This window comes from Nonomuraea sp. NPDC050547 (assembly GCF_044457345.1).
Taxonomy (GTDB): Bacteria; Actinomycetota; Actinomycetes; order Streptosporangiales; family Streptosporangiaceae; genus Nonomuraea.
Map to the genome: position 1 here is coordinate 621,920 of NZ_JBITGW010000004.1, position 43,114 is coordinate 665,033.

36 protein-coding genes (1 of these 36 only partly in view) are annotated in these 43,114 nt (G+C 70.6%); 22 read left to right on the forward strand and 14 right to left on the reverse strand.

The window, feature by feature from the left end; translation table 11 throughout:
- Together ACIBHY_RS13655 and ACIBHY_RS13660 are read right to left on the reverse strand one after the other, a co-directional pair.
- Positions 1–492 carry the 5' portion of a DMT family transporter gene (locus ACIBHY_RS13655; protein WP_397253677.1) on the reverse strand. It extends 324 nt beyond the left edge of the window, so the window shows 492 of its 816 coding nt (coding positions 1–492); the start codon lies at positions 490–492; its stop codon lies off the left edge, out of view.
- 37 nt (positions 493–529) lie between these two features.
- Positions 530–1,150, reverse strand: a complete 621-nt coding sequence (locus tag ACIBHY_RS13660) for a DedA family protein (protein ID WP_379627705.1) — start codon at positions 1,148–1,150, stop codon at positions 530–532.
- Positions 1,151–1,512: 362 nt separating this feature from the next.
- Here ACIBHY_RS13660 and ACIBHY_RS13665 point away from each other — a divergent pair, with 362 nt between their 5' ends.
- Positions 1,513–2,664 carry a sensor histidine kinase gene (locus tag ACIBHY_RS13665; protein ID WP_397306797.1) on the forward strand — a complete coding sequence of 384 codons (1,152 nt, stop codon included), beginning with the start codon at positions 1,513–1,515 and terminating at the stop codon, positions 2,662–2,664.
- Positions 2,665–3,598: 934 nt separating this feature from the next.
- Here ACIBHY_RS13665 and ACIBHY_RS13670 read toward each other — a convergent pair.
- From ACIBHY_RS13670 to ACIBHY_RS13690, 5 genes are all read right to left on the reverse strand, one after another.
- Positions 3,599–4,231, reverse strand: coding sequence for a VC0807 family protein (locus tag ACIBHY_RS13670; protein WP_397095362.1), 633 nt, complete (start codon positions 4,229–4,231; stop codon positions 3,599–3,601).
- Positions 4,232–4,445: 214 nt separating this feature from the next.
- Entirely contained in the window at positions 4,446–5,096 is a 651-nt protein-coding gene (gene leuE, locus ACIBHY_RS13675; RefSeq protein WP_397306798.1) for a leucine efflux protein LeuE, read from the reverse strand.
- 29 nt (positions 5,097–5,125) lie between these two features.
- On the reverse strand, positions 5,126–5,689 hold the full coding sequence (locus ACIBHY_RS13680) for an AAA family ATPase (RefSeq protein WP_397253683.1): 564 nt from the start codon (positions 5,687–5,689) through the stop codon (positions 5,126–5,128).
- A complete protein-coding gene (locus tag ACIBHY_RS13685) occupies positions 5,664–6,848 on the reverse strand; it encodes a serine hydrolase domain-containing protein (protein ID WP_397253685.1) in 1,185 nt (394 codons plus the stop codon). Before ACIBHY_RS13685 ends, ACIBHY_RS13680 begins: the two co-directional genes overlap by 26 nt.
- A 32-nt stretch (positions 6,849–6,880) precedes the next feature.
- The gene (locus tag ACIBHY_RS13690; protein WP_379627717.1) at positions 6,881–7,237 is read right to left on the reverse strand and encodes a winged helix-turn-helix transcriptional regulator; all 357 of its coding nucleotides are present in this window, start codon (positions 7,235–7,237) and stop codon (positions 6,881–6,883) included.
- A gap of 108 nt (positions 7,238–7,345) precedes the next feature.
- Between ACIBHY_RS13690 and ACIBHY_RS13695 the strand changes: the two genes are divergently transcribed.
- From ACIBHY_RS13695 to ACIBHY_RS13710, 4 genes are all read left to right on the forward strand, one after another.
- Positions 7,346–7,720: a hemerythrin domain-containing protein gene (locus tag ACIBHY_RS13695; protein WP_379627719.1), complete on the forward strand. Its 375-nt coding sequence runs from the start codon at positions 7,346–7,348 to the stop codon at positions 7,718–7,720.
- 100 nt (positions 7,721–7,820) lie between these two features.
- Positions 7,821–9,902, forward strand: a complete 2,082-nt coding sequence (locus ACIBHY_RS13700) for a cellulase family glycosylhydrolase (RefSeq protein WP_397306799.1) — start codon at positions 7,821–7,823, stop codon at positions 9,900–9,902.
- Between the two features lie 94 nt (positions 9,903–9,996).
- Positions 9,997–10,794, forward strand: a complete 798-nt coding sequence (locus ACIBHY_RS13705; RefSeq protein WP_397306800.1) for a MerR family transcriptional regulator — start codon at positions 9,997–9,999, stop codon at positions 10,792–10,794.
- Between the two features lie 21 nt (positions 10,795–10,815).
- Entirely contained in the window at positions 10,816–13,905 is a 3,090-nt protein-coding gene (locus ACIBHY_RS13710) for an AfsR/SARP family transcriptional regulator (RefSeq protein ID WP_397253691.1), read from the forward strand.
- On the opposite strand, the gene ACIBHY_RS13715 is transcribed toward ACIBHY_RS13710, so the two are convergent.
- From ACIBHY_RS13715 to ACIBHY_RS13730, 4 genes are read right to left on the reverse strand one after another with little or no spacing between them, the layout of a single operon-like run.
- Positions 13,878–15,416, reverse strand: a complete 1,539-nt coding sequence (locus tag ACIBHY_RS13715; protein ID WP_397306801.1) for a CocE/NonD family hydrolase — start codon at positions 15,414–15,416, stop codon at positions 13,878–13,880. The two genes, ACIBHY_RS13710 and ACIBHY_RS13715, sit on opposite strands and share 28 nt — an antisense overlap.
- Positions 15,413–16,165 (reverse strand): ABC transporter permease, encoded by a 753-nt coding sequence (locus tag ACIBHY_RS13720; protein ID WP_397306802.1) that lies wholly within the window; start codon positions 16,163–16,165, stop codon positions 15,413–15,415. The genes ACIBHY_RS13715 and ACIBHY_RS13720 overlap by 4 nt, the downstream gene beginning before the upstream one ends.
- A complete protein-coding gene (locus ACIBHY_RS13725) occupies positions 16,162–17,061 on the reverse strand; it encodes an ATP-binding cassette domain-containing protein (protein ID WP_397253695.1) in 900 nt (299 codons plus the stop codon). Before ACIBHY_RS13725 ends, ACIBHY_RS13720 begins: the two co-directional genes overlap by 4 nt.
- Positions 17,062–17,112: 51 nt before the next feature.
- The gene (locus ACIBHY_RS13730; RefSeq protein ID WP_397253697.1) at positions 17,113–17,592 is read right to left on the reverse strand and encodes an Lrp/AsnC family transcriptional regulator; all 480 of its coding nucleotides are present in this window, start codon (positions 17,590–17,592) and stop codon (positions 17,113–17,115) included.
- 93 nt (positions 17,593–17,685) lie between these two features.
- Here ACIBHY_RS13730 and ACIBHY_RS13735 point away from each other — a divergent pair, with 93 nt between their 5' ends.
- The 8 genes from ACIBHY_RS13735 to ACIBHY_RS13770 all read left to right on the forward strand — a co-directional run bounded on the left by ACIBHY_RS13735 (position 17,686) and on the right by ACIBHY_RS13770 (position 30,518).
- On the forward strand, positions 17,686–18,360 hold the full coding sequence (locus ACIBHY_RS13735) for a nitroreductase family protein (protein ID WP_397253699.1): 675 nt from the start codon (positions 17,686–17,688) through the stop codon (positions 18,358–18,360).
- 92 nt (positions 18,361–18,452) lie between these two features.
- Positions 18,453–20,270 (forward strand): M14 family zinc carboxypeptidase, encoded by a 1,818-nt coding sequence (locus tag ACIBHY_RS13740; protein ID WP_397306803.1) that lies wholly within the window; start codon positions 18,453–18,455, stop codon positions 20,268–20,270.
- A 360-nt stretch (positions 20,271–20,630) separates the two neighbouring features.
- Positions 20,631–22,892 (forward strand): glycosyl hydrolase family 18 protein, encoded by a 2,262-nt coding sequence (locus tag ACIBHY_RS13745; protein ID WP_397306804.1) that lies wholly within the window; start codon positions 20,631–20,633, stop codon positions 22,890–22,892.
- An 85-nt stretch (positions 22,893–22,977) separates the two neighbouring features.
- Positions 22,978–24,639, forward strand: a complete 1,662-nt coding sequence (locus tag ACIBHY_RS13750) for a glycosyl hydrolase family 18 protein (RefSeq protein WP_397306805.1) — start codon at positions 22,978–22,980, stop codon at positions 24,637–24,639.
- A complete protein-coding gene (locus ACIBHY_RS13755; RefSeq protein ID WP_397253707.1) occupies positions 24,636–26,045 on the forward strand; it encodes a carbohydrate-binding protein in 1,410 nt (469 codons plus the stop codon). Before ACIBHY_RS13750 ends, ACIBHY_RS13755 begins: the two co-directional genes overlap by 4 nt.
- 3 nt (positions 26,046–26,048) lie before the next feature.
- Complete coding sequence (locus ACIBHY_RS13760) at positions 26,049–27,869, forward strand: chitinase (protein WP_397253709.1); 1,821 nt, start codon at positions 26,049–26,051, stop codon at positions 27,867–27,869.
- 141 nt (positions 27,870–28,010) lie between these two features.
- Positions 28,011–28,946 carry a S8 family peptidase gene (locus ACIBHY_RS13765; protein WP_397253711.1) on the forward strand — a complete coding sequence of 312 codons (936 nt, stop codon included), beginning with the start codon at positions 28,011–28,013 and terminating at the stop codon, positions 28,944–28,946.
- 180 nt (positions 28,947–29,126) lie between these two features.
- Entirely contained in the window at positions 29,127–30,518 is a 1,392-nt protein-coding gene (locus ACIBHY_RS13770) for a hypothetical protein (protein ID WP_397306806.1), read from the forward strand.
- Here ACIBHY_RS13770 and erm read toward each other — a convergent pair.
- Complete coding sequence (erm, locus tag ACIBHY_RS13775; RefSeq protein WP_397306807.1) at positions 30,507–31,322, reverse strand: ErmE/ErmH/ErmO/ErmR family 23S rRNA (adenine(2058)-N(6))-methyltransferase; 816 nt, start codon at positions 31,320–31,322, stop codon at positions 30,507–30,509. The two genes, ACIBHY_RS13770 and erm, sit on opposite strands and share 12 nt — an antisense overlap.
- Positions 31,323–31,560: 238 nt before the next feature.
- Between erm and ACIBHY_RS13780 the strand changes: the two genes are divergently transcribed.
- From ACIBHY_RS13780 to ACIBHY_RS13820, 9 genes are all read left to right on the forward strand, one after another.
- The gene (locus ACIBHY_RS13780) at positions 31,561–32,622 is read left to right on the forward strand and encodes an AAA family ATPase (protein WP_397253717.1); all 1,062 of its coding nucleotides are present in this window, start codon (positions 31,561–31,563) and stop codon (positions 32,620–32,622) included.
- Positions 32,619–34,418 carry a hypothetical protein gene (locus tag ACIBHY_RS13785; RefSeq protein WP_397306808.1) on the forward strand — a complete coding sequence of 600 codons (1,800 nt, stop codon included), beginning with the start codon at positions 32,619–32,621 and terminating at the stop codon, positions 34,416–34,418. Before ACIBHY_RS13780 ends, ACIBHY_RS13785 begins: the two co-directional genes overlap by 4 nt.
- 43 nt (positions 34,419–34,461) lie before the next feature.
- Positions 34,462–35,130: a response regulator transcription factor gene (locus ACIBHY_RS13790; protein ID WP_397253721.1), complete on the forward strand. Its 669-nt coding sequence runs from the start codon at positions 34,462–34,464 to the stop codon at positions 35,128–35,130.
- A complete protein-coding gene (locus ACIBHY_RS13795) occupies positions 35,127–36,545 on the forward strand; it encodes a sensor histidine kinase (protein WP_397253723.1) in 1,419 nt (472 codons plus the stop codon). Before ACIBHY_RS13790 ends, ACIBHY_RS13795 begins: the two co-directional genes overlap by 4 nt.
- A 23-nt stretch (positions 36,546–36,568) precedes the next feature.
- On the forward strand, positions 36,569–37,084 hold the full coding sequence (locus ACIBHY_RS13800; RefSeq protein WP_397306809.1) for a hypothetical protein: 516 nt from the start codon (positions 36,569–36,571) through the stop codon (positions 37,082–37,084).
- Positions 37,081–38,115 carry a peptidoglycan-binding protein gene (locus tag ACIBHY_RS13805; RefSeq protein WP_397306810.1) on the forward strand — a complete coding sequence of 345 codons (1,035 nt, stop codon included), beginning with the start codon at positions 37,081–37,083 and terminating at the stop codon, positions 38,113–38,115. The genes ACIBHY_RS13800 and ACIBHY_RS13805 overlap by 4 nt, the downstream gene beginning before the upstream one ends.
- Positions 38,112–38,765 (forward strand): ABC transporter ATP-binding protein, encoded by a 654-nt coding sequence (locus ACIBHY_RS13810; protein ID WP_397095407.1) that lies wholly within the window; start codon positions 38,112–38,114, stop codon positions 38,763–38,765. Before ACIBHY_RS13805 ends, ACIBHY_RS13810 begins: the two co-directional genes overlap by 4 nt.
- Positions 38,762–39,958 (forward strand): ABC transporter permease, encoded by a 1,197-nt coding sequence (locus tag ACIBHY_RS13815; protein ID WP_397306811.1) that lies wholly within the window; start codon positions 38,762–38,764, stop codon positions 39,956–39,958. Before ACIBHY_RS13810 ends, ACIBHY_RS13815 begins: the two co-directional genes overlap by 4 nt.
- A 141-nt stretch (positions 39,959–40,099) precedes the next feature.
- Positions 40,100–40,948, forward strand: coding sequence for a hypothetical protein (locus tag ACIBHY_RS13820; RefSeq protein WP_397306812.1), 849 nt, complete (start codon positions 40,100–40,102; stop codon positions 40,946–40,948).
- A gap of 4 nt (positions 40,949–40,952) precedes the next feature.
- On the opposite strand, the gene ACIBHY_RS13825 is transcribed toward ACIBHY_RS13820, so the two are convergent.
- Positions 40,953–41,672 carry a helix-turn-helix domain-containing protein gene (locus ACIBHY_RS13825; protein ID WP_397253733.1) on the reverse strand — a complete coding sequence of 240 codons (720 nt, stop codon included), beginning with the start codon at positions 41,670–41,672 and terminating at the stop codon, positions 40,953–40,955.
- A gap of 31 nt (positions 41,673–41,703) precedes the next feature.
- Positions 41,704–42,735, reverse strand: coding sequence for an AI-2E family transporter (locus ACIBHY_RS13830; protein ID WP_397306813.1), 1,032 nt, complete (start codon positions 42,733–42,735; stop codon positions 41,704–41,706).
- Positions 42,736–43,114: the final 379 nt, after the last annotated feature.

Consider the following 43,114-nt stretch of genomic DNA (forward strand, 5'->3'; position numbering starts at 1 on the left):
TCCGGCACTGGTGGCGAGCAGGGCGGCGCGACCGGCGGGGGAGGCGATCCTGGCACCGGCCCAGAGCAGCACCGCGGCGATCCCGGAGACGGCGAGCAAGGTCGCCACCTCCTGGAGGCTCAGGTGCGAGGGGCCGGTCGATGGGGGAACCAGGAGCACCAGGCCGATCAGCCCGATCGCCACGACGGCGGCCGAGCCCAGCTCGGCGCGGGAGGGCCTGCGCCCGTGCAGCGCCGCCGCGAGCGGCAGCGCGAACAGCAGGCTGGCCACGCCCATCGGCTGCACGATCGTCAGCGGGCCGAGACCCAGCGCGACGATGTGCAGGCCGCCACCCGCGACGATGGAGACCCCGCCGAAGACCCAACGCGGCCGCTTGATCAGCGTACGGAGGCGGGTCTTGCCGGAGCCGAGTGCTTCGAACTGCTGAAGTGCCGCACCGAGCGCGAAGAACAGCGAGCCGATCAGGGCGATCGCCGCGGCCAGCACAGTCATGAAACGCTCCTCTCACGTGGATAGTCGCCAAAAAGGGTCAAACGGACGTGTCTACAGGGAGTCGCTCGGCCGAATCCTGAGTAGCGGCTCGCTTCTTCCTGATGAAACGGACCCCTTCGACGATCGCGGTGATCGACAATGCGATGCCGAGGCCGAGCAGGAGCCCCTTGATCGGGTCGTTCTCGAAGGCCATGCCGCCGAAGTAGCCGATCAGGGCGGAGTAGACGGCCCAGGAGGAGGTCGCGATCGCGTCGAAGAAGGTGAACGACCGCAGAGGGTGGCGCACCGCGCCCATGGTCAGCGTCGTCGCCGTCCGCCCGCCCGGGATGTATCTGGCCACCACCAGCACCAGCCCGCCTCGCTCGGCCAGCGCGTTGCGCGCCCACACGAGGGCCTTGCGTTCGCGGAGCCGTCCGCCGAACTTGCGGCCGATGAGGTAGGAGATGTGGTCGCCGGCGAAGGCGCCCAGGGCGGCCACCACGATGACCAGCACCAGGTTGGTCTGCCCGGTCACCGCGAACACCCCGGCGGTGATCACCGAGGTCTCCGCGGGCACGATCGGGAAGAACCCGTCGAGCAGCGCGAGGGCGAACAGCGCGACATAAAGCCACGGCGAGGACATCACCTGTTGCAGCAGGTCGAGAATCGCGTGAGACATGTCGTGCACTCCGAATCTTCAGTGGGCCCATCCACCATCTCGGCGGAGGAGCCGCGAGGCATCGGGGGACAACCCCCTAAGGTCACGGGCAAACCCCTGAGACGTTCTCGGGGTCACACCACCACGAAGGTAAGAAGTCCGCAGTTCACGGCGCATCGGACGTTCGGTACGCACCACCCCCGACTTTCGTCAGGGTCGAGGTACGACCTCCGGCTGACACCCTCGATCCTTCCGGGGTCCTCCTGGCGAGTCAGGAGTGCAGGTATCCGAATCGGGGGTGGGGTTAGCCCTACCTTCGTCAGGGTTCTCTCACCACGTTCGGCAGGTCCGGGCGTTGCCGGACGCCCGCTACCGTCGAGGGCGTGAACCACCTCCGCCGATCCGGCCGCCAGGCCGTCTCCGACGTGTTCCTCTGGCTGGCGCTGTCGGTGCTCGCCGCCGCCTCCGGGCCCGATCCGCTCGACGGCGTGGGGCCGTTCGCGGCCGTGACGGGCACGCGTGTCGTGGTGCTGGCGGCGGCCGTCGTTGTAGGGCGGGCGTGGCCGGTGGCCGCGGTCGTGCTCATCACGCTGGCCTCGCCCTGGGACCTGGAGACGAGCTTCGCCACGCTCGACCTCAGCTGGCTGCCGGGGTTGGGGAGCACGAAGGTCATCCCGACGACCCTGCTGTCGCTGGGCCTGTTCTGGTACGCCTACCTGGCCGGGCGCCAGATCGATCGCGTGTGGCCGGCGGTGGCCGCGTTCGCCGGGATCGCCGCGGGCGGATGCGTGCTGGTGCTGGCCGAAGGCGGGCGGGCCGAGCAGTGGATCGCCCTGGTGACCGGGATGCTGGGCACGTACGCGGTGCCGTACCTGCTCGGGGGGCTGCGGAGCAGGCTGCGCACCCAGCGCGCGCGGGCGCAGGCGGCGGCCGAGTCGCAGGCGCGCATGCGCGAGCGCACCAGGATCGCCCACGACATGCACGACTCCCTCGGCCACGACCTGGCGCTCATCGCGGTGCGTGCGGCGGGGCTCGAGCTGTCACCGGGGCTGACGTCCGCGCAGGTCAAGGCGGCGGGGGAGCTGCGCGTGGCCGCGGCGGACGCGACCGAGCGGCTGCGTCAGATCATCGGGCTGCTGCGCGAGCAGGGGGAGAGCGCGCCGCTCGACCCGGTGGACGAGAGCGTCGCCGAACTGGTCGAGCGGGCGCGCGACTCGGGCATGGAGATCACGTTGCGGCTGGACGGCGGGCCGCCGCTGGCGCACCGGGTGGTCCAGGAGGGGCTGACGAACGCGGCCAAGCACGCGCCGGGCGCGCCCGTGACGGTCACGGTCGAGGAGCTGCGGGTCAGCGTCGTGAACGGGGCGTCGCGCGGGCGGGCCACCGTGATCAGCGGCGGCACCGGCCTGACGGCCCTGCGCGAGCGCGTACGGCTGGCGGGCGGCACCCTGACCGCCGGCCCGCGCGGCGACGGGTACGAGCTGGCCGTGGAGCTCCCCCGCGAGGGGGAGGCGCATCCCCGCACAGCGGGATGAGCCGGGCGGCCCGCCGCAGCACGATCGGAGTATGACCAGTGAACGAGCCGGTATAGGCCGGGTCACCGCCGCGATCGTCGCGATGGCCGCCATGCTCCCCTATCTCACGATCAAGCTGCTCTGGCTGGCGGGCAACCCCGTCGGCGTCTCCGACCCGTCCTTCCTCGCCAGCCCCGTCATGGTGGCCATGAACGCCATGACGTTCGGCATGGACCTCGTGGCGCTGGTGCTGGCGCTGTCGTTCACCCTGCGATGGGGGATGCGGCTGCCCGCCTGGCTGGTCCTGCTGCCCATCTGGGTCGGCATCGGCCTGCTCTCGGTGATCCTGGTGACCGCGCCGGTGGGTGTGCTGATCGAGGGCCTGTCGATTTTCCCCGCGGGCGGGCCGATCGCGTCGTGGGTGTACATGGCGGTCTACGGCGGGTTCATCGGCCAGGCGGTGGGGCTGAGCACGGCCTTCGCCCTCTACGCCCGCGACCGCTGGCCGGGGGCGTTCCGCGCGGTCCGGCCGGCGCCGAGCGCGACGCTGCCGCTCCAGCGGCTCATGGCCTACGGCGCGCTGGGCGTGTCGCTGCCGCTCGCCGGCATCAAGCTCTTCTGGGCCTTCGGCGGCACGTTCGGCCTGCCGCCCGAGATGGTGGCGGCCTCCGGCACGGCCGCCTTCCTGCAGAACGGACTGAAGGGCGCGCTCATCATTGGCGGCGCGCTCGCACTGCTCGCCCTGGTCAAGGGGTACGGCGGGCGCGCCCTGACCCTCGCCTGGGTGGGCTCCGGTTCCATGTTCGGCTGGGGCCTCTACAGCCTGATCGTCACCCTGAGCGCGGGCCCGCTCGCCGGGCCGATGGCCATGCCGGTGCCGGACCTGGTGGAGCTGTTCGCGACGCTCACCGGCCTGGTGATGGCCTGCTGCGGCGCGATCGTGCTGGCGGAGCGCTCAGGCGTGGGCGACGTGCATGCGGCGCAGGACCCGCTTGAAGGCCAGGACGGAGAAGGCGATCGCCGAGCCGCTGATCAGGGCGACCACGCCGGTGCGGACCAGCATGTACCCCTGGAGCTGGGACTCGTTGAGCGCCAGCCAGATGCTCACCGTTGAGTTGGCCAGCAGCACGAAGCCCCACAGCAGTGTGATCCTGGCGAAGAACCTGCGCATCCGCGCGTGCCTGAGCACCACGGACGGCAGCGGGACGTAGTCGAGGGTGAGTTTCTGCACGAGCGGCTTGTTCAGCCGGACCGAGGCCAGGAAGACCACGCTGATGCAGATGGTGCCGAGCTCCGGCTGGATGGCCCAGTAGTGCCAGTCGCCCGTCCAGAAGGAGACCGCCGTCCTGAACGACAGCGCCAGCGCCGCCATCCACATCGTGGCCGGGACCTTGGCCCGCCGCGCCAGCCGCCAGACCAGTCCGCCGAACAACCACGCCAGGCCCGCGAACAGCGCGCCCTGCGTGCCCAGCAGCCACACGCTGGCATACACGATGACCAGCGGCGCCACGACCGCCTCCAGCAGCTTCGGCACCGCGTCGCGGGCGAGCGTGGTCAGGCGAGGCAGGGTGATCGGAGGGTGGTTCAAGGCTGCTCCGCAGGTAGGCCGAGACCCTACGACTACCCGGGCAGCGGGAAACCGGGCTTGCCGAACGGGTCGGTCGGTGTAACGGCACGGACACCTCGGCACGCCGGGCAGCGCGCCGGTGGCCAACCGTACCTGACCCGCCTGAGTGCGACTGCCTCTTTTGCCACGTTCCACGCGAAGGCTACATACGCCTCACCCGGCCGATAGGCCGACCTCACCCCAGCGAGGTGGTCGCCAGCTTGGCCCCGAACCCCAGGAACAACGTCCCCACGCCGCTCGTCAGCCCGGCCGACAACTTGCGCCGCGAACGGAACTGCCCGGCCAGGAAGGTCCCGCTGAAGATCAGCATGGTCAGGTAGAGAACGCTGAACAACTGGACGATCGCGCCCAGGATGAGGAACGAGAACGCCGGAGCGGCGTACCCGGGGTCCACGAACTGGATGAAGAACGAGACGAAGAACAGGATCGCCTTCGGGTTCAGCAGGCTGACCACCAGGGCCTTGCGGAACGGGTTGACGCGGTCGACCGGCTCGGCGGTTCCGGCGGTCTCGGCCTCCGGGGCGCGCCAGGCCCGCCAGGCGCCGCGCAGCATCTGGAAGCCGATCCAGGCCAGGTAGCCGGCTCCGGCGTACTTGACGATCGTGAACAGCACGGGGTTCGACTTCAGGAGCGAGGCGGCGCCGGCGGCGGCCAGCAGCATGAGGACCGAGTCGCCGACGAACACGCCGGCGGCGGCGCGGTAGCCCTGCTTCACGCCGCGCTGGGCGGCCAGGCTGAGGACGTAGAGGGAGTTCGGTCCTGGCAGCAGGATGATGAAGAACGCACCGGCCACGAAGGTCCAGAGGTCAGTGATGCCGAAGTACATGGCTGCGAGCTCCTGAAAGACGGGATAATTCAGGATAGGGGGAGGTTGTCGAGGAGGAAGCGCGTTCTGACCTCGACCGGAGCCTTCGGCAGCGTCACCAGCTCGTAGCCGTAGTCCTCGTAGGCCCCGGTCACCGCCGTGTAGGTGCGCTCCGCCTCCTCCGGCGACTGCTTGCGCTCGGCGTCGTTGCGGAAGATCTCCGGCCAGGGCGGGGCGGCGAAGACGCGCCGGTGGTAGCGGTGGCGCAGCGCCGCCCGGTGCACGTGGTCCGGCACCGGCCGGCCCTCCAGCCGCAGGTAGCCGATCACGTCCACGACGCCGCGGTCGAAGAAGACGGGGCCGGGCCCGAGGGCGGCGGCGGCCCGGTACGAGCGCAGCTCCCAGGAGAGCATCAGCTCGGCGAACAGGTCCTTGTCCGCCCAGGGCAGCGCGCGCCCGCCGATCGCGCTCTGGTCCTGGATGATCGCCCGGCCCGCTTCCTCGGTCCTGGCGTACCCCGCCTCTTCCAGCCGGTCGATCAGGGTGCTCTTGCCCGATCCCGGCCCGCCGGTCAGGACGACGAACCGCTCAAGGCCGGTACCAGATCCCTCCATTGGCCCGAGCGTAACCGAGCGTCCGGTACGCGGCGTCGGTCAGGGCCTGGCCGCGGGGGTTGATGCCCAGGCCGCTTCCCTGCTTGTTCATGGAGTAGCCGAAGGCCAGCCGGGCGCCCGGGTCGCAGAAGCCGACCGAGCCGCCCATGCCCGCGTGGCCGAACGCCGACTCCGACATCAGCGCGCCCTCCCTGTCGGCCGCCGGCAGATGCCGGTTGTCGGTGGACTTCATGAACCCCGCCGACCAGCGCGTCGGCACCCCGAGCACCGCGTCCATGCCCGCCGACTCGGTCCTCGCCATGATCGAACGCTGCTCGGCCGGAACCAGCTCGCCCAGCGACAGCGGCCGGTACATGCCGGCCAGCCCGCGCGCATTGGTGATCGCGCCGACGGAGCCGTACTCGCCGGCGTGCGACTCCCGGCTGTCGGACGAGGTCATGAAGCCGCCGTCGTTGCCCAGGAGCAGCGCCGGCATCGACGACGGGTCGGAGAACGCCTTGACGTAGAACGACGGCAACTCGGGCGGGATGTCGGCCGGGATCGTCGGCGCCACCCGGCCCTCCTGCTCCTCGGGCAGCCCCAGCCAGAACTCCAGCCCGAGCGGCTCGGCCACCTCCTCGCGGAAGAACGTGCCCAGCGGGCGCCCGCCGACCCGCCTGATGATCTCGCCGACCAGGAAGCCGAAGGTGAGCGCGTGGTAGCCGTGCCGGGTCCCCGGCTCCCAGAACGGCTCGGCCACGGCCAGCCGCTCGGCCATCAGCTTCCAGTCGTGGAACGCGCCGGCGGGCAGCGGCTCGCGCAGCACCGGCAGACCGGCCTGGTGGGCGAGCACGTGCCTGACGAGGGTGGCGCCCTTGCCGGCGGCGCCGTACTCCGGCCAGTAGCGGATGACCGGGGCGTCGAGATCGAGCTCGCCGCGGGCGGCGAGCAGGTGGGCGCACAGCGCGGTGGCGCCCTTCGTGCACGACCAGACGTGGCCGATGGTGTCGTGGAGCCAGGGCGTCCCCGGAGCGGCCTCGCCGCCCCACAGGTCGACGACGACCTCGCCGTCGACCATCACGCAGACCGACGCGCCGACCTCGCCGCGTTCGGCGAGGTTGCGCTCGAACTCCTCCCGGACCAGGGAGAACCGGGGATCGCAGGTGCCTTGTACCGTCATTCCCTGACTTGACCACCGAAGCGGGCTCGCGTCTACACCTTGTCGTACGCCGCCCGCGCCCGATCGATCTCGTCCAGGTGCTGGTGGGCCCAGCCGACAAGAGCGCCCACGATCTCCCGCAGCGTGCAGCCCAGCGGCGTCAGGTCGTAGTCCACGTGGGGCGGGATGACCGGATGGACCGTCCGCCTGACCAGCCCGTCGCGCTCCAGGCCGCGCAGGGTGACGGTGAGCATGCGCTGGCTGATGCCCGGGATGGCCCGGCGCAGCTCGGTGAAGCGGTGGGTGCCGGTGCTGAGGTTGTAGAGCACGACCGTGGACCACTTGTCGCCCACGCGGTCGAGCACCTCGCGGGCGCGGCAGTTGGCCTCGGTCTCCGTCAGGTACTCCACGGTTCTCTCCAGGTAACTAACGCAGGAAAAAGTGCGATCTATGCGCTTACCACGACGGTAATCCATCATGCCGTTAGTTACTAGAAAGAACTGTAAAGGAGTGCCCCGATGTCCCGAGACCACGCCATGGTCCGCGAGCTGATCGCCGTCCACGACGGTCTGCGCCGGGAACTGAAAGAACTGCGCGGCGCGAGCGAGATCACCGGTGATCTGCGGGTCCGCTGCATGTACTACTGCCACCACGTCGAGATGCACCACACGGTGGAGAGTCACTACCTGTTCACCACCCTGCGGGCCCGCTTCCCCGAGTCCGCCGAGGTCATCGACCGTCTTGAGCGCGAGCACGGCAAGGTCGCCGAGATCCTCGCCGCCATCGAGCGGGCCGCGGACTTCCGCGAGGACCTGGAACGGCTGGCCGGCGAACTGCTGGCCCACCTCGACTACGAGGAGGAGCAACTGGCTCCCTTGTTGTCACGCCTGTAGAGGCGCTTGTCAAATTGGGTCTTGTTCCGGACAGACGTCGGATCTATTCTCCGTGTGCTCGTTAGTTAAGTTTCCTAATGAACGAGTAGGAGCGGACCCCATGCATCGTTCAACGCGGCTGATCACTCTGGCCGCCGTCTGTCTGGCCCTCTTACCCGCACTGCCCGCCGAAGCCGCGCCCACCCGGCTTGAGGCGGAGAACGCCACGATCTCGCAGGGTGCCGTCGAGTCCAACCACGCCGGCTTCTCCGGAACCGGCTTCGTCAACGGCGACAACGTGGCGGGGCCGTACGTGGAGTGGACCTTCAACGCCCCCGCCGCGGGCACCGCCACCCTGGCCCTCCGCTACGCCAACGGCACCACCGCCAACCGCCCCAGTGACATCTCCGTCAACGGCGCCCTGATCGCCGACGACCGCGCCTTCAACCCCACCGGCGCCTGGAGCACCTGGGCCACCGCCACGCTGACCGCACCGGTCGTGGCCGGCGCGAACACGATCAGAGCCACCGCCTCCGCCACCGGCGGCAACCCGAACTGGGACTACCTGGACGCCGAGGTCGCCGCCGCGCCCGGCAACGACCACCAGGCCGAGGACGCCACGATCACCCAGGGCGTGGTCGAGTCCAACCACGCCGGGTTCACCGGCACCGGCTTCGTCAACTACGACAACGTCACCGGCTCCGCCGTCGAGTTCACCGTGAACGCGGCCGCCGCCGGCAACGCCACCCTGACCTTCCGCTACGCCAACGGCACCACCGTCAACCGCCCGATGTCCATCAGCGTCAACGGCAGCGCCCAGACCAAGGACTTCCCCGGCACCGGCGCGTGGAGCACCTGGCAGGAGGTTCAGGTGAACGCCGCCCTGAACGCGGGCGCCAACACCGTCAGGGCGAGCTCGACCACCGCCAACGGCGGCCCCAACCTCGACCGCCTCAGCGTCGGCGTCACCGGACCGCCCGACACCGAGAAGCCCACCGTCCCCGGCGCCCCGCGCTCGACCGGGACCACGTCCAGCTCGATCTCACTGGCCTGGAACGCCGCCACGGACAACAGCGGCTCGATCACGGACTACCGGGTACGCGAGGGTGACACCGTCGTCGCCACCGTCACCGGCACCACGGCCACCGTGACCGGCCTGGCCGGATCCACCACGCACACCTACACCGTGACCGCCCGCGACCCGTCGAACAACGAGTCCGACCGCAGCGCCGCCGTCACCGCCACCACCCAGCCGCCCACCGGCGGCGGCACCCCGGTCGAGGCCAACGGCCAGCTCAGGGTCTGCGGGCTCAAGCTCTGCAACGAGAACGGCAAGCAGATCCAGCTGCGCGGCATGAGCAGCCACGGCATCCAGTGGCACTACGACTGCCTCAACACCGCCTCGCTCAACGCCCTGGCCGACGACTGGAAGTCGGACGTCCTGCGCATCTCCATGTACATCCAGGAGGGCGGCTACGACACCAACCCCCGGGCGTTCACCGACCGGGTGCACAACCTGATCGAGCAGGCCACCTCCCGCGGCATGTACGCCATCGTCGACTGGCACATGCTCAACCCCGGTGACCCGTTCGCCCAGAACAACCTCGCCAAGGCCAAGACGTTCTTCACCGAGATCGCCCAGCGCCACAACAACAAGAAGAACCTGCTCTACGAGGTCATGAACGAGCCCAGCGGCGTCGCCTGGTCGCGCATCCGCGACTACGCCCAGCAGATCATCCCGGTGATCAGGGCCAACGACCCCGAGAGCACGATCCTGGTCGGCACCCGCGCCTGGTCCTCGCTCGGCGTCTCCGAGGGCTCCGACGAGAGTGAGATCATCAGCAACCCGGTCAACGCGACCAACATCATGTACACGTTCCACTTCTACGCCGCCTCGCACGGCAGCAACTACCTCGGCACCCTGTCCCGCGCGGCCGACCGCCTGCCGATGTTCGTCACCGAGTTCGGCACGCAGACGTCCTCGGGCGGCGGCGGCAACAACTTCACCAGGTCGCAGCAGTACATCGACCTGATGGCACAGAAGAAGATCAGCTGGGTCAACTGGAACTTCTCCGACGACCCCCTCTCCGGCGCCGCCTTCACCGAGGGCACCTGCCCGGGCGGCCCGTTCACCGGCACCAGCCGGCTGAAGGAGGCGGGACGGTGGATCCGCGACCAGGTCCGCCTGCCTGACGACTTCTGACCCCGACTCGGGCGCCGTGCGCGAGGGGATCCGCGCGCGGCGCCCGGACCAACGATTGGAACCTCCCCCAGGGGCAGGTCCCACACTGGTTCCCATGATGAACATCGGGGAATTCGCCGAGCTGACCGGTCTGAGCCTGAAGGCCCTGCGCCTGTACGACGAGCAGGGCCTTCTGCCGCCCGTCTCGGTGGACCCGTGGTCGCGGCACCGCCGCTACAGCGCCGCGCAGTTCGAGCACGCGCTCAGGCTCAAGGCCGCCCGCGCCGCCGGCCTGCCCCTCGCCGAGGCGCCCAAGCTGCTCCAGGACGCCGAGGCCGCGACGGCCACGCTGGCCGAGCACCGCGCCAGGCTGGCCGCCGACCGCGAGCGCCAGGACGCCGCCCTCGACGCCCTGGAACGCCTGCTCGCCGGCCCCGTCCGCTGGCAGACAGAGGTACGGCGGGCCGAAGCCCAGCCCTGGGCCGGCGTCGTCCTGCCCCCGGACATCGGCAGCGACGAGGAGGCCAACGAGCTGTTCGCCGGGTTGTGGCGGCGCCTGGACGCGGAGGGCAACCGCCCGACCGGCGCGTTCTGGACCACGATCAGGACCGCCCCCGGCAGCGAGACCGAGATCCAGATGCTGTGCTGCTGGCCGGTCGCCGCCCTGCCGCCGGAGTCCTGGACCGACGTCGAGCGCGGCACGATCGAGACGGGACAGGAGATGGTGGTGCGCTGGCGCTGGGACCAGGACGTGCCCATGGTGGAGGGCGCCACCCACCCGGCTGTGCTCGCGCTGCTGGCCGCGGCGCAGGAGAGCGGCGCCGAGGTGTCGCTCGCCCAGGTGCGCCAGATCGGCCTGCTGGAGGAGGGGCAGCCGGTGGGCATGGAGGTGGCCGTGCACCTGAAGTCGTGAGCACCCGGCAGGATGGAGTGCGTGCGCATATCCATCCTCGGCCCGCTGGAGGTCACGAACGACGGCGTCCCCGTGGCCGTGGGCGGCGCCCGGGTCCGCGCGCTGCTGGCGATGCTCGCGCTGGAGGCGGGGCAGGTCGTCGGCGCCGAGCGCCTGATCGACGCGCTGTGGCCGGAGGAGCCGCCGGCCAACGCCGCCAACGCCCTGCAGACCCTGGTCAAGCGCCTGCGCGCCGCGTTGCGCCCGTACCTGACGGTGGACGGCCGCGCGGGCGGCTACGTCCTGCCGATCCCACGCGAGCGCGTGGACGCCCACGCCTTCACCCGGACCGTCCGCAAGGAGGCTCGCGAGGCCGCCCTGGAGGCGGCGCTGGCCCTGTGGCGGGGTCCCGCGCTGGCCGATCTGCTGGTGGTGCCGCACCTGGCCAACGTCGCGGCGGGACTGCAGGAGGAGCGCCTGCTCGCTCTGGAGGCCCATGCCCACGCCGTGCTGGCACGGGAGCCCGGCTCGGGTGAGGTCGCCGCCCTGGCCGCCGGGCTGGGCGAGGAACTGGCCGCGCAGCCGCACCGCGAACGCCTGGCCGGACTCGCCATGCGCGCCCTGGCCGCCGCCGGCCGCCAGGCCGCCGCGCTCGCGCTGTTCGAGCGGGTCAGGGGCGCCCTGGCCACCGATCTGGGCGTGGATCCCGGCCCCGACCTGCGCGCCGCCCATCTCGCCGTGCTCAAGGGCGAGGTTCCGGCCCGGCGTCCCGAGCCGCGCGCGGCCAAGGGGAACGTACGCGCCCCGCTCACCGGCTTCGTGGGCAGGGCCGACGAACTGGCCCAGCTCGTGAGCCTGCTCGGGCAGGCGAGGCTCGCGACGATCGTCGGGCCGGGCGGTGCGGGCAAGACCCGCCTGGCCACCGAGGCCGCCCTGCGCGAGGCCGACGCCTGGATGGTCGAGCTGGCCCCGGTCGCCGACCCGGCCGACGTCCCTGGCGCGCTGTCGGGCGCGCTCGGGCTGCGCGACGACCTCAACCAGCCGGGCGAGGACCCGGTGACCCGCGTGGCCGAGCGGCTCGGGCGCGAGCGGGCGCTGATCGTGCTCGACAACTGCGAGCACGTGATCGAGGCCGCCGCCGTCGTGGCCGAGCGGCTGCTGGCCCTGTGCCCCGGCCTGCGGGTGCTGGCCACCAGCAGGGAACCGCTGAACGTCGCGGGCGAGCGGCTGGTGCCCATTCCGCCGCTGGAACTGCCGCCCGAGGGCGTGGACGCCGGGCGGGCCGCCGCCTACCCGGCGGTGCGGCTGCTGCTGGACCGGGCGGTCGCGGCGCGGCCGTCGTTCCGGCTGGACGAGGACAACGTCGGTGACGTCGCCGCCATCTGCCGCCGCCTCGACGGCATGCCGCTGGCCATCGAACTGGCCGCCGCCCGGCTGCGCACGATGACCGCGCGGCAGCTGGCCGAGCGCATCGGCGACCGGTTCCGGCTGCTGACCGGCGGGAGCCGTACCGCGTTGCCCCGGCAGCAGACGCTCAGGGCGGTCGTCGAGTGGAGCTGGGACCTGCTCACCGCCGGCGAGCGGGCGCTGCTGCGGCGGATGGGGGTGTTCGCGGGCAGCGCGGCGCTGGAGTCGGTGGAGGTGGTGTGCGGCGGCGACCCGGACGTTCTGGGCGCGCTGGCCGACAAGTCGCTGGTGCAGGCGGGCGACGACGGGCGCTACCGGATGCTGGAGACGATCCGCGCCTACGCGCTGGAGCGGCTGGCCGAGGCGGGGGAGAGCGGGGAGTTCAGGAGGCGGCTGGCAGTCCACCTGCGGGAGGTGGCCGAGACGGCGGTGCCGTACCTGCGGACGGATCAGCAGATCGAGTGGATCGAGCGGCTGGCGGCCGAGCGCGACAACTGCGCGGCGGCGCTGCGCTGGGCGCTGGACGAGCGCGAGGTCGAGACGGCGCTGCGGCTGTGCGGCGCGCTGAACTGGTACTGGTGGATGTGCGGCTACCGGCAGGAGTCCGCGCAGTGGGCCGAGCAGGCGCTCGCGCTGACGGGCGGGGAGCCGCCGCCGGGGCTGGCTGAGGCCTACGCGGCGTGCAGCTTCGCGGTCGGGGTGACGATGTTCGGCCGGATCGTGGTGGACCGGCCGCGGCTGAACCAGCTCTCGGCCGAGATGGACGCGCTGATCGCGCGGGCCGAGACCGAGGGCCCCGTTCATCCGATGCTGCGGATCGGCAAGGCCGTCATGGCGATGATCGCCGGGCGCGACGACCACGCCTACGGACTGCTGCTCTCCTACGCCGAGGACGAGGACCTGTGGCTGGCCAGCTCGGCGCTCATGCTCAGGGGCCCGCACGCGACCGAGGAGGCGCTGGAACGGGCGGTGGCCGGGTTCAGGAAGATCGGCGACCGGTGGGGGCTGAGCGAGGCGCTGCTGCAGCTGGCCGCCCTGCGCGCCGGAGAGGGACGGCCGGTGACCGACCTCTACACCGAGGTGACCTCGCTGACCAGCGCGTGGATCAGCGCCAACGAGTCGGTCTCGACGCTGACCAGGATGGCGGTGCTGCGGGCGCAGGGCGGCGACCTCGACGGCGCGGCGGCCGACCTGGCCAAGGCCAGGCTGGGCGTCACCGACGAGATCAACCCGGACGTGCTCGTGCAGCTCAGGCTGGGCGAGGGGATGATCGGCTACCAGCGCGGCGAGTACGGCCCGGCGCTGACCGCGCTGTCGGCCGCCGTGGACATGCTGGCGGACGCCGCGCCGATCCCGCAGCTCGTCGCCACGGTACGCACCCGCTACGGCAGAGCCCTGGTGGCCTCCGGCGACCTGACCGGCGGACTCGCCCAGCACCGGGAGGCCCTGGAGGCCATGCGGGGCACGCCCCTGGACTCGCCGCCCGACCTGCCGGTGCTGGCGACCGTCTTCGGCGGCTTCGCGCTGGCGGCGCTGGCCGGCGGCGACGTGGAGAACGCGGTCCTGCTGTTCGGCGCCGGCCGTGCCGACGTCGCGGCCGATTCCGACGCCGGGATGGCGACGGCGCGGGCCGCGCTGGGCGACGACCGTTTCGCGGAGTTGCACGCCCGTGGCGCGGCCCTGGCCCAGGACGAGCTCTACGACCTGATCGGCAGCATCACGTAGGACGGCGAGTGGATCGTGGTCAGCCCCTTGTCCGGGTTCCTGGCATATTTCGGGAAATTGGAGCCGGCCACGTCCACCCGGATCCGATGCCCCGCCCGGAACACCGTGGAGATCCACCCCAGGTCCACCACGACCTCGCCGCCCACCGCCCGGGTGACCGCGTCGGTGAGCAGTTCGGCCCGCCCGTCCGGATACACGTCGACCAGCTTGCCGGTGACGTCCGCCGTCGGCGCGGTCGTGGACAGGCACACCACCAGCTCGGCCCGCCCCGTCACCTCCACGTCGCCTGCCAGCGGCGCGCTCGCGAAGCGCAGCACGTCCGTCCGCCCGTCCAGCGGCCGCTGGTCCAGCGGCCCGAACCCGGTGAAGTCCATGACCGCCCCGCCCAGGGTCGGCACCGGGTCGCCCGGGTCGGCCGCGAACTCCCACGTTCCGTGCGAGGGCGTCGTGGACAGCGCTCCGCCCTGCCCCAGGTGGTACGGCACCCGCCGCGCCGCCACCGGCCACCGCTCGGAGCCGCGCCACTCGTCGGCCCCCATGACGAAGTACCGCACCGCCGGCCCCTCCAGCGGCGAGCCCCGCAGCCAGTGGTCGAACCACGCCAGATGCAACCCCGTCCAGTCGATCGCCTCCTGGGAGGCGGAGGGCCCGTAGTCGCGCCCGAAGATCTCCCGCCCGTGCGAGATGTGCGTCCACGGCCCCACGACCAGCCGCGAACTCCCGCCGAGCCGCTGGAAGTGGCGGACGGAGGCGTCGCGGAAGAAGTCGTGCCACCCGGTGCTCACCAGGGCGGGCACCTCGATCGCCGTGTAGTCGAACGTGCCGCCCCGCCACACCGCCGCGCCGGGGTCCGGGTGCTCCATCCAGGCGGCGTAGCTCGGCACCAGGTCGTTGATGAGCGGCTGGTCCGACAGCGGCAGCCGCCCGGCCAGCTCCCGTATCCGCTGCGGGAACCGGTCGGGGAAGCCCAGCCCGGCCAGGTACTCCGCCTCTGCGACAGGCTCCGCCGTACCGGATCGGATGCGGCGGCGCAGCTCGTCGAGTCCGAACGTCAGGGCGCAGACGGTGAGGATCTTGCCGAGCGTCACCACCTCGCCCTCGTACACGATGTCGCGGTAGGAGCCGGGGGTGAGGCTGGGCGCGATCGCGCGCAGGCCCTCCGGTCGCTCCTGCGCGGCCAGCAGCTGGGTGAGGCCGAGGTAGGAGTCGCCGAACATGCCGACATTTCCGTCGGACCAGGGCTGGGTCGCCGCCCAGCGCACCGCGTCGTGGCCGTCCTCGGCCTCGCCGGTGAAGACCCGGAACCCGCCCTCCGACTCGCCGGTGCCGCGCACGTCCTGCACGGCCACCGCGTACCCGGCCGCGACCAGGCGTTCCACGTCCAGGTGGAGGCCGGGGCCGGGGACCGTGTCGCGGCCGTAGGGGGTGCGGACCAGCAGGACGGGGTGGCGGGCGCCGGTGGGCGGCAGCCGTACCGTGGTGGCGAGTTCGACGCCGTCGCGGGTTCTCATCGGACTCTCCTGTTGTAGGCGCGCAGCGCGAGCGGCACGAAGACGGCGAGCAGGGCGGCGGTCCAGCCGAGCGTGATCCAGACGTCGGCGGCGTTCAGCCCGCCGACCATGAAGCCGCGCAGGGACGCGGCCAGGTGCGAGACCGGGTTCACCGCCATCCAGGTGGTCAGCCAGCCCGGCAGGTCCGTGGCGGGGATGAAGGCACTGCTGCCGAAGGTGAGCGGCAGCAGCACGGCCGTGGCGACGCCCTGCATCGCGGTGACCGACTTGGCGATCACGCCGATCCAGGCCGAGGCCCAGCTCAGCGCCATCGTGAACAGCAGCGCCAGGCCCAGCCCCGCCAGCGCCTCCGGCGGCGAGGTGGTGACGCGGAAGCCGACGACATAACCGACCAGCACCGACATCGCCAGCGTGACCGTCATCGTGCACAGGTCGGCGAGAATGCGCCCGGCCAGCGGCGCCATCCGGGCGATCGGCATCGTCCTGAACCGGTCGAAGACGCCGTTGCCGATGTCGGTGGCCAGGTTCATGCCGGTGCCGATCGTGGCCATCAGCGCCACCTGCACCAGCACGCCGGGCAACATGTACTGCACCGCCTGGCCCCGGTCGCCGCCCGCCGCGCCGCCGAACAGGTAGACGAAGATGACGATCATGAAGACCGGCTGGATGAGCATGGCCAGCAGCTGGCCTGGACTGTTCTTCAACGGCACCAGGCTGCGCCAGGTCAGGGTGAGGCTCTGCGAGATCATGCGCGTGCTCCGGTGAGGGTGAGGAAGACGTCGTCGAGCGAGGGCAGCCGCAGCGCGTGCTCGGCCAGCACGATCCCGGCCTCGTCCAGCTTCCTGAGTACGGCCGGCGCCATGGCCAGGTCGTGGATCGGGATGCTCAGCTCGCCGGAGCCGAGGATCGCCATGGCCTTCTCCTCGTCCTCTGCCCGCAGCGGCCTGATGTCCAGGCGGTGCCCGCCGGCCATGGCCTTGAGCTGGTCGGGCGTGCCGCCGGCGGCCACCCGGCCCGAGTCGATCAGCAGGATGTCGTCGGCCAGCTGGTCGGCCTCCTCCAGATACTGCGTGGTCAGGAGCACGGTCACCTCCCCTGCGACCAGTTCCCTGACCACCTCCCACAGCTCACCGCGCGCATGCGGGTCTAGCCCGGTCGTCGGCTCGTCGAGGAACAGCACACTCGGCCGGCTGACGAGGCTGACGGCCAGGTCGAGGCGGCGGCGCATGCCGCCGGAGTACCCGGACGCGGCCCGCCCGCCGGCTTCGGTCAGCCCGAACCGCTCCAGCAGCTCCGCCGCCCGCGCCCTGGCCGTGGAGCGGCTCATGCCGAGCAGGCGGCCCATCATCATGAGGTTCTGCGCGCCGGTGAGCTTCTCGTCCACCGAGGCGTACTGGCCGGTCAGGCCGATCAGCTTGCGTACCTCGGCGGGGCGCCGCGCCACGTCGTGCCCGTGAACGCGGGCCCGCCCCCCGTCGGGGCGTTGCAACGTGGCCAGGATGCGCACCGCCGTCGTTTTTCCCGCGCCGTTCGGGCCGAGCACGGCCAGTACCGTTCCGGCCCGCGCGCCGAGATCGACCCCGTCCAGGGCCGCCTTGTCGCCGTACCTCTTGACCAGCCCTTCGGCTTCGATCGCGTAGTCCATGCCCCGAGGTTCGCGGTCGGGGCTGGCGACGGGCTGGCAGGCGCCTGGCGGCTAGCTGGCAGCCCGTGCGGCCAGGGGGAGGACGCGGTGTGGTACGACGGTGGACAGCGTGATGACCGTGGTGCTGCGCCGTACGCCGTCGATGGTCAGCATGTGGTCGATGATCTCCTGGATGTGCTCGTGGTCGCGGCCGGCGATGCGGCACCACACGTCGCCGGGGCCGGTCACGATGTGGGCCTCGATCAGCTCGGGGATGGCCGCCAGCGTTCGGGAGATGTGCTCGCGGGAGGCCTGCTGCACCTCCAGCGTGGTGAACGCCTGCACGGGGTAGCCCAGCGCGGCGGGGGAGAGGCCGGGGCCGAAGTCGGTGATCACGCCGTCGGCGGCCATACGGTCCAGGCGGGCCTGGACGGTGCCGCGGGCCACGCCCAGGAGCCGGGCGAACTCCAGCAGTCCGCTGCGGGGATGCTCGGCGACCAGCCGGAGGATCCGGAGGTCGAGCGCGTCCAGCCCGGCGCGCTTGGCTGCCATTTTGTCTCCTGATACTCGGCTTCAGCTGTCAGATCGTCAGGATAGCGGGCGGCCGGTTGTCATATCCGGCATGTATCCGCAGACTGCGTCCTCATGGAGCACAAGTTCCCGTTCCGTCCTTACACGCCGGAGCGGTACGAGCCGGACGAGATGCTCGCCCGCGGCCGCGAGTTCTACGACTTCCTCGACCGGCGCCGCAGCGTCCGCTTCTTCAGCGACGAGCCGGTCCCGCTTCGCTGCGTCGAACTGGCGGTGCTGGCGGCCAACACCGCGCCTTCCGGCGCCCACCAGCAGCCGTGGAAGTTCGTCGTGGTCGGCGATCAGGAGACCAAGCGCCGCATCAGGGACGCCGCCGAGGTCGAGGAGCGGCAGAACTACGAGGGCGGCCGGCTGCCCGCCGAGTGGCGCGAGGCGCTGGCCCCGCTGGAGACCACCTCCGACAAGCGCTACCTGGAGGTCGCGCCGTGGCTGGTGGTCTGCTTCGCCGAGAAGTACGGCCTGCGTCCCGGCGGCGGCAAGACCAAGCACTACTACGTCAACGAGAGCGTCGGCATCGCCTGCGGCCTGTTCATCGCCGCGTTGCACGCGATGGGCCTGTCCACGCTCACCCACACGCCCAACCCGATGGCCTTCCTCACCGAGATCTGCGAGCGCCCCGCCAACGAGCGCCCCTACATCCTGTTCCCCGTGGGTTACGCCGCCGCCGGCGCCGAGGTACCGGACCTAACCAGGAAGCCACTAGAGCAAGCCATGGTGCACTACCGCTGAATTGGGCCTTTTCCGGCTGAGCGGAAGTCTTCACTCTCGGTGCAGGCGCGCGTCAACACACCCCCCTAATCGCGTGCCTGAGGAGGAACGAGGTGAGACGCCGATTAACGATCCTGCTTGCCGTCCTCGGCCTGTTCTGCCTGACCGGCATCACCGAGGTGGGCGCGGGTGCCGAACCGCCCGCGAACAAGCAGTATCGGGTTCAGGGCCCGGCCGACGCGCGCCAGCGCAGCGCGGTCTCGGGCACCGGCGCGGCCATCGAGGAGGTGGCGGCTGACTCGGTCCTGGTCACCGCGACGTCCGCCGAGGTCGCGGCGATCAAGAAGCTCGGCTACCGGGTCACGGAGGTGCCACGCCCGTTATCCCCGTCCGGCGTGGCGGCGTTTGACTTCCCGCCGTCGGACTCGGGCTACCACAACTACGCGGAGATGAACGCCAACATCAACGCGCTCGTCGCCGCCAAACCGGGCATCGCCAGCAAGTTCGTCTACGGCACGTCGTACCAGGGCAGACAGCTCGTCGGCGTGAAGGTCAGCGACAACGTCGGCACCGACGAGAACGAGACCGAGGTGCTGTTCACCGCGCACCAGCACGCGCGCGAGCACCTCACGGTCGAGATGGCGCTGTACCTCATGCACCTGCTGGCCGACAACTACGGCACCGACGCGCGCATCACCAACCTGGTGAACACCCGCGAGATCTGGATTCTGCCGGACCTCAACCCGGACGGCGGCGAGTACGACATCGCGACGGGCAGCTACCGCTCCTGGCGCAAGAACCGCCAGCCGAACTCCGGCTCGACGGCGGTCGGCACCGACATGAACCGCAACTGGAACTACAACTGGGGCTGCTGCGGCGGTTCCTCCGGCTCGACCTCCAGCGAGACCTACCGGGGCACGGCCCCCGAGTCGGCGGTCGAGGTGAAGGCGGTGGCCGACTGGGTGCGCACCCGGGTGGTCGGCGGCAAGCAGCAGATCAGGTCGCACATCGACTGGCACACCTACAGCGAGCTGATCCTGTGGCCCTACGGCTACACCTTCAACGACACGGCGCCGGGACTGACCCAGGACGACCGTGACGCCCACGCGACGCTCGGCCAGAACATGGCCTCCACCAACAACTACACGCCGGAGCAGGCCAGCGACCTGTACATCACCGACGGGACCATCGACGACTGGATGTGGGGCGTCTACAAGATCTTCAGCTTCACGTTCGAGATGTACCCGCGCACCGCGAGTCCCGGCTTCTACCCGCCGGACGAGCAGATCGTGCCCCAGACCACGCGCAACCGCGAGGCGGTCCTGCGCTTCCTGGAGTACTCCGACTGCGTGTACCGCATCATCGGCAAGGAGGCCCAGTACTGCGGTACCACGCCGGGCACCACCGTCTGGTCCGACGACTTCGAGACCGACAAGGGCTGGACCGCGGTCCCGGGCAGCGCCACGACGGGCCTGTGGGAGCGCGGTGACCCCGAGGCCACCACCTCCAGCGGCGCCAAGCAGCTCGGCACGACGGTCAGCGGCGCCAACGACCTGGTGACCGGCCGCCTGGCCGGGGCCGCGGCCGGCGACCACGACATCGACGGCGGGCTGACCTCGATCCAGTCGCCGCAGATCACGCTGCCGGCCACGGGGACGCTGTCCCTCTCGCTGTCGTGGTACGTGGCCCACGGCTCCAACGCCTCCAACGCGGACTACTTCCGCGTGAAGGTCGTCGGCAACACCACCTCCCAGGTGTTCGAGCAGCTCGGCGCGGCCAGCAACCGCAACGGCTCGTGGGGCGTGGCCAACGCCAACCTGACCCCGTTCGCGGGCCAGACCGTCCGCATCCTCATCGAGGCCGCCGACGCCTCGACCGCCTCCCTCGTGGAGGCCGGCGTCGACGACGTCAAGATCACGCAGCAGCCGTAGTCCCCTCCCGACGGCGCGCCCCCACCCGCGTGTGGGGGCGCGCTCTTCTCTCTGGGCCGGGCCGTCTTGCGGGTACGGCGAAGCCGCCGTTACGGTGCGCTTTTAACCCGTGGCGCGGAGTTGGTGACCAGCTGCGGCGATTGAAGATGGAATTAGGTCTTGTAAGGCATGGGTGTCAAGCCTACGATCGCCATAACTCTTAGGAAACTTTCCTAAGAGAAGATCTGAACCGAGGCCATCATGGCGCGCCCCCCACCCCCCACAGCCTGCCACGATCACCATCCGTTGCCGCCCGTACCACCTGCCTGACCCCTCACAGGGCAGAACACCCCCCACAGTTCTCCCGCCAAGGGAGCGATCATGCGGCGTACCCTTCCCTTACTTTCCCTGACCGCGCTGGCAAGTCTGCTGTTAGCCCTCCTCGTTCCAGGGCCCGCTCAGGCCGCCTCGGCCACCGCGGCGTTCACGAAAAGCTCCGACTGGGGCAGCGGCTTCGAAGGCCGCTACACCGTCACCAACGGCACCACGAGCACGATCAGCGGCTGGAAGGTCGAGTTCGACCTGCCCGCCGGCATCACGGTCGGCTCGTTCTGGGATGCCACCCTGGCACGCAGCGGGCAGCACTTCACCTTCAGCAACGTCGGATGGAACGGCACCCTCGCCCCGGGCGCCGCCGTCACCTTCGGCTTCCTCGGCAACCCGGGCGGCGCGCAGGCCGTACCGCAGAACTGCAAGCTCAACGGCAACCCGTGTGACGGCGTGCCCACCGACACGGTCAAGCCGAGCGTGCCGGGCGACCTGCGTTCGACCGCGCGCGCCGACACCACGATCGACCTGGCCTGGAACGCCTCGACGGACAACTCGGGGACGATCAGGGAGTACCGGGTCTACGAGGGCGCCGCGGTCGTCAAGACCGCCACCGGGACGAGCACGCAGCTCACCGGCCTGTCACCCGGCTCCACGCACACCTACACGGTCAGCGCGGTGGACCCGTCGAACAACGAGTCGGACAAGAGCGCCCCCGTCACGGTCTCGACCACCGGCACGCCGGACACGGTCAAGCCGAGCGTGCCCGCCGGCCTGCGCTCGCCCAGCCAGACGAGCACCACGATCAGCCTGGCCTGGAACGCCTCGGCGGACAACTCGGGGACGATCAAGGAGTACCGCGTCTACCAGGGCGCCACCCTGAAGACCACCTCCACGACGACGAGCGCCACGGTCAGCGGCCTGCCGCCCGACACGAACCAGACGTTCACCGTCAGCGCCGTCGACCCGTCGGGCAACGAGTCCGACAAGAGCGCCCCGTTCACCGCGAAGACCCAGCCGGAGACCCCGGGCGGCAGCTACAACAAGGTCGCCTACTTCGTGCAGTGGGGCATCTACGGCCGCGCGTACACGATGAAGAGCCTCGACGCGCAGGCCGCCAAGCTCACCCACATCAACTACGCCTTCTCCAACGTTCACCCGACGCAGCACACCTGCATGAACGGCGTCGACCGGGCCACCACCCCCAACCCGCAGGACCCCAACCAGGGCGACGGCGCGGGCGACGCGTGGGCCGACTACGTCAAGGGCTTCGGCGCGGGCGAGTCGGTGGACGGCGTGGGCGACACCTGGGACCAGAAGCTGGCCGGCAGCTACAACCAGCTCAAGAAGCTCAAGGCCAAACACCCCCACCTCAAGTCGCTGATCTCGCTCGGCGGGTGGACCTACTCCAAGTACTTCTCCGACGCCGCCTCGACCGACGCCAAGCGCAAGGCGTTCGTGAAGTCCTGCATCGACATGTACATCAAGGGCGACCTGCCCGTTTACCAGGGCCGCGGTGGCCCCGGCGTGGCGGCGGGCGTCTTCGACGGCATCGACGTCGACTGGGAGTGGCCGGGCGCCCCTGGCCACGCGGGCAACCACGTCAGCCCGAACGACAAGAACAACCTGACGCTCCTGCTGCAGGAGTTCCGTACCCAGCTCGACGCGCTGACGGTCACCACCGGCAAGCGCTACCTCCTGACCGCCTTCACCCCCGCCGACCCGGTCAAGATCGACGCCGGATGGGACCTGTCGAGGATCTTCCAGTACCTGGACTTCGCCAACGTCCAGGGCTACGACTTCCACGGCGCGGGCAGCGACAACTCCTGGGAGCCCAACCGCACGGGTCACCAGGGCAACCTCCACCTCGACACCGACTCGCCGTACAACCCGGACTTCAGCGTCGACAAGGCCATCCAGAAGTACCTGGACGCGGGTGTGAACCCGCGCAAGCTGACCTTCGGCCTGGCCTACTACGGCCGCGGCTGGCAGCAGGTGGCCGACGGCGGCAAGTTCGGCGAATGGCAGTCGGCCAACGGCGCCGCGCCCGGCGACTTCCCCGAGGAGGCGGGCACGCGCGGCTACAAGAACATCGCCTCACGGGTGCCCGGCTGCACGGTCAGGCACGACGAACAATCGATCGCCTCCTACTGTCACACCGGCCCCGGTGGTCAGTGGTGGACGTTCGACGATCCCTGGTCCATAGGCAAGAAGACCGAGTACATCAAGGCCAAAAACCTGCTGGGCGCGATGGTCTGGGAGATGTCGGGCGACGACGGATCCCTCACCACGGCCCTGAACAACGGCCTGCGCTGAACACACCCCCCACCCCACGGGCCCGTACGGCTCGCGCCCTCGCCCCCCAGGGGCGCGGGCCGTACGACTCGAAACCGGAGAATTCATGAAATATCGCGCCTTACTCGTCCTGGTCGTCGGATTGATCTTCGGCCTGGTCGGGCCACCCGCCCAAGCCGTCGCCTACCCCCAGTGGCAGGCTTGGACCTCCTATCCCACCGGCACCCGCGTCACCTACAACTCGGCCGACTTCGAGTCCCGCCAGTCGCACACCTCCCAGCCCGGCTGGGAGCCGCCCAACGTCCCCGCCCTCTGGAAGAGCGTCCAGGGCGACCCGCAGCCGACCGTCCCCGGTCAGCCGGGTGCCGTGTCGGTGACGGCGACGAACAGTTCGCTGGCCCTGTCGTGGGGTGCGTCCAGTGGGACGGTCACGGGTTATCGCGTCTATGAGGGTGCGACGTTGAGGTCGACGGTGACCGGTACGAGTGCCACGATTTCGGGTTTGGGTACGTGTGAGTCGCACACGTACACGATCAAGGCCTACAACAGTGTGGGTGAGTCGGCCGGGCGCGACGCCTCGGGCACGACCACCGGGTGCGTGGGCATTCCCGGTCAGCCGGGTGCGGCGTCGGTGACGGCGACGAACAGTTCGCTGGCCCTGTCGTGGGGTGCGTCCAGTGGGACGGTCACGGGTTATCGCGTCTATGAGGGTGCGACGTTGAGGTCGACGGTGACCGGTACGAGTGCCACGATTTCGGGTTTGGGTACGTGTGAGTCGCACACGTACACGATCAAGGCCTACAACAGCGTGGGTGAGTCGGCCGGGCGCGACGCCTCCGGCACCACCACCGGCTGCACCGGCGGCGGCCCGCTGCCCAAGCACTTCCTCACCGGCTACTGGCACAACTTCGTCAACCCGGCCACCGAGCTGCGGCTGTCGGCGGTGCCCAACGAGTACGACCTCGTCGCGATCGCCTTCGCCGAGGCCACCAGCACCCCCGGCCAGGTGACCTTCAACCTCGACCCGGGCCTCGCCAGCGCGCTCGGCGGCTACACCGACGCCCAGTTCCGCGCCGACGTGCAGGCCCTGCACCAGCGCGGCAAGAAGATCATCCTGAGCGTCGGCGGCGAGCTGGGACGCGTCCAGGTGGCAAGCTCCACCGCCGCGACCCAGTTCGCCAACAGCGTCTGGGGCATCATGCAGAGCTACGGCTTCGACGGCGTCGACATCGACCTGGAGAACGGGCTCAACGCCACCTACATGGGCCAGGCACTCAGGGAACTGCGCGCCAAGGCCGGCTCGAACCTCATCATCACGATGGCCCCGCAGACCATCGACATGCAGTCGACCGGGATGGAGTACTTCAAGCTCGCCCTGAACATCAAGGACATCCTCACGGTCGTCCACATGCAGTACTACAACTCCGGCAGCATGCTCGGCTGCGACCAGGCCCAGGCCTACTCGCAGGGGACGGTCAACTTCATGACCGCGCTGGCCTGCATCCAGCTCCAGAACGGCCTGCGCGCCGACCAGGTCGCCCTCGGCCTGCCGGCCGGGCCGGGCGCCGCGGGCGGCGGAGTCGTCAACCCGAGCCTGGTCAACCAGGCACTCGACTGCCTGTCCAAGCGCACCAACTGCGGCAGCTTCGTGCCCCCGCAGGCGTGGCCGGACATCAGGGGCGCCATGACCTGGTCCATCAACTGGGACGCCAGCCACAACTGGAACTTCTCCAAGACCGTCAAGCCGCACCTTCAGGGAATGCCATGAGACGCCTACTCGTCGCGCTGATATCCGCCGCCGCCCTGCTGTTAGGGGGCCTGGCCGCGGCGACGACCGCGACCGCCGGCTCCGTCCGCACGATCGCGTTCTTCGCCGAATGGGCGCCCTACACCCCGTACGCCGTGGGCGCCGTCGTCACCTACCAGGGCACCTCCTACACCGCCATCCAGGGCCACACCTCGCTGCCGGGATGGGAACCGCCGCGCGTGCCCGCGCTGTGGAAGGCCGGCGGCAGCACCCCGCAGCCGGGCGTGCCCGGCCAGCCCGGCACCATCAGCACCACGGTCACCAACAACTCCATCTCGCTCAGCTGGGGCGCCTCCTCCGGGACGGTCACCGGCTACCGCGTCTACGAGGGCTCGACCCTGAAGACGACGGTCACCGGCACCAGCGCCACGATCTCCGGCCTGGGCACGTGCGAGTCGCACAGCTACACGGTCAAGGCCTACAACAACGTGGGCGAGTCCACCGGCCGTGACGCCGCGGCCACCACCTCGGGCTGCACCAACCCCGACCCGCCGGGCAAGATGGCCGGCGCGCCGTACCTCTACATGGGGTGGGGCAACCCGCCCGCGCCCGCGACCGTCATGAGCGCGACCGGGGTGAAGTCCTTCACCATGGCCTTCATCCTGGCCAGCGGCGGCTGCAACCCGGCGTGGGACGGCAACCGGCCGCTGACCGGCGGCACCGACGCCCAGGCGATCTCGGCCATCAAGAACGCCGGCGGCAACGTGCAGATCTCCTTCGGCGGCTGGTCGGGCAACAAGCTCGGCCCCAACTGCTCCACGCCGCAGGCCTTCGCCGGCGCCGTCCAGCAGGTCATCAACGCCGTCGGGCCGGCCGTCGTGGACTTCGACATCGAGAACACCGACGAGTTCGAGAACTACACGGTGCAGGACCGCATCCTCAACGCCCTCAAGATCGTCAAGCAGAACAACCCGAGCGTGAAGATCGTCGTGACCTTCGGCACCACCAGGACCGGCCCGAACTCCCACGGCGTCCGCCTGATCAACCAGGCCAAGGCGCTCAGCGTGCCGATCGACAACTTCACGATCATGCCGTTCGACTTCGGCGGCTCCAACATGTACCAGGACACCGTCAACGCCTCCGAAGGTCTGAAGACCGCGCTGAAGAACGCCTACGGCTACACCGACGCGCAGGCCTACGCCCGCATGGGCATCTCCGGCATGAACGGCCTGTCCGACCAACAGGAGCTCACCTCGACCGCCATCTGGACGCAGATCCGCGACTGGGCCAAGTCCAAGGGCCTGACCAGGCTGGCGTACTGGGCGGTCAACCGCGACCGGCCGTGCCCGGGCGGCGGCGTGCGCTCCGACTGCAGCGGCATCGCCCAGGCCGACTGGGAGTTCACCCGCATCACCGCGGGGTTCTAGGCGATGAGTCTTCGTCATATCGCGGCGGCCGCCGTGCTGGCCCTCGGCCTCACGGCGGTCTCCGCCACGCCCGCTCTCGCCGCGAACATCCTGAGCAACCCGGGCTTCGAGAGCGACCTCGCGAACTGGACCTGCACCGCCTCGTCCGGAGCCCAGGCGGTCACCACCCCGGTCCACTCGGGGTCCAAGGCGCTGCAGGCCACCCCGGCCGGCAGCGACACCGGACGCTGCCAGCAGGTGATCAGCGTCAAGCCCTCGTCCTCCTACACCCTGTCCGCCTGGGTGCGCGGCGGCTACGTCTTCCTCGGCGCCCTTGGCACCGGCACCACCGACGTCAGCACCTGGACGTCATCGCCCTCGGCCTACCGCCAGCTGAGCACGACCTTCACCACCGGCGCGAGCACGACCAGCGTGACCGTCTACGTCAACAGCTGGTACGGCCAGGGCGCCTACCAGGCCGACGACGTGGTGCTCGACGGGCCGCCCGGCACCCCGCCGCCCGACGACACCACTCCGCCGACCGTCCCCGGCAACCTCGCCGTGGGCGGCGCCACCCCGAGTTCGCTGGCGGTGAGCTGGTCGGCCTCCACCGACAACTCCGGCACCATCGCCCGCTACGAGCTCTCCCGCGACGGCGCCGCCCCCACCTCCGTCACGGGCACCTCGACCACGGTGGGCGGCCTGACCGCGAAGACCACCTACCGCTTCAAGGTCCGCGCCTGCGACGGCTCGGGCAACTGCTCCGCCTACACCTCCGAGGTCCCCGGCACCACGACCGAGGGCGGCGGGCCCGGCGGCCAGCTGCCCAAGCGGGTCATGGTCGGCTACCTGCACGCCTCCTTCGCCAACGGCTCCGGCTACATCCGGATGGCCGACGTCCCGAACGAGTGGGACGTCATCAACCTCGCCTTCGGCGAGCCGACCTCGGTGACCTCGGGCGACATCCGCTTCCGGCTCTGCCCGGCGGCCGAGTGCCCGAACGTCGAGTCCGAGGCGGACTTCATCGCCGCCATCCGGGCCAAGCAGGCCGCGGGCAAGAAGGTCCTCATCTCCATCGGCGGCCAGAACGGCCAGGTCCAGCTCACCAGCGCGGGCGCACGTGACACGTTCGTCTCCTCGGTGAGCGCGATCATCGACCGTTACGGCCTGGACGGCCTCGACATCGACTTCGAAGGCCACTCCCTCTACCTCAACTCAGGCGACACCAACCTGAGCAACCCGACCACCCCGGTGATCGTCAACCTGATCTCCGCCCTCAGAACCCTCAAGGCGAAGTACGGCTCCCGCTTCGTGCTGACCATGGCGCCGGAGACCTTCTTCGTCCAGCTCGGCTACCAGTTCTACGGACCGGGCCCGAGCGGGTCCGCCGACCGGCGCGCCGCGTCCTACCTGCCGGTGATCCACGCGATGCGCGACGACCTGACGCTCCTGCACGTCCAGGACTACAACTCCGGGCCGATCATGGGTCTGGACAACCAGTACCACACGATGGGCACCCACGACTTCCACGTCGCGATGACCGACATGCTGCTCGCGGGCTTCCCGATCATGGGCAACACCGCCAACGTCTTCCCCGCGCTCCGCCAGGACCAGGTCGCCATCGGCCTGCCCGCGGCGCCGTGGGCGGGCAACGGCTTCACCACGGTGGCCGAGGTCCAGAAGGCCTTCGACTGCCTGGCCAAGGGCACGAACTGCGGGCCGTACCGGCCGCGTGGGGTCTATCCGAACCTGCGGGGGCTCATGACCTGGTCGATCAACTGGGACAAGTACAACTCCTTCGAATTCTCCCGCAGCCACCGGGCGTATCTCAACGCGCTCGGCTGAGACCCGGGAGGAGCGGGGCTGAGGCTCCTCGGGAGAGGTTTCCGGGTTACCTCCCCCGAGGCGCCTCACCTCGCTCCTCCCGCCAACCCCTTTAGGTGCTCTGTGTAGTCTTGTCGGGACTTATCGTGAGCATCGGGGGACATGATGAGGCGAGTTCTGACGCTCGCCGCGATCCTGGCGATCGTGGCGGGCTGCGCTTCGCCCGAGCCCGATCCGCTCGAACCCCAGCAGTGGGGCCTCCCGGTGATCAAGCTGCCGCAGGCCTGGACGCAGGAACAGGGCGACGGCGTGGTGATCGCGATCGTGGACACCGGGGTCGACACCGACCACCCCGACCTCAAGGACAAGATCGTCGATGGTTACGACTTCGTCGACGGCGACCAGGACCCCAAGGACCGCAACGGCCACGGCACCCACGTGGCCGGCATCGCCGCCGCCGTCACCCGCAACGGCATCGGCATCTCCGGCGCGGCGCCCGGCGCCATGATCATGCCGGTACGTGTCCTCGGCACCGTCGGATCGGGCGACCGGGCCACGATCGTCAGGGGCATCGTCTGGGCCGCCGACAACGGCGCCAAGGTCATCAACCTCAGCCTGGGCGAGACCGGCCTGCTGTCGCGGCTGCTCAAGGGCGGCACGCTCAACCCGGCCATCCTGCACGCCTACAGCAGGGGCGCGGTCGTGGTGGCCGCGGCCGGGAACGAGGGCACCGTCAAGCAGCCGTACAAGACGGCCACGCAGGTCCTGGTCGTCGGCGCCAGCGACCAGCAGGGCAAGCCCGCCGACTTCTCCAACTTCGGTGCGGAGGACGCCGTCGCCGCTCCCGGCGTGCGCATCCTGTCCACGCTGCCGACCTACCCGACCCCGGAGACCCGCGAGAACACCAGCGGGTACGGCCTGCTCGACGGCACCTCGATGGCGGCGCCGTACGTGGCGGGGTTGGCGGCGCTTCTGATCGGGCAGGGGAAGACCCCCGACCAGACCATGCGAGCCATCCGGCAGACCGCGCGGAACCCGACCAAGGACCTGCGCCTCGGCCTGGGCGTCGTCGACGCGCGGGCGGCACTGGGCAGGTGAACGAGCTAAGAGTTTCCTGTGAATTTCCCGGCCGGAACAGCGCTGTGGCCAGGCGTCACTGCAGGTAAAAGGAGTGCACAAATGGTGTTGGTAAGCATACTTATCGAGTGTCATGTCTGATCGCGCTTTCGACGACCCCGGTGGCAGCACCCTCCCGGGTACGGCAGGCTAGAGGCCGCCATGGAATACGCAGTCCTCACGGGGATAGTCCTCGTCGCCGGTGTCCTGCTCGCCCTACTCGCCCAATGGCGTAACTGGAGACCATCCCTCGTCGTCGCGATCCTCGTGGGCGTGGCCGTACGGACGCTTCTGCTGTTCACCGCGGCCGACGACGCCTGGCAGCCGGTCGACTTCATGGAGAGCTTCAAGCCCGCGGGCGTGGCCATCCTGAACGGCCAGGACCCGGTCCTGGCCAGCGAGGGCGGCTGGCACTTCCTGCCGACGATCCCGTACGTCTACGGCTTCCTGCTCTGGCTGGGCATCCCGTGGGAGTTCGCCGGGCGCCTGGTCACGATCGTGGCCGACATCGCGCTGATCCCGCTGGTGGCCAAGCTGTCCGGCGGCCCCAAGGCCAACCTGCGCGCGCTGCAGTACGCGCTCAACCCGCTGGCCCTGCTGGTCGCGGCCATCCACGGCCAGGTCGAGCCGGTCGCGCTGGCCTTCGGCGTGGCCGCTTTCGTGGTGGCCAGAGGGCCGGGCTCGCCGCACCGGATGGGCGTCACGACCGAGGTGAGGGTGCGCCTGCGTCGCGGCGTGGCCGCCTACGGCTGGCGCAACGCGCTGGCCAGGGTGATCCGGCCCGGCGGCCTGCTGCACCGCTCGCTCATGCCGACCGGGGACGACCGCCACGACCTGCGGCGCGGCATGTTCGCCGGAGCGCTCATGGGCCTGGCGCTGTGCTCGAAGAGCTGGCCGATCTGGCTGATCCCGGGCATGCTGCTGCTCCTGCCCAACCTGCGGGCCAGGATCGTCTCGCTGTTCTTCACCGGCCTGGTGCCGGTGCTCTTCCTGCTCTCGCTGCCGCTCGTGGTGAACACCTCGCTCGGCCAGATCCGGGAAGCGATGTCCGTCATGGGGGACATCCGGCCGATCGTCGGCGACTGGGGCTGGGCCGCGCAGTTCAGCGGCGGCAACTGGGAGCTGCGTCCCGACCTCGTCGTCCCCGGCACCTACCTGATCTACGCCACCATGGTCGCCTGCGTGCTGCTGTGGCGCCGGGCCGACCCGATCGACATGACCATCGCGATGCTGATCGCCTTCATGGTGGTCACGCCCCGGCTCGGCGCGCAGTACCTCATGTGGTTCATGCCGTTCCTGGTCGCCAGGCCCACCCGCTTCGCCTGGCCGGCGATCATCGGCTGCTCGGCCTGGGCGGCCTACGGCTACCTCTACATGACGCAGTTCGACGAGAACACCTGGTGGGCACTGCACTCGGAGTGGGCGCTGGCCTCCATCGTGCTGCTGCCGATCCTGGTCATGGCGATGCCCTGGAACCGCCGCAATCCGACGGCCCCAGAGCTCGCCACCCCCGTGTCCGCACCCGCCGAGCGGCGGATGAAGTCAGCGGTGTAGCTCCCGGTAGACGGTGATCCACTGGTCGGGGTGGACGTAGCCCACCACCGCGTCGCGCTCGACGCCCGCCTGCCGCAGGGCGGCGTCGACGCCCTCGTAGCGGGTCTTCAGCGAGGCGCGCAGCGAGCCGCCCACTCCGGTGAACCCGAGCTCGACCAGCTTCCGCCAGGCCGCGGCATCCTCCACCAGCGGCTCGGGACGCCGCTCGATGCGCAGGATGCCGGAGTCGACCGCGGGCACCGGCCGGAAGCTCTCCCGGCCGACCCGGCCGAGCAACTCCCAGTGGAACCACGGCCAGCTCTCCACCGTGACCAGGCTCCACCGGCCGTAGTCGCCCGAGCGCTTGCGGGCGTACTCCAGCTGGGTGAGCAGGGTCGCCGAGGTCATCGTGCGCGCCCGCAGGCACCAGTCGACGATCTTCGACGTGATCGAGTACGGGATGTTGCCGACCACCGCGAACGGCTCCTTCGGCGGCCTGGCCTTGGTGAAGTCGCCCTTGACGATCGTCAGCCCGGTCCTGGCCCTGAGCTTGGCGGCCAGCAGCGGGTCGATCTCGTAGCCGACGACCTCCACGCCCTCCTGGCCCGCCAGGGCGCTGGTCAGCGCGCCCTCACCGGCGCCGGGTTCGAGTATCAGCCCGTGTGGCCGTGCGGCCTTCACGATCAGGTCGATGGCATGCTGATCGACCAGGAAGTTCTGTGAGAGCTCACGCCGCGCCCTGTCTCTGGGCGTGCGACCGCCGCCGGAGTTCCTGGCCTTCTTCTGAGTGTGGGAAAAGTTACCGTGTGCGAAGTTCTGCGCCACAGCTGCAGCCCTTTCGGGTCCTTGAGATGAAGGGGATCTCGAAGGGCCCTGGGCGCGCTTTTACGGACGCGCTGAGAAGTCGAGCAGTCCGCTAGCGAGCCAGAGCCCGGCCGCTGCGGATGCGGATGCTGTAGAAGCAGGTGCAACACATGCCGACGACCCTACGAGGGCCGTGCCGATGGCCGCAACGCATTAAAGTGGATGCGAAACCGCTGTCCCCTTCGTCACCCTTGTGGGCATGCAGGCAAACGTCACGGTCACCCCGGCGCAGCTCCCCGAGCTGCTGCTGCACGTCGCCGTGGTGCGCCCCGTCTTCCTCTGGGGCGCCCCGGGAATCGGCAAGAGCTCGCTCGTCCGCGAGTTCGCCGCCTCCCTGGGTCTGGAGTGCGTGACGTTGCTCGGCACCCAGCTCGCCCCCGAGGACCTCATCGGCGTCCCCGAACTCGTCGGCGGCCGCAGCCGCTTCGCCCCGCCGGAGTCGATCGCCAGGGACGAGCCCTACTGCCTGTTCCTCGACGAGCTCAACGCCTCCTCGCCCGAGGTGCAGAAGGCCTTCTACTCGCTGATCCTCGACCGCAGGATCGGTACCTACGAGCTGCCCGCCGGCTCGGTCGTGATCGGTGCCGGCAACCGCGCCACCGACAACGCCCTGGCCAGGCCCATGGCCTCGGCGCTGATCAACCGGCTGGTCCACGTACACCTGCGCGCCAGCGCCGACGACTGGCTCAAGTGGGCGGCCGACAGCGGCATCCACCCCTGGATCGTCGACTACCTCGTCCAGCGCCCCGACCACCTGTGGAGCGCGCCGCCGAAGACCGAGGAGGCCTTCTCCTCGCCGCGCGCCTGGCACATGCTCTCCGACGTCATCACCTCCTACGGCGACGACATCGAGGACGAGATCCTCGCCACGCTCGCCTTCGGCACCCTCACCGCCACCCACGCCTCGGCCTTCCGCGCCTACATCAAGACCGTCCGCCACGCCTACGACCTCGACGCCGTCCTCAAGGGCGAGGCGCCCTGGCCGCGCCGGCCGGAGGAGCGCGACCTGCTCTACTTCCTGTCGGAGACCTTCCGCGCCCGCCTGATCAAGGAACTGCCCGCCGACAAGCGCGGCGCCTCCAGCCGGGGCCGCGACCTGGCCTTCCGGGCCAAGACGCTGCTGGTCGAGCTGGCCGAGATCTCGCTGGAGTGCGCGCAGCTGGTCATCGCCAACGAGGCCGACGGCGCGCCCGCCCTGCCGACGTGGTTCCTCGTCGAGGTCGGCCGCGATCTGCCCCGGCTCTCCGCGGCACGCTCATGAGGAAGAAGCAGAAGCTCGACCCCTGGCGGCTGAAGGTGCACCAGGGCTGGAGCATGGTCACCGGGCACCCGCTGTTCGAGGTCTACCGCGCCACCCTCAACCCGGCCGACGACGGCGACCTGTCCAAGGAGACCTGGGCGACCGTCTCCTGCGACGGCGACGTCCACCACCACCCGCACCGTAAGGCTGAGCCGGAGGAATGGGCGTGGATCTTCGCCCACCTCCTGCTCCACCTGGGCTTCGGCCACGCCGACCCGCGCAACTGCGCGCCCGGCGACATCGGCGCCGAGGTCGTGGCCTCCTGGCAGCGGTCCAACCTGCCCGACGTCGCCTACCAGGCCGCCTGCTGCGTGCACGTCGAACGCTTCCTGCGCACGCTGAAGCTGGGCCGCTGCCCCACGCCGCTGCCCGCCGAACTCCCGTCCGAGCCCGAGGTCACGCTCTCCGAGCGCTGGCGCAGGATCGGGCTGCCCCCGGAGTACGAGCCGCTCGGCCAGGCCGACTTCCTCATCGGTGACGAGGACCTCGCCAAGCACCTCGACCACGAACGCTCCTTCGCCATCGGCGTGGCCAGGACCGCCACCTCGGCCCTGGAGAAGGCCGGGACCCCGCGCACGACCGGCGACCGGCGCCCGGACGGCCCGTGGGACGTCGCGCTGCGCTGGTTCGTCTCCTCCTACCCGCTGCTCGGCGCGCTGGCCGCGGGGATGACCGTCGTCGCCGACGCCGACCTGGCCCGCGGCTGGGACATCTCGGTGGCCGCGGTCAGCGCCGAGGCCGCGGAGATCTACGTCAACCCGCTGGCCGGCCTGGCCATCGAGGAGTGGCGGTTCGTGCTGGCCCACGAGATGCTCCACGCCGCGCTGCGGCACGGGGAGCGGACGGGCGGGCGGGAGCCGTACGTCTGGAACATCGCCTGCGACTACGTGATCAACGGCTGGCTCGTCGAGATGGGCGTGGGGGAGATGCCTGAGGGACTCCTGCACGACCCGTCGCTCGCCGGCCAGTCGGCCGAGGCGGTCTACGACCAGATCGTCACCGACCTGCGGCGGCTGCGCAAGCTGGCGACGCTGCGCGGGCGCGGGCTCGGCGACGTGCTCGACCGGCCGCCGCGCGGCGTCAAGGGCTACGTGGATCTCGACGAGTACTACCGCAACGCGCTGACCCAGGGCCTGGTCTACCACCAGACCAGCGGGCGCGGCTTCGTCCCCGCCGGCCTGGAGCAGGAGATCCGCGCGCTCGACCAGCCGCCGCTGCCGTGGGACGCGCGGCTGGCGCGCTGGTTCGACGAGCACGTGCCGGCGGTGGACAAGCGCCGCTCGTACGCGCGCGCCTCCCGCCGCCAGTCCGCGACGCCCCACATCCCCCGCCCCGGCTGGGTACGCCCCGAGGAACTGGTCCGGCAGGCGACGTTCGGCGTCGTCCTGGACACCTCCGGCTCGATGGACGTGAAGATGCTCGGGAAGGCCCTGGGCGCGATCGCCTCCTACGCCATCGCCAGGGAGGTGCCCCGCGCCCGCGTGGTCTACTGCGACGCCGCCGCCTACGACGCGGGCTACCTGCCCGTGGAGGACATCGCCCAGCGGGTACGCGTACGCGGCCGGGGCGGCACGATCCTGCAACCCGGCGTGAACCTCCTGGAACGGGCGCCCGACTTCCCGCAGGACGGGCCGATCCTGCTCATCACCGACGGCCAGTGCGACGTGCTGCGGATCCGGCGCGAGCACGCGTTCCTGATCCCGCAGGGCGGGCACCTGCCCTTCCGCGCGCGGGGCCCGGTCTTCACCATGAAGTGATGCTTTGATGCTGCTTTGAGGTTGTCCAGGTAATCCTGAGCGCATGGACAGACCGGCCAAGGTGCTCGTGGTGGACGACGAGCCGAACATCCGCGCCTTGCTCTCGCAGACACTCCGGCTGGTCTCCTTCGAGGTCAGGACCGCCGAGAGCGGCACGGAGGCGATCAGCGCCGCCCGCGACTTCGAGCCGGACATCGTCGTGCTCGACGTCATGCTGGGTGACTTCGACGGCTTCGAGGTCGCGCGGCGGCTCGGCGAGCGCATCCCGGTGCTGTTCCTGACCGCCCGCGACACCGTCGAGGACCGGGTGCAGGGCCTCACACTGGGGGCCGACGACTACGTGGCCAAGCCGTTCAGCCTGGAGGAGGTCGTGCTGCGCATCCGCGCCATCCTGCGGCGCAGCCGAGGCGGCGGCCCGCCCGCCGAACTGCTGAGCTACGCCGACCTGGAGCTGGACAACGCCGCCCACGAGGTACGCCGCGCCGGAGCCCGCGTCGAGCTGTCGCCCACCGAGTTCAACCTGCTGGAGTACCTGCTGGCCAACGCCGGACGGGTGGTCAGCAAGGCCCAGATCCTCGACAGCGTCTGGCGCTACGACTTCGACGGCGACTCCAGCATCGTCGAGTCCTACGTCTACTACCTGCGCAAGAAGATCCCCGGCCTGATCCAGACCGTCCGCGGCGTCGGCTACACGCTCAGGAGCCCGCGATGAAGCGCTGGACGCTGCGCACCCGGCTGGTCGTCTCGATCCTGGCGCTGACCACGCTCGCCCTCGTGCTCGCCAACGTCGTCGGCATCGCGCTGCTGCAGGGCATGCTCGTCCGCCGCGTGGACGAGCAGCTCGTCGCGGCCTCCACGACCATCGGGACCCGCATCCTGCAGCCGCCGCCGATCAGGCCGCCGGCGCGCTACACGGCCGTGGACGTGAGCCTGGAACGGCTGCTCACCAAACGCGTGGCCCAGGTCTCCCGCATCATGATCTACACCAGGTCCGGCACGCTGAAGACCACCCTGCCCGCCACGAAGGACCCGGGCCCGGAGATCGACCGCCTCCGCTACGACGGCCCCTACACCGTGCCCGGCAGCGAGGGCGCCGGCTGGCGGGTGGTGGCCACCGCCGTCCCCATGGGCGACACGGTCGTCATCGGCACCTCCCTGGCCGACGTGGAGCAGACCCGCACCTCGCTCATCGCCATCGCCGTAGCCGTCAGCGCCGCCGTGCTGGTCCTGCTCGGCATGGCCGCGGATGTCCTGGTACGCCTCGGACTGCGCCCCCTGACCCGCATGGAGAACACCGCGGCCCACATCTCCGGCGGCGACTTCGCCCGCCGCGTCCCCGACCCCGACCCGCACACCGAGCCGGGCCGCCTCGGCCTGGCCATGAACGTCATGCTCGACCGCGTCACCCACGAGATGGCCGCCAGAACCGCCTCCGAAGCCCGCATGCGCCGCTTCCTCGCCGACGCCTCCCACGAGCTGCGCACTCCCCTCACCTCGGTACGCGGCTTCGCCGAGCTGCACCGGCGCGGCGGCGGCGACGCCGACGAGACCATGCGCCGCATCGAGGACGAGGCCACCAGGATGGGCGTGCTCGTCAACGACCTGCTCACGCTGGCCCAGCTCGACGAGGAACGCGCGCTCGAACGCGGCCGGGTCGACCTGCTGGAGGTCGCCGCCGACACCATCAGGGACGCCCGCGCCAGAGTGCCCGGCCGGCAGGTCAGGCTGGCCGGGCTCGGCGACACGCTCGCCCCGGTCTCGCTGGCCGGAGACGAGGCCCGGCTGCGGCAGGTGGCCGCCAACCTCGTCGGCAACGCGCTGGCCCACACCCCGGCCGACGCCTCGGTGACGGTCCGCGTCGGGCGCGCCGACGGCATGGCCGTTCTGGAGGTGGCCGACACCGGGCCGGGGATCGACGAGCGGCACGTGCCGTACCTCTTCGACCGGCTCTACCGGGTCGGGCAGGGACGCTCGCGCGCGGACGGCGGCGCGGGACTGGGGCTGGCGATCGTCGCGGCCATCGTCCACGCGCACGGCGGCAGGGTGACGCTCGACACCGGTCCCGGCGAGGGCGCCAGGTTCCGCGTATTCCTACCTGCCTCCGAGGCGGCTCCCAGCCCGCTCTGATCCGGGACGGCCACAGTCGGGCCATGACGCGAATTCTCATCGCCATCGGCGCTCTGGCCGCGATAGCGGGCTGCGGCTCGCAACCGACCTCGGCGGGAGTGGCCTCGGTCGCCTCGGCGAAGCCCAGCACGTCCGCGAGCTCCTCGGCCACCACGACCGCCGACCCGCAGGAACAGGCCAGGAAGTTCGCCCAGTGCATGCGGGACAACGGCGTCGACATGCCCGACCCCGACCCCAATGGCAAGATGGGCCTGAAGATCGACATCAAGGATGTCAACAAGGAGTCCTTCAAGAAGGCCTCCGAGGCGTGCAAGCAGTACCGGCCCTTCCGCGACCGCGCCGACCTCAGCCCAGAGGACCTGGAGCGGCTGCGCGGCTATGCCGCCTGCATGCGCGAGAACGGCGTCGACATGCCCGACCCCGACCCCAACGGCGGCTTCGGCGGCAAGCGCCCCGCGCTCAACGCCGACGACCCCACGTTCAAGAAGGCGGTCGAGGCCTGCCGCGCCAAGTTCCCGCAGCTCGGGGTCCGCAAGTGAGGGCCCTGCGCGCCGCCGCCTGGACGGGCGGCGCGGCCCTGCTGGCCGCCGCCGTGGCCGCCGCCGCGATCGGTTTCGGCGGCGAAGGATCCGGTACGGCCGTAGCCGCCCGCACCGCCCCCGCCACCGCCAAGGTCACCCGCACGACGCTGACCGAGACCAAGACGGTCGACGGCTCGCTCGGCTACGGCTCCACCGCCGACGTCAGCGCACGCGGCCAGGGCACCATCACCTGGCTGCCCAAGGAAGGCGACACCATCACCCGCGGCAAGGCCGTCTACAGCGTGGACGCCGACCGGGTCCCGCTCCTGTACGGCTCGATGCCGCTCTACCGCACGCTCCAGGACGGCGTCGAGGGCATGGACGTCGAACTGCTGGAACGCAACCTCGCCAAACTCGGCTACGACGGCTTCGACGTGGACGGCGAGTACACCTGGGCCACCCGCGAGGCCGTCGAGGACTGGCAGGACGACATCGGCGTCCCCGTCACCGGCACGGTCAAGCCCGAGGACGTCGTCGTGGCCGACGGCCCACTGCGCGTCGACAAGCTCAAGACCGCGCCCGGCGCCGCGGCCGGCGGCCCCGTCCTGACCTCCACGGGCACCACCCGCGAGGTGCTGGTCGCCCTCGACGTGGCCGACCGCCACCTGGTCAAGAAGGGCATGAAGGCCACCGTCGAGCTGCCCGACGGCACCGAGGTGCGCGGCAAGATCTCCAGCATCGGCAAGACCGCCACCACAACCGGCGAGGGCCAGGAGACCACCACGTCCGTCGAGGTCACGGTCGCGGTGAGCGGGGTCAAGGGGTTCGACACCGGGCCGGTGAAGGTCACCGTCGTGTCCGGTCAGCGCGACGACGTGCTGGCCGTACCGGTGGGGGCGCTGTTCGCCCTCGCCGAGGGCGGCTACGGCGTGCAGGTCGTCGAGGGCGCCTCGACCCGCTACGCGGCGGTGGAAGCCGGCCTGTTCGCCGACGGCAAGGTCGAGGTCACCGGCGTGGACGAGGGAACCACCGTGGCGGTGCCCAAGTGATCGCCGAGCTGCACGAGGTCAGCAAGGACTACGGCGAGGTCCAGGCGCTGCGCGGCGTCACCCTGAGCATCGGAGCGGGCGAACTGCTCGGCATCGTCGGCCCGTCCGGCTCCGGCAAGTCGACCATGCTCAACATGATCGGCACCCTCGACCGGCCCTCCGGCGGCACCGTGCGCATCGCCGGGCACGACGTCTCGCAGCTCAACGACCGGGCGCTGTCCGCGCTGCGCGCCCAGACGATCGGCTTCGTCTTCCAGCAGTTCCACCTGGCCGCGGGGGTGCCCGCCCTCGACAACGTCGCCGACGGGCTGCTCTACTCCGGCCCCGCCCTGCGCGAGCGGCGGCGGCGCGCCGGGGACGCGCTGGAGCGGGTCGGGCTCGGGCACCGGCTCGGCCACCGTCCCCACCAGCTGTCCGGCGGGGAGAAGCAGCGGGTGGCGATCGCCCGCGCGGTCGTCGGCGGCCCGTCGCTGCTGCTGGCCGACGAGCCCACCGGCAACCTCGACTCCCGCTCCGGAGCCGGCGTCATGGACCTGCTGCGCGAGCTCAACGACGCCGGGACCACCGTCGTGATCATCACCCACGACCGCGACATCGCCGCCTCCCTGCCCCGGCAGGTCGAGATGCTCGACGGCAAGGTGATCGCATGACCGCCCTCGTCCCGGCCAGGATGCACGCCCGCGACGTCGTGCGGGTCGGCGGCGCGGGGTTGCGCGCCCGGCCGCTGCGCGTCTTCCTGTCGGCGCTCGGGATCGCCATCGGCATCGCCGCCATGCTCGGCGTCGTCGGCATCTCCGCCTCCAGCCAGGAGGACCTCAACCGGCAACTGGCCGCGCTCGGGACCAACCTGCTCAAGGTCTCGCCCGGCCAGACCATGTTCGGCGACAGCTCCCACCTGCCCACCGAGGCCGAAGGCATGATCGGGCAGATCCCTCCGGTCACCTCCGTCACCGCCACCGGCACCACGACCGCCCACGTCTACCGCAACGAGCACATCCCCGAGGGACAGACCGGCAGCGTCTCGGTCACCGCCGCCAGGCTCGACCTCATCGGCGACGTCGGCGCCCAGGTGGTCAGCGGCTCGTGGCTGAACGAGGCCACCCAGCGCTACCCGGCCGCCGTGCTCGGCGCCAAGGCCGCCGACCGGCTCGGCGTCGTCGAAGCCGGGCCCGACCAGCGCGTATGGCTCGGCGGGCAGTGGTTCACCGTGGTCGGCGTGCTCGGCCCCGCGCCGCTCGCCCCCGAGGTGGACACCGCCGCCCTCGTCGGCTGGCCCGTCGCCGAGGAACGTCTCGGCTTCGACGGCTACTCCACGACCGTCTACGCCCGTTCGCACGAACAGTCGGTCACCGCCGTACGCGACGTGCTCGCCGCCACCGCCAACCCCGCCCACCCCGACGAGGTCGAGGTCTCCAGGCCCTCGGACGTGCTGGCCGCCAAGCAGGCCACCGACGCCACCCTGAACGCGCTGCTGCTCGGGCTCGGCGGCGTCGCCCTCCTCGTCGGCGGCGTCGGCGTGGCCAACACCATGGTCATCTCGGTGCTCGAACGCCGGGCCGAGATCGGGCTGCGCCGCTCGCTCGGCGCCACCCGGGGGAAGATCAGGCTGCAGTTCCTCGCCGAGTCGCTGCTTCTGTCGGCCATCGGCGGCGTGGGCGGCGTGGTGCTCGGCATCGGCGTGACCTCGCTGTACGCGACCCTGCAGGGCTGGCCGTCGATCGTGCCCGTCTGGGCGATGGCCGGCGGGGTCGTGGCCACGCTGGTCATCGGCGGGCTGGCCGGGTTCTACCCCGCCGTGCGGGCCGCGCGCATGTCGCCGACGGAGGCGCTAGCCACGACCTGACGACTCCCACTCGACCGCGCCCTTCCTGACCACGGACGCCAGCCGCGCAGGGCCCGGCCCGTCTCCAGCGCGTACCTTAGGGCAGACCGCTGTCCGATTCCTTCAAGAATCCACGGTGACGACCCCGATAACGTGAGCGGCATGGACATCGTGCGCAGCGCCGCGACATACATACAGCTCAACGCCCGGCTCCTCGACCGCTACCGGTTCGAGGCCTTGTTCGGCGACGGCGACCGGAGACGGGTCCTGGACGTCCTGCGCGCCTACCAGAACCACGACGGCGGCTTCGGCAACGCCCTCGAACCCGACCTGCGCGGCCCCGGCAGCCAGCCGGAGCCCGTCGAGGTCGCCTTCCACATCCTCGACGAGCTCGACGCCTTCGACGACTCCATGGTCAACGGCGCCTGCGCGTACCTGGGCGGCGTGTGCACCCCGGACGGCGGCCTGCCGTTCGTGCTGCCCAGCGTGCGTGACACGCCCAGGGCTCCCTGGTGGCAGACCGGCGACGACCCGCCCGGGAACCTCGTGCCCACCGCGTCCATCGCCGGGCTCCTGCACAAGCACGGTGTGCGGCACCCGTGGCTGGTGCGGGCCACCGACTTCTGCTGGTCGGCCATCGCCGCCATCAAGGACCAGACCACCCCGTACGAGGCGCGGGCCGTGGTGCTCTTCCTCGAACTGGCGTCCGACCGGGAACGGGCCGAGGCTGAGTTCGGGCGGCTGAAGGACGTCATCCTGGCCACCGTCGCGCTCGACCCCGACGCGCCGGGTGACGCGCACTTCCCGCTGGACTTCGCGCCCGAGCCGATGCGGCTGCCGCTGTTCGCCCCCGACGTGATCGAACGCCACCTGGACGCGCTGATCGGGCAGCAGAAGGACGGCGGGTGGGGGTTCAACTGGCCGGCGTGGACGCCTGCCGTACAGACCGAGTGGGGTGGTCACATCACGGTCGAGCGGCTCAAGACGCTGCGCGCCTACGGCCGGATCTGACGCTTCAGGCGAGCAATGTCCCCATCGTGACGCCGCTCAGCCTTTTGACGTCGTTGGCCAGATGCGCCTGGTCGGCGTAGCCGCTCGCGAACGCCACCTCGGCCAGCGGCCGGCCCGCGCGGGCCATCCGGAGCGCGCGCTGGAAACGGACGATGCGCTGCAGGACCTTGGGGGAGTAGCCGAAGCTGGCCAGGCTTCTGCGGTGCAGCTGGCGCTCGCTGTACCCCAGCTCCCAGGCGACCTCGCGGACCGACCGTCCCGCCCGCAGAGCGGTCGCGATCGCCGGCGCCGCCGCGTCGGGCGCGGGCGTCTCGCCCCACCGCTCCGTCACGGCCCTGACCATCTCCCGCCGCACCGCCGCCCTCACTTCGGGCGACTCTCCGGTACGCCCGCTCGGACCGAGCCGCGCCGCCAGATCGTTCATGGGCCCGCCGAGCGCGGTGACGGGGACCCGCTGGTCGCGCAGCTCCTCCAGGGGGACGCCGAACAGCGCGCCGGTGGCCCCGGGATGAAAGCGGACACCCACGTAGACGTCGCCCGCGCGCATCGGCGTCGGCATCGGGCCGGTGTCAGGGCCGGCCACGTGCAGGCCGCCGGGACCCCAGATCAGGTCGACGGCGGCGTCGGGCACGACGAGCTGGGAGCCGTCCGACTCCGCGACCTGTTCCCACAGCCAGGAGATCCGGCCGGACAGCCCGGCGTGCGGCGCTCGTTCGATGTACATGGCGTCAGGGAGAACACCTCCGTCGTCCGGGTTATGCCTTGCCCGAGATGAGGGCTCCCGCCCATTTCGCGCTCGGGTCGCTGTCGATCAGGAGCGCCTTCGTCAGCAGGCTGAGGGGGATGGCCAGCAACGCGCCGAGCGGGCCCAGCACGAACGTCCAGACGATCAGCGACAGCAACGTCATCGTGGTGGACAGTCCCACCGCGTCGCCCAGGTACTTGGGCAGCACCAGCCCCTGGAAGACGACGTTGATCACGCAGTAGGCGGCGATGACCAGGATCATCTGCCTGGGGCCGCCGTCCAGGAGGGCGAGCATGCTCGGCGGGATGAGCCCGAGGACGAAGCCGATGTTCGGGATGTAGGTGGTGATGAGCGCGAGCACGCCCCACAGCAGCGGCAGCGGGACACCCAGCAGATACAGGGCGATGACATCGCAGGTGGCGCAGATGATCCCGAAGACGGTGGAGACGATGAGGTAGCGCCGGGTCTTGCCGGCGAAGGTGTCGAGGGCGGTGATGATCCCAGGGCGCTCGCCGCGTACCGAAGCCAGGATCTTCGCCGTGATCGGCGCGTCCAGCGACATCGCCAGCAGAAGCACCACGATCAGGAACAGACCCGACAGCACCCCGACCAGGCTGGACAGCAAGGCCTGGGCCGCACCGAGCAGCTTGCCCGGATCGAACGACTGCAGCGCCTTGCTGAGCTGCTCGTTCCCGAACCCGTACTCGGCGGCGAAGCGCTGCGCCTGGTTGAGCAGCCCCTGGAACTGGCCGGAGTAGGAGGGCAACAGCCCGGCCAGCTGCGCGACCGAGACGGTCAGCACCGCGACCATGGCCAGCACCACGAACACCACGATGAGGAACGGCACCGCCACCTGGACCCAGACGGGCGCCCGCCTGCCGGCCAGCCATCCCCGCACAGGAGACACGGCGATGACAAGGACCAGGGCGAGCACCATGGGGCCCACGATCGAGGCGACCTCCCGCAGCCCGAAGAGCACGATCAGTGCGCAGGCGGTGCCAAGCAGCACGATGATCGCGCGGGGTGTCGACCGCTCGCTCACGTATGGGGTACTACCCCCACGATTCCGACCACACCGGTACATCTCGTTGATTTGACGGTTCCGGGAGACGTACATAGAGTTCACCAGTCCCACGGGAACGGCCAAGATCGCCGAACCCGGACGGACGCCCCCGATTCGACAAGCTCCGGAAGTCGGAGTAAGTTAGAGGGGTTGCCCCGGAGACGGGGTGGTCGAAATTCCCGCAGGTCAACCCGCGAGTGTCAATTTGACACCAAGCGGACCGGCTGAAAGAATTAAGACACAACGAAATGAGCCGCTGGAAAACGCGTCCGTTTCTTGAGAACTCAACAGTGTGTTAAAAGCCAGTGCATGAAGTATTTCATGCAACACCTCGTCTGGAATATGATGAGTTTTTGCT

Bases quoted from the DNA above. Each gene is read 5' to 3' on its own strand.
- ACIBHY_RS13660 (WP_379627705.1), bottom strand. From the start codon at position 1,150: ATGTCTCACGCGATTCTCGACCTGCTGCAACAGGTGATGTCCTCGCCG.
- leuE (WP_397306798.1), bottom strand. From the start codon at position 5,096: ATGTACTTCGGCATCACTGACCTCTGGACCTTCGTGGCCGGTGCGTTC.
- ACIBHY_RS13680 (WP_397253683.1), bottom strand. From the start codon at position 5,689: ATGGAGGGATCTGGTACCGGCCTTGAGCGGTTCGTCGTCCTGACCGGC.
- ACIBHY_RS13685 (WP_397253685.1), bottom strand. From the start codon at position 6,848: ATGACGGTACAAGGCACCTGCGATCCCCGGTTCTCCCTGGTCCGGGAG.
- ACIBHY_RS13695 (WP_379627719.1), top strand. From the start codon at position 7,346: ATGTCCCGAGACCACGCCATGGTCCGCGAGCTGATCGCCGTCCACGAC.
- ACIBHY_RS13700 (WP_397306799.1), top strand. From the start codon at position 7,821: ATGCATCGTTCAACGCGGCTGATCACTCTGGCCGCCGTCTGTCTGGCC.
- ACIBHY_RS13705 (WP_397306800.1), top strand. From the start codon at position 9,997: ATGATGAACATCGGGGAATTCGCCGAGCTGACCGGTCTGAGCCTGAAG.
- ACIBHY_RS13715 (WP_397306801.1), bottom strand. From the start codon at position 15,416: ATGAGAACCCGCGACGGCGTCGAACTCGCCACCACGGTACGGCTGCCG.
- ACIBHY_RS13720 (WP_397306802.1), bottom strand. From the start codon at position 16,165: ATGATCTCGCAGAGCCTCACCCTGACCTGGCGCAGCCTGGTGCCGTTG.
- ACIBHY_RS13725 (WP_397253695.1), bottom strand. From the start codon at position 17,061: ATGGACTACGCGATCGAAGCCGAAGGGCTGGTCAAGAGGTACGGCGAC.
- ACIBHY_RS13730 (WP_397253697.1), bottom strand. From the start codon at position 17,592: ATGGCAGCCAAGCGCGCCGGGCTGGACGCGCTCGACCTCCGGATCCTC.
- ACIBHY_RS13735 (WP_397253699.1), top strand. From the start codon at position 17,686: ATGGAGCACAAGTTCCCGTTCCGTCCTTACACGCCGGAGCGGTACGAG.
- ACIBHY_RS13745 (WP_397306804.1), top strand. From the start codon at position 20,631: ATGCGGCGTACCCTTCCCTTACTTTCCCTGACCGCGCTGGCAAGTCTG.
- ACIBHY_RS13750 (WP_397306805.1), top strand. From the start codon at position 22,978: ATGAAATATCGCGCCTTACTCGTCCTGGTCGTCGGATTGATCTTCGGC.
- ACIBHY_RS13755 (WP_397253707.1), top strand. From the start codon at position 24,636: ATGAGACGCCTACTCGTCGCGCTGATATCCGCCGCCGCCCTGCTGTTA.
- ACIBHY_RS13760 (WP_397253709.1), top strand. From the start codon at position 26,049: ATGAGTCTTCGTCATATCGCGGCGGCCGCCGTGCTGGCCCTCGGCCTC.
- ACIBHY_RS13765 (WP_397253711.1), top strand. From the start codon at position 28,011: ATGATGAGGCGAGTTCTGACGCTCGCCGCGATCCTGGCGATCGTGGCG.
- ACIBHY_RS13770 (WP_397306806.1), top strand. From the start codon at position 29,127: ATGGAATACGCAGTCCTCACGGGGATAGTCCTCGTCGCCGGTGTCCTG.
- ACIBHY_RS13780 (WP_397253717.1), top strand. From the start codon at position 31,561: ATGCAGGCAAACGTCACGGTCACCCCGGCGCAGCTCCCCGAGCTGCTG.
- ACIBHY_RS13785 (WP_397306808.1), top strand. From the start codon at position 32,619: ATGAGGAAGAAGCAGAAGCTCGACCCCTGGCGGCTGAAGGTGCACCAG.
- ACIBHY_RS13790 (WP_397253721.1), top strand. From the start codon at position 34,462: ATGGACAGACCGGCCAAGGTGCTCGTGGTGGACGACGAGCCGAACATC.
- ACIBHY_RS13795 (WP_397253723.1), top strand. From the start codon at position 35,127: ATGAAGCGCTGGACGCTGCGCACCCGGCTGGTCGTCTCGATCCTGGCG.
- ACIBHY_RS13800 (WP_397306809.1), top strand. From the start codon at position 36,569: ATGACGCGAATTCTCATCGCCATCGGCGCTCTGGCCGCGATAGCGGGC.
- ACIBHY_RS13815 (WP_397306811.1), top strand. From the start codon at position 38,762: ATGACCGCCCTCGTCCCGGCCAGGATGCACGCCCGCGACGTCGTGCGG.
- ACIBHY_RS13820 (WP_397306812.1), top strand. From the start codon at position 40,100: ATGGACATCGTGCGCAGCGCCGCGACATACATACAGCTCAACGCCCGG.
- ACIBHY_RS13825 (WP_397253733.1), bottom strand. From the start codon at position 41,672: ATGTACATCGAACGAGCGCCGCACGCCGGGCTGTCCGGCCGGATCTCC.